This window comes from Staphylococcus sp. 191, from assembly GCF_011174885.1.
Taxonomy (GTDB): domain Bacteria; phylum Bacillota; class Bacilli; order Staphylococcales; family Staphylococcaceae; genus Staphylococcus; species Staphylococcus coagulans.
Genome location: NZ_PNRJ01000017.1, coordinates 1 through 51,185, shown reverse-complemented (window position 1 = coordinate 51,185; position 51,185 = coordinate 1). Strand labels below are relative to the sequence as shown.

The following is a 51,185-nucleotide window of genomic DNA, read 5'->3' as shown; positions in this document are numbered from 1 at the left end:
CACTTACAATTATAGAGATATTTGTGCTTTTTTAATATCAAAAATTAAAATAACGGTCAGTGAATATTTCACCAACCGTTAAAAATATATAACCATAATTTTTAACGTTATTTTACAGTTTCAACGCTGCATAAACGCTATTAGATTTTTAATCTTCTTGTTTAGCAATGAAATTAGTTAATGTACCGATATTATCGATTGTAACTTTCACTTCATCACCTGGTTGTAAAAATTTCGGTGGATTCATCCCCGCACCAACACCTGAAGGCGTACCTGTCGCAATGATATCTCCAGGGTGAAGCGCTACATATTTAGAAATCTCTTCAATTAATTCATCAATTTTAAGAATCATTTGAGAAGTGTTGCCATCTTGACGAATCTCGTTATTGACTTTCGTAACGATGTTCACATTCTCAGGTGTAGGCATCTCATCTTTTGTAACAATATAAGGACCCATTGGGCAGCCACCTGTTAAACTTTTTGACAAGAAGGCTTGATCATGTGCTTTTTGCGCTGTACGATCTGTAATATCATTAATAATTGTATAGCCATAAACATAATCTAAAGCTAAACCTTTAGGGATTTTTTCACCTGATTTACCGATAACGACACCTAACTCACCTTCATAATCTAATGCATCAGTAATATCTTTATGATGAGGGATCGTACTTTCATCACCAGTTAATGAAGAAGCTGCTTTCGTAAATACATATAAACGATCGACTTCATGATCTAACTCTTCTGCATGTGCTTTATAATTACGACCAAATGCGATCACATTATTAGTCGGTGTGACTGGAGGTAAAAATTCAATATCTTCAAACTGTACTTTATATTCTTCACCTTTACCACTATCTTCTGCAGCAACAACTGCTTTACGCACTTGTTCTTGAAAGTCTAATGTTTGGTTTTGTTGTAAACCTTCAAGTAGTGTTTTTGGGTGAAAGTCACCTTCCGCAAAATCAGCGAATACTTTCTTTAAATCCCATGCTGCTTCTTCTCTTTTTACTTTCACTCCGTATGAAGTTTCATCTTTATGTTTGAATGATAAGAATTTCATTCATCATCAGCTCCTAACGTATATCTTAGTGATATTATAACGAAAAATTTAGACAAATCACAAATTTTTAAAGGTTAATCAAGTTAAATCTTTAATTCACCATATTGAAAGAAATACAGAGAGCCCGACACTGGACTTTTTAATAATGTCTCTAATGCACGTTGATAATAAGTCATCTGTACACGATACTTATTTTTTAAACTCTCTCCGAATGCTTCGTCTGACATCCCTTTTCTCTTCATTAATGCATCTGTTTTATAATCAACAAAATAGTATTGTCCGCTTTCTTTAAAAACAAGGTCAATCATACCTTGAATGATTGAAGGCTCCTCTTGATTTGCTTTTGATTCAACACGTGCTTGATTCACAACGAATGGAATTTCAGTATAAACTTCATCACTCTCTGCAATACGGCGATACAGCTTACTATTAATAAAGGTTTGAATATCATTTGTTTTGACCAAACGTCGCGATTCATGGTCGATAATGGATTGCTCAACAAGGCTGTCAAGATAATGATTTAAATCCACTTCTGACAAACCTTCTTTTTTAAACGGAAGGTGTTGCATAACTGTATGCATCAAAGTCCCAAATTCTGCTGCCGTTTGTTTTTCCTCTTGTAAAAACTGAGGACGCTCATAAGTTGCAACACCCAATCGGTATTGTCTAACCCTTTCATAATTCGTATCTGCCTGTTCAGTTTCTAATTGTCGTTTTAATTCTGAAACCGACTGCTTCGATGCTTTTAATATCGCTTCTTGATAAGGATAAGAAAATAAAAGTTGTTGCTCTATTTGCAGTTGTATTGCTTCATTAGATGGTTCTTGGGCTAGTTTTGTTTCTAATGCTTCTAACGAATGATCAAATTGTTGAGCTGATTCCGCATCAACAGGAAGTATTTCCTCTGCTAAAATGTGTTGCTGTATCACTTTAGGTTCAATAGAAGCATCTAAAGTTTCATTGTCAGACTCAAATCTTTGATGTTTTAGTAAAGCCTTATTTTGATATTTACTCAACACACTGTAGATGAGAGAAAATGGATTTTTCGCATTAAAACGATCAATAGCGGTTAATTTACCATTTGTAATCGGAGAAGTCGCCAACTGTTGCAAATGCTTTTCTTGCTTGGCTGTTCCAATTAAAAACAATTGCTCTTTAGCACGTGTTAACGCGACATAGATTAACCGCATTTCTTCCGAGATTAGCTCTTTTTTATTGATTAAATCAATGCTCATAGATATCAAAGATGGATAAAAAAGTCCTTTAGACTCATCATAATATTGCAAACCTAACCCTTCATGTTGATTCAATACAACAGGTTTACCTAAATCATTCGTATTAAATTCTCGTGTCAAACCAGAATAAATTACAAATGGGAATTCGAGCCCTTTACTGCTATGGATTGTCATCATGCGCACGACATTGTCGTTTGGGCCGATGACATTTTCTTCCCCGAAGTCTTTACCTCGCTCAATCATTTGATCAATGAAGCGAATAAATTGGAACAAACCTCGAAAGCTTGAATTTTCGAATTCTACCGCTTTATTAAACAAGCCATGTAAATTGGCACGTCTTCCTTTGCCACCAATCAAACCACTGAAATACTGAATGATGTAATGGTCATTGTATAATTTATCAATCAATTGATAAACTGGGTGACTCAAACTAAATGATTGATACGCTTCTAAATCACTTAAAAAACGCTCTAATTTACCTACAAGCATAGGTTCTGCATCTTCGTATTGTAAATACTGTTGAATGGACTGATAAAAGTAGTCTTCTTTCGGTGCCACGACTCTAATTTTCGCAAGCTCATCCTCTGTGAACTGGTATATGACCGAACGCATTAAACCGACTAAATAAATATCTTGCAAAGGATTATCGATTGTTCTCAAGAAGGATAACATCAGTCGAATTTCAGTTTGTTCAAAATATCCTTGCTTACTATTAACAAATAAAGGTATATCTTTATCTTTAAACACTTGCTGAATATTACGTGCATTGCTATAACTTCTTTCTAATATCACAATGTCTTTATACTGCGCAGGTCGATATGAACCTGTTTTCATGTCATAAACTTTTTTAGTTTTAAGTATTGCTTCAACTTGTTCAGCAATCCCATACGCTTCTTGTTCGCTCGCGGTGTGTTCAATATTTTCATCTACCATAAAAATATTGAACTGTACTGGCATATCGACTTCATCATATGGTGCACCGTAATACAATTTAGCAGCTGTATCGTATTCTATCTCTCCTACTTCCGTGTCCATCATATGTTCAAAAAGATAATTTGTCGTTGCTAAGACTTCTGAACGTGAGCGGAAGTTTTGAGATAAATCGATACGCCAACCACTTGATTGATCCTGCTGATTGAATCTTTGATACTTTTCGATAAAAAGACTTGGATCGGCCTGTCTAAATTTATAAATGGATTGTTTTACATCACCGACCATAAACAAATTACCATTTGATTCATTGCCACGCTTAATACTCGCAATAATTTTTTCTTGGACACGGTTGGTATCTTGATATTCATCCACCAAGATTTCATCAAAACGTTGTCGATAAATTTCAGTGATTTCAGATGGCGTGCCATCTTCATTAAGCAAAATTTCTAAAGCATAATGTTCATAATCAGAGAAATCCAAAATATTACGCGCCTTTTTCGCCTCACGAAAAGCATGAATCACATCTTGTGTCAGTACAGATAAATATTTAACACGCGGTGCTAAATCCTTCAATTCTTTTAATAATGTGTCATCTTCACGGCCTACAAATAAAGTTTGGACTTGGCTCAAATAGTCTTTAAATTGATCATAGTTACTTTTAAAAATATCATACGCTTCATTTAAAGATTCATCTTCTCGAACTGCTTTAGGCTTAGTTGGCATACGCCCGAACTGATATTCAAAAATCAACTTCTTATTTAGCTGATCATCTAAACGTATTTGACGAATAAATTGGCGATGCTGATCAATAAAATCAGTGTGTTTTGGGTAATCACCAATCATTTCAAGTTGTTGGTAGGCTTCTTCAATTGCATTTTGAGCCGCTTCTAAATAAAGCAAGATATACTTATTTAAAATATCTAAATAATGTTGTTGTAAATGCGCTTCAAGATATGGCCGTTCCAGACGGTCTAACCAATCCATTGGATCTGGATTCGCAATACTAAAATAATAGAGATTTTTAACCATTTGTCTTAATGCAGCGTCATCTCGATCTGTCGAAATATGTTCTGCTAATGTGACAAATGTAGGGTCCAACCGCGTATAATGCGTTTCGAAAACTTGATCAATCACTTCCTCTAGTAGCAAAACGTTTTCTACTTCACTGGCTGTTCGAAAATTTGGGTCAATTTCCAATTCATCATAATGTTGTTGAATCAGTTTCAAGCAAAAACTGTGTAACGTTGAAATTTGAGCTTGATGTATTTTAGCACGTTGATTCTTCAAATGCTGATTGGTCGGATCCTCTATCGCAGCTTGCTGAATGCGTGCTTCTACACGTTGTTTCATCTCTCGCGCACTAAGATTCGTAAACGTAACAACAAGGAGGCGATCCACATCAATATGATCCCGTAAAATCCTTTGAATAATACGTTCTACCAGTACCGCGGTTTTACCGGAACCCGCTGCAGCAGCAACGAGTACATCTTGACCTTTAGCATAGATACTTTCCCACTGTGCATCTGTCCATTGCACATCATTTGGCTTTTTAGGAATCATGATTCATCCTCCTCTGCTGCTAGTATTTCAAGGGGGTCAATTTTTTCATCGACACGTCGGTATTTAGGGCTATCAATCATACTATCCACATGGCAGACAGATTGATACTGACAAAAAGAACATGGTAGTTTCTTTTGATATTGCATAGGTGCGACTTCATTATGACCATCCATAATGCGACTCGCAATATCTATAAAATTACGTTTATTATGATGAATCAATTTATAAATGGTGTCCTCATCCGTAACTCGGCTCGTCGCATATAATTGACCATCCTTTTTCATACCTAAAGGTACAATATCTGATTTGAAACTGTTCGTCAGTCTTTTATCATAGGCAGCAATTACATCTGCATCTTGATTTAATAACCCTTGGAGTTGATAAGATTTTAAGAATTCAGCTTCTATTTGATCATCATTTACATTATTCCAGGCACGTTTTTCATCTTTGAATTTGTGCACAAACATATATAAAAAGCCACCCGGTTTTACTTCATCTATTAAGCCTAAGCGCTCTTTATTTTGAAGTGCAATATCCATATAAGTCATCATTTGCATTTGTAAGCCATAATATACTTTTACCAAGTCCAAAGAAGCAGCTGTTTTTGATGATTTATAGTCAATAATATTGATAAAGCTTTTATTATTTTTATGAAAAGTATCAATACGATCAATCTGACCTCTGATATAAATAGGTACACCTTGTTTTGTTTTCAACGTCTCAGCTTGAAGTTCATTGCTATTTTTTGGCGTTTTACGAAATGACTTTTCAAATGCAATCGGTCTGAATTGAGAATGCTCGGTCTGATGTTTCATAGCCATCAAGGTCGCTTGTATGATTGTGCCAATGCGTTGCGATAAATAACGATAGTACGACGTTGAATTCAATAAATTAAATTGCACTAATGGAAGCAATTCATCTAAAGCTTCTTGTGTTAAACGTGCAATCTGACTTTGCGTCAACTGATTGAAATGGCCTTCTACCTTTTCTGCAATATATCGCAAAACATCATGAAAAATCGTACCTAAATCAAAACTTTGCAATTGATATTTTGATCGCTCATTTAGCCTTAATCCATGTGAAGCATAATGCTTGAAAGGACAACTTTGATAACCTTCAAAACGCGAAACACTAGCATGGATAGATTGACCATACAATTGTGAAGTTAATTGTGCATCTAGTTGAACCGTATCGTTATTGTAGCTTAACGCTGTTTTTAAATGACTAAGTCCTTCATTTAATTGTTCATAATTTGACATCACATGGTAAACCGTAAACCATATATCTGACACGAGACCATCATCCAACCACGTTTTCAGCGCTTCAAATAAATGAACTTTTGTCTGATGCGGGTGTTCAACTAAAGTTAACGCTTCTCTCTCATGAACTTTTGATAATGGTGTTGTTTCTAAATGAGGAAACATCGCAAAGATATCACTTAAAAATGGGCTTTTTTCTCGGTCTCCTCCACCTGTATCCATCAAACTATAAGAAAAAGTGACTTGCTCACATGCACGCGTCATTGCATGGTAGCATACAAATGCTTCGTCCATTTGCAAGATATCTGCTGTAGGGCTCAACTGAATCCCAGCATATAATTCGAAATCTTTTTTCTCTTCATCAGAAATTAAACTGGTCCCATTGATGGGTTGAGGCATAATACCATCGTTCATCCCAATTAAATAAACATGCTTTTTATTATCCACTTTAGCAAGGTCCATTGAACCAATAGTCACTTGGTCAATCGTCTGTGGAATCATAGAAAATTCAAGTTCATTCAGCCCAACGTCTAAAACTTCTAAAAATCGATTCAAAGTCATCTCACGTGTATCAAAGACTGTCACAATATCATCAAGAACACGAATAAAGCCGTTCCAAATTTGATCAATTTCTTCTGCAGATTCATGTTTATCTTGCTGATCTAACCTATCACGTTGCGTCATGAGTTGGTTAGGTACTTCAAAGTCTTCTAAGGTTTCATAAAAATAAGTCGCAAATTCTCTCGCATTTTTCCCTTGTGATAACTTTTCTTGAAACTTCAAAAGTTTATTAAAGACATTGTTTTTTAAATCGATTACACGTTGAAACGTTTCAGCTTCTTCATGTGTCATTTTGTCATGTCTACGAAGCCCCATTTTACGAAATTGCTCTAGCTCAAAATATTTTGGATCAATCCAACGTTTGCCATAAATGCCTCTTTCAATCGCAAAATTTTCTAGAATATCAATTAAATATCGACTACGCGGAATGGATTCAGTCAGAATATTCGTTTTTAACAAGCGCATTAACGGCTCAAACTGCCACTCTGTTTGAATGACTTCTGCTAATGCACGTAACATTTCCATAATAGGATGGTGCGTCATTGATTTTTTCACATCGATATTAAAAGGTATATCGAATTGAGGCAATATCGATTCCATCAAATAAACGTAAGACGGATCACGATACAGTATCGCTATATCTTTATAGCGATACTGTTTTTCTCTTACATCTCTTATGATTGTACGCGCAATGTCATTCACCTCATCGCGCGTCGTTGCTGCTTCTCGTATTTCGACGCTGCCATCTGCGAATGGATGTTCTAACGGTTGAAGCGCATCAAATTGTGATTCGAGTGTTTTTAACATGTCCGTTTTAAATCGCATCGGCTGATTGAAAAATTGGCGTTGTAGGGGTTGATGTGTGTCCTGCGCAATTTCTTCTAAATGTTGCAGTGATTCAGAGGGTTTACGGAACATACTAAACCTGTCTTCATCACCATTCGTCGTCAGTAAAACTGTAACAGCGCGTGTATGTCGAACAAGTGCTTTAATCACTTGATATTCTTGTGTGGAAAAGTTGTGAAATCCATCGATATATATTTCCGCTTCTTTTAGCCAATTTGAATTCGGAATGAGATCAACAAATCGTGTCATTAAAGCTTCACTCGAAATATATTCCGATGACATCCGCGCTTTCAGTTGATTAAAAATAAGACCGATGTCGTGAAGTTTATCACGCGTACGTGGCTCCAATTGTTGGTCTTGAGCCATTTCCATAACAATTTCTGGCGTGACTGCATATTTTTCGAAATCTTGAATTTGCTCTCGTACTTTCGTACTAAAACCTAAGTATTTAACTTGAGAACGGTATAATTTCAGTTGTTGTTGATACGCTTGCAAAATATCATAAATCATCATTTCTATGGCAATAGAAGATAATTTTTTCTCATGTACACCCCCCAATTCTTGAAATACACGATGACTCAATCTCTCAAAATGCAACACTTCTGTTCGGATACTTCCCATAAGTTCAGTATCGCTGACTAATGACTGCTCATATAAATAGGTCCCTTGCATAGGTGCAATGATGATAATAGGGTGCCCTAATGGTTGCTCTTTCATTTTCTGTTTGATTTCATTTAACATTTCAGTACTTTTCCCTGTACCTGCACGTCCGATGAATGTTCTAAACATCGAATCCCCCCTCTTATCCGTGTCTGACTAATTACACGTTCAAACATTCATTTTTACTTCTGTAAAATAGGTTCGAACTAATCGTTCACTTGTACGCTTTAAAATCTCAAGGCCTAGACCTTGATCGTTGAGTATACGACTCATTATAGCATTATCTTCTACTCCATCTCTATTAAATCCAACGCGCAAAATAGTTTGTCCTTTTAACATTGTCTCAAATTTTGAATAAGCGAATATAGGTCATTTTCTCAATTCTTTCAACTGTGCTGGCTATGATTCAATAAAAAAAGCAGAATGACTTTTGCCATCCTACTTTTTAAATAATTTATGCTTTATCCATTTTGTGTGTCTGTGTGATCGGGATTAAAGTTAATTTTAAATTCACTAAATGGCCAAAATCTAATGGCAACTTTCCCTACAATTTGATCTTCATCAATTAAACCAAACGCACGGCTATCTTTGCTGACTTCGCGGTTATCACCCAGAACTAAATATTTCCCTTTAGGTATCTCTTTTTGACCATCACTACCTGGTAAGTCTTTAGAATCAAATGATCCTGTAATTTGGTCATATGTTTTATGTTTTAAATTATAGTCTAAATAGGGCTCTTTTACTTTTTTACCATTTAAATAAAGTTGATCATCTTTATATACGACATGATCTCCTGGCTTACCAATAATTCTTTTGACATAATCACTTTTCTCGTCAGCATGGAAAACAATAACATTGCCGTCTTCTAAATGACCGAATGTTTTACCAATTTTATTAACGATAACACGTTCGCCATCTTTTAATGTAGGGTCCATGGAGTCCCCTTTAACATTATATGGTTTAATGACAAATGCATATAATAAACCTACAATCAATAAAGCTAAACCTATAGAAATCAACCATTCAACTGTTTCTTTTTTCAAAGTTTACACCTCTTGTTTCAAATTAATCGTAATATTATCAAAAGGATAATAACGCATAAATACTTTCCCTTCAATGTCGGACTTGTTAATCAACCCTATCTTTCTAGAGTCATTTTGTTGACCGCGGTCATCATTAAGAATCAAGTAAGTATAGGGAGGAATAATATCACTTTCCGCATGCGGTAGTGACCTTAAAGACCACGATGCTTGATAATGATGACGAAGATAAGGCTCAGCAATGGGCGTATTATCCAGTTGTAATTGGCCGTTGTGATACACAACAGATTGTCCAGGTTTACCAATCACTCTACCTATATGATATTGATTTTTATTTTTATAGACAACGATATCAGCATGCTTGATATCATTAAATCTCGTAGCAATTTTGTTAACAATCAGTCGATCATTAGGATGAAGTGTGGGTTGCATAGCATGCGTTTTAACTTGATAAGGAATTGCGACAAATAATATTAACAACGCTAAAATACCCCATGCCAGTAGACCAGCAAAAACAGTTCTAATTAGAAACTTCAATTTCGCACATCCTATCGTACATCATTCACTGCAACAAAGTTTATCTTATCATAAAAAAGCATATTTACGTACATTTTTACATACGCAAAATAGTTTTACAATGATATCTTTAAAATCGAACACTGTCATCCTACTCAAGTCTGAAGTCATCTCTTTAAAATCGATACACCTTCATTATTGACCCAAAAATTTAGGGACGAGTGCGAAATCTAAATTACCATTAGATTTCAACATCCCATCCCCATTGAAAGCAGATTACGAACGAATCAAAAATGAATTATCACCATATGCGTTGTTCATCCGCTCAAAGTCTATTTCTTCATATGCTTGATTTACCGACTTTACTTCGGCAACAAAGCATTTTTATTTATAAACGTGCTTCTAAATCTTTTTTCTTATCTTCGTAACCAGGTTTACCTAAAAGTGCAAACATATTTTGTTTGTATGCTTCCACACCTGGTTGGTTAAATGGATTTACACCCAATTGATAGCCGCTCATCGCAACCGCTAATTCAAAGAAGTAAACCACATAGCCATAAGTTTCTGCGTCTAATTTTGGTAAAGTAACAACCAAGTTAGGAACGCCACCATCAGTATGTGCAAGAAGTGTACCTTCGAATGCTTTTGTATTAACTTCATCCACTGTTTTACCAGCAAGATAATTCAAGCCATCTAAGTCTTCTGCATCTTCTTCAATTGTAATATTGTGTTCTGGTGTTTGAACTTTTAATACCGTTTCAAATAAGAAACGACGTCCTTCTTGAACATATTGTCCTAAAGAATGTAGGTCTGTTGTAAAGTTTGCGCTTGAAGGATAAATACCTTTCAAGTCTTTACCTTCAGATTCACCAAATAGTTGTTTCCACCATTCATTAAAGTATTGCAATGAAGGCTCATAGTTAATCAACATTTCAGTTGTATAACCTTTTGCATATAAAATATTTCGTATTGAAGCGTATTGATATGCAATATTTGATGACAAGTCATCAGAAGATAACTCTTCACGTGCTTTCGCTGCGCCGCCCATCATTGCATCAATATCAATGCCTGCTACAGCAATTGGTAATAAACCTACTGCTGTTAAAACAGAGAAACGACCGCCAACATCATCAGGTACTACAAATGACTCGTATCCTTCATTTGTAGCTAATTGTTTTAACGCACCTTTTTCTTTATCAGTTGTCGCAAAAATACGTTTAACTGCTTCTTCTTTTCCATATTTTTCTTCTAATAAATTTTTGAAGATACGGAAAGCAACAGCTGGTTCAGTTGTTGTACCAGATTTAGAAATGACATTCACTGAGAAATCTTTATCTGCTAAATAATCGATTAACGATTGAATATATGATGAAGAAAGATGGTTACCTGCAAAGATAATTTCTGGGTATGATGTGTCTTTTCTAAATGCTGGTGTCAACATTTCGATGGCTGAACGTGCACCTAAATAAGAACCCCCGATACCAATTACTACAAGGACATCAGAATGTGATTGTACTTGTTTAGCTGCTTCTTTAATACGTGAAAATTCTTCTTTATCGTAATTAACAGGCAAGTCAACCCAACCTAAAAAATCACTTCCCGCACCCGTACCTTCATGAATTGTACGGTGAATTAACTTAACAGCATCTTGTTGTTGCTCTAACTCATGTTGATCAAAAAACTTTAAAGCTTTTTGGTAATCTAATTGGATATGTGTCATGCATTTTACCTCCTATATTTACTAAACTCGGTTTTATTTTACTAAGTTATGTGAACAAATTCAATTGTGTTACAACTGGGACAACAAAAGTCAAAAAATACTAAATGTATATTTATTTAGATATTTGCATATTAAATCATTTGTGTTATAGTGGTTTTAACAAATATTAAATTCAACACAGAGGTGAACGTTTATGAAGAAGAAAGTTGTTTTAGCATATTCAGGGGGATTAGATACGAGTGTCGCGGTTCAATGGCTTATTGAGCAAGGCTATGAAGTCGTCGCATGCTGTTTAGATGTCGGCGAAGGCAAAGACTTAGACCTTGTATATCAAAAAGCTTTAGACATGGGAGCGACTGAATCACATATCATCGAAGCAACAAAAGAATTTGCAGAAGAATATGTAAGTTATGCGATTAAAGGAAATTTAATGTATGAACAAACGTACCCACTTGTATCTGCATTGTCTCGTCCTCTTATTTCAAAAAAATTAGTTGAAATCGCACACGCAACTGATGCGAGTGCAATCGCACATGGTTGTACAGGTAAAGGAAACGATCAAGTTCGTTTTGAAGTTGCTATTAAAGCTTTAGATCCTACTTTAAAAGTGATAGCACCTGTCCGCGAGTGGGGATGGAGCCGTGAAGAAGAAATTGATTATGCTAAAAAACATCAAATTCCAGTACCAATTGGAAAAGAATCACCTTACTCTATTGATCAAAATTTATGGGGACGTAGTAATGAATGTGGTGTTTTAGAGGACCCTTACGTTGCGCCTCCTAAAGATGCATATGATTTAACAAAAGAGCTCGAAGATACGCCAGACACACCTGAAGAAATATTGATTACTTTCAAAGAAGGGCTTCCAACTCATGTTAACGGCAAAAGTTATGTTCTTGATGATTTAATCTTGCATTTAAATGATTTAGCTGGAAAGCACGGTATTGGAAGAATTGACCATATTGAAAACCGTCTTGTAGGCATTAAATCTCGTGAAGTATATGAAACGCCTGGCGCGACAGTTATTCTTAATGCACATAAAAGTTTAGAAACCATTACTTTAACTAAAGATGTTGCACACTTTAAACCTATTATTGAAAAGCAACTTGCTGAACAAGTGTATAATGGGCTGTGGTTCTCACCTTTAACTGACGCACTTAAATCATTTATCGACCATACACAAAAATATGTTACTGGTGAGGTACGTGTGAAATTATACAAAGGTCATGCGATTGTGAATGGTAGAAAATCTGAATACACATTATATAATGAAAAACTTGCAACTTATACAAAAGAAGATGCATTCAACCAAGCTTCAGCTGAAGGGTTTATTGAACTTTACGGATTACCTACTCAAGTTAACGCAATGCTTCACGGGGGGTATGCGCATGAGTGAAAAAGCCTGGGGCGGTAGATTTGAAGAAAAACCAGAAGCATGGGTCGATGCGTTTAATGCATCCATTCACTTCGATCAAACGTTAATTGATGAAGACATCCAAGGAAGTATTGCACATGCAACAATGCTTGCTCATCAAAAAATTATTACAACAGAAGAAAGCCAGGAAATTGTGCGTGCATTAAAGTCGATTCAGCTAGACTTTCATAATGGAAAAATAGAATTTCAAGAGTCATTAGAAGATATTCATTTAAATATAGAACATGAATTAATTCAACGTATCGGTGCTACAGGTGGTAAACTACATACAGGTCGTAGTAGAAATGATCAAGTTGCAACCGATATGCACTTGTATACTAAAAAAGAAGTACAAATCATCATCGACATGATTCACTCATTTCAACAGACGATTTTGGAACTAGCTGAAAAGCATGTTGATACCATCATGCCCGGTTATACACATTTACAACGTGCACAACCTATTTCTTTCGCACATCATATCATGACATATTTTTGGATGCTTGAAAGAGACCAATCACGCTTTCAAGATGCACTTAAACGCATTGATATTTCACCTTTAGGCGCTGCTGCATTAAGTGGTACAACTTATCCGATTGATCGTCATGAAACACAAGAACTGCTGAACTTTAAATCTCTGTATGAAAATAGCATCGATGCGGTGAGTGACCGAGACTATATTGTCGAGACTTTGCATCACATTAACTTAACTATGGTCCATTTATCACGTTTAGCTGAAGAAATCATTTTCTGGTCTTCTGAAGAAGCTCAATTTATTACTTTATCTGATGCTTTTTCTACTGGGTCATCCATTATGCCACAAAAGAAAAATCCAGATATGGCTGAATTGATTCGCGGTAAAGTTGGACGTACAATGGGTCACCTTGTAAGTATGTTGGTAACATTAAAAGGCTTGCCTCTTGCTTATAATAAAGACATGCAAGAAGATAAAGAAGGTTTATTTGATGCAATGCTTACATTAAAAGGGTCGTTACGTATTTTTGAAGGTATGCTATCGACTATGACAGTGAATGAGGAGCGCTTAAATACCACTGTAAAACAAGACTTCTCAAATGCCACTGAATTAGCTGACTATCTCGTTGTCAAAGGTATCCCTTTCAGAGATGCGCATGCGATTGTTGGAAAAATTGTATTGTGGTGTATTCAAAATAAGATGTATTTATTAGATGTACCACTCGATATTTATCAATCGCACCACGAAAGCATTGAATCTGATATTTATCAATACTTACAGCCAGATGAAGCGGTAAAAAGAAGAACAAGCTATGGCTCTACAGGCCAAGAAGCTGTTAAGCATCAACTCAAAGTTGCTCATCAGTGTTTAACTCAAAAGCAATAAAAATATGCCAATGAGGTCTCATCTATTGCGATCTCATTGGTTTTTTATGTAACAAACGTAACGTCAACATTTCAGTTTTCTAAAAAAGCTATGTAACCTATTCTTAATTTATATAAGCTCTTCCAATTTTGTTTGAGACGGTGCAAGAACGTCTAAGACAAAGTATAAAAAGATAAATTTTACACTTTTTCATTTTATAATGATGATATTAATTATTTTTAAATTTTTTAAATTTTCAATTAAAAGTATTGTGTTTTCTTCCCCACTCCTTTAACTTGGAATTATACACATAGCGTAAGGAGGGTATTTATGAAAAAAATAACGACGTATGTCGTCACTACTACTTTAATGTCAGCAATGCTTTTAGGATTAGCTTCCTATACTACTGAAGCAAGCACATCACCACAAGAGACGCCTCATCAAGCGAAAGCAACCCCTTTGTCTCCATCATTACATAATGTTTTAAACAAACCTCATGTCAATATCGGCCATCGTGGTGCGAGTGGCTATGCACCTGAACATACCTTTGCGTCTTATGATAAAAGCATCAAAGAAATGGGCGCTGATTACCTTGAGATTGACCTACAAATGACAAAAGACGGTCATCTTGTTGCGATGCATGATGAAACGGTCAATAGAACAACCAACGGTAAAGGACACGTTAATCAGTATACACTTAAAGCGCTAAAAAAATTAGATGCAGGCAGTTGGTTTAATAAAGCACATCCTAAATTACAAAACCCGCAATATGTCGGCCAAAAGGTGCCTACTTTAGATGAAATATTTAAACGGTATGGTCACCATGCCAATTACTATATCGAAACAAAGTCACCTAACGTTTATCCTGGTATGGAAGAAAAACTTCTAAAAAAATTGCATGAATATGGTCTAGACCATCAATGCCAATTACGTAATGGAAAAGTTGTTATACAGTCTTTTTCATCAGACAGTTTAAAAAAAATACATCGCCTCAATCCAAATGTCCCGCTGATTCAACTATTGAATAGAGGACAACTGAAACATCATTATCAACGACATGTACACACATGGCGGAGTTATTCAGTAGGTCTTGGTCCTGATTATAGAGATTTAAATCCTCAAAATACAAAAGCTTTACGTCAAAAAGGTTTTTACATCCATCCATACACTGTCAATGATCGTCAAACGATGCAACGCTTAAATCATTACGGTGTGACAGGACTCTTTACGAACTATCCAGATGTCTATCGTGCTGTGAATCAATCGACTAGCGTGAAACAAGTTAAGCCTTCGTCATAAGTTAGGCCTTTCATCACTCAAAAAATAGCTAAGTCAGATTCTCTAACAAAAGCTGTCGTCATCGTTATAGACTTTATACTTATTTTTTAAAAACGAGAAACCGAAAAAACCCCTGAACATTTAGAGATTGGCGGCTCTATGTTCAGGGTTTTTTTCAAACTTTATTGACGTCAAATACAACACAATGAATGCTGCATGATTATTTACTTTTTTGAAATTGAAAATATCATGCTTAATACGAATTTCAGTCCAGTTTTAAATCATGAATTGGTGCGCCTAGTCTTATGCCCAACCACGGTAACGTGCAGCTTCAGCGGTACGTTTAATTCCTACAATATAGGCTGCCAAACGCATATCAATTTTACGATTTTGAGATAAGTTATAAATCGTATCGAATGCATTCACTAATTTTTCACGTAATTTTTCGTTAACTTCTTCTTCAGTCCAGTAGTAACCTGTATTGTTTTGTACCCACTCAAAATAAGAAACCGTCACGCCACCAGCACTCGCTAATACATCAGGTACAAGTAATACACCACGATCTGTCAATATTTTAGTTGCAGATGGTGTTGTTGGACCATTTGCCGCTTCTACAACGATTTCAGCTTTAATATCAGCCGCGTTATCAGATGTGATTTGATTTGCAATTGCTGCAGGCACTAAAATATCACAATCTAATTCAAACAACTCTTTATTAGAAATTGTATCTTCAAACAAGTTTGTCACCGTACCAAAGCTATCACGACGGTCTAATAAATAATCAATGTCCAAACCTTCTGGATCGTGTAATGCACCATACGCATCAGAAATACCTACAATTTTAGCACCTTGATCATACAAGAATTTCGCTAAAAAGCTACCTGCATTACCAAAACCTTGAATGACAATACGTGAATCTTTGATTGTTTTACCACGACGTTTTGCAGCCTCTTCAATCGCGATAACAACACCTAATGCTGTTGAACGATCTCGACCTTGAGATCCCCCTAAAACAATAGGTTTCCCAGTGATAAATCCTGGAGAGTTAAAGGCATCCATTTGACTGTATTCGTCCATCATCCACGCCATGATTTGTGAATTTGTAAATACATCTGGCGCTGGAATATCTTTTGTCGGTCCAACAATTTGTGAAATCGCACGAACATAGCCACGTGATAGTCGTTCTACCTCATGAATACTCATTTGACGTGGGTCGCAGACAATACCACCTTTACCCCCACCATATGGTAAATCTACAATGCCACATTTCAATGTCATCCACATTGATAATGCCTTTACTTCCTCTTCATCTACATCAGGATGAAAGCGTACGCCCCCTTTAGTAGGTCCTACAGCATCGTTATGTTGTGCGCGATAACCCGTAAAAGTTTTTACTGTACCGTCATCCATTTTTACTGGAATACGGACAGTTAAAAAACGTAAAGGTTCTTTAATTAATTCGTACATGCCATCATCAAAACCCAGTTTGTGCATTGCTTCTTTTATGATACCTTGCGTTGACGTCACTAAATTATTTTTTTCAGCCATGATCCATTTCGCCTCTTTTTCCTACTATAATGTTTTCGTTTACATGAGTATTGTAACACAAGCAATTTTATTTTAAAGTTCTTTTCACTCTACATGTTTAGGAGTCACTTTATCCCTCAGAAAACACTTTTTTCACTTTTTCAATGGCATAGTCCAATTCTTCCTTTGTAATTACTAATGGCGGTGCAAATCGAATCACTGTATCATGCGTTTCCTTACATAACAGCCCTTCTTCTTTAAGTCTTTCACAATACGGACGTGCATTTTCATGCAGTTCTATACCTATAAACAAACCACGTCCTCGCACCTCTTTAATCGCTGGATGATTGATTTCAAGTAATGCCTTTTTAAAGTATTCTCCCAATTCTAGTGAACGACCTGGTAAGTCTTCATCAATAATTACATCTAGCGCAGCAATTGAAGCCGCACAAGCTAAAGGATTGCCTCCAAAAGTAGAACCGTGTGAGCCTGGTGTAAAGACATCCAGTACTTCGCTATCAGCTAATACAACCGAAATTGGTAAAACACCGCCTCCTAATGCTTTACCTAAAATATAAATATCTGGTTTAACATTGTCCCAGTCTGTCGCAAACAATTTACCAGTTCGCCCTAAACCTGCTTGAATTTCATCAGCAATAAAAAGAACGTTATGCTCATCACATAAGGCTCTCACTTCTTTTAAATAGCCTTCAGGTGGAATATTAATACCCGCTTCCCCTTGAATAGGTTCAATTAATACAGCTGCCGTATTTTCATTGATCGCGGCTTTTAATTGTGCAATATTTCCAAATTCAACATTTTGGAAACCTTCTAAAAGCGGGCCATACCCGCGCTGATATTCTTTTTCTGATGATAAAGAAACTGGCGCCATTGTTCTACCATGGAAATTCCCTTCCATCGCAATAATCTCCGCTTCATTTGGCTTAATCCCTTTGACTTCATAAGCCCAACGTCGTGCAGCTTTTAATGCGGTTTCAACTGCTTCTGCACCGGTATTCATAGGTAATGCCTTTTCTTTACCTGATAATTGGCATATTTTTTCATACCATTCTCCTAAATTATCACTGTGAAATGCGCGTGACACAAGTGTAACTTTATCGGCTTGTTCTTTTACTGCTTGAATAATTTTAGGATGTCTATGTCCTTGATTCACTGCTGAATATGCGGCTAGCATGTCCATATAGCGATGACCTTCAGGATCTTTAACCCAAACCCCTTCAGCTTCTGAGATCACGATAGGTAAAGGAAGATAGTTGTGTGCACCATAATGATTTGTTTTTTCGATAATTTTTTCAGATTTTGTATTCATGCCGTCTCCCCCTTTTCTGCAATTCTGAAATTTTTCATATGAAAGTATAGGGTAAATCGATAAATGTCATTCATGGCCTTTTCATATCTAAGGTTTGAACGTCTTTCTTAATGATTTACCCTACAGTTGATATGAACCTCTTTAGATTTCATACCATTGTTATTTAATTAAATGTTAGAGATGTTCTGAAACTGAACGACCTTGCATGTGTAAGACTAAATAATCTGGTCCGCCTGCTTTAGAATCTGTTCCTGACATTTTAAAGCCGCCAAACGGTTGATAGCCAACAACCGCACCTGTACAACCACGGTTAAAGTACAAGTTACCAACCATGAAGTCACGTCGTGCTTGCTCTAGTTTCATACGGTTATTTGAAATGACACCACCTGTTAAGCCATATTCTGTATCATTGGCAACTTGAATAGCCTCATCAAAATCTTTTACTTTTGTAAAACCAACGACAGGTCCAAAAATTTCTTCTTGCATGATACGTGAATTAGGATCTAAATCAGCAATAATCGTTGGATAAACAAAATTACCTTTTTCTTCATCTGTATTACCGCCTGTTACGATACGTCCTTCTTCTTTACCAATTTCGATATATTTTTTAATTTTATCTAATGATTTTTGATCGATAACAGGTCCAACATAAGTGTCTGGTTCTGCAGCATTACCTACTTTAATCTTTTCTGCTGCTTCTTTAACACGTTCTAATAGCTCATCGTAAATATCTTGATGTGCAATGACACGAGAACATGCTGAACATTTTTGACCTGAGAAGCCAAACGCAGAATAAACAATAGCATCTGTCGCAATTTGTAAGTCGGCTTCGTTATCAACTACAATGGCGTCTTTACCACCCATTTCAGCAATTACACGTTTAATATGATTTTGTCCTTCTTGTATCACAGCTGCTTTTTGAATAATTTCTTTACCTACATTTTTAGAACCTGTGAATGAAATCAAGCCCACATCTTTATTTTCAATCAAGAAATCTCCAATCTCACTTGATGAACCAGGAATCCAGTTAACTACCCCTTTTGGTAAACCTGCTTCTTCAAGAACTTCCATAAATTTATAGGAGATAATAGGTGTATTGGATGAAGGCTTCAGCAATACGGTATTTCCTGTTACAATTGGCGCTGAAGTTGTCCCCGCCATAATAGCATATGCAAAATTCCATGGCGAAATCACGACACTGACACCCACTGGTAAATAATCAAATTGATTGTATTCACCTGGACGACTATGAACATGCTTGCCATCTTTTAATTCAAGCATTTGTCGACCATAGTATTCCATGAAGTCAATCGCTTCTGCTGTATCTGCATCCGCTTCTTTCCAAGGCTTACCGCCCTCTTTAGAAAGTAATGCAGAAAATTCGTGTTTACGTTTACGTGTAATCTCTGCAGCTCTGAATAAAATATTTGCACGCACTTTAGGGTCTACAGTTCTCCAAGTTTTGAACGCTTCTTTTGCTGCTTCTAATGCTTTTTCTGCATGCGCTTGTGAAGCTTTAGACACGTAACCGATTGTTTCTTCGCGATTAGAAGGGTTGTAAACACGTGTTTTTTCTTCTGTAAAAACACGTTCTCCTCCAATGATTAATGGATACTCTTTACCAAGTTCACTTTCCACCTTTTCTAATGCTCGAAAATATGCCTCACGATTTTCTTCTTTAGTGAAATCTGTAAATGGTTCATGTTGATATGGAATCATTCAAAAATCCTCCTTTGTTTATTTTAGAAAGCCCTTACATATATCATGACATATGAAGTATCTGTTTGTAAAAGAAAATCTTTAACCAAACCATTCATAAAAAAACGATCACTTAATCTCACTTTAAAAACACACCTTTCAATGAACAGAGAGATGTTTTCAAGTAAATGTTAAGCGCTTTCATTCACTTGCATTATAGCGTGGATGAAACGTCGTTTGCAACTATCCGATATACAACTCCAGTCCTCTTACAAAGCTTCACGAATATGGCATAACACACATCAAATATCGTTCAATATTTTATTATTGAAGACAGAGATGCGTATGAAATGACTAGAAAGAGTCAGTCTTGCACCGAATAGTTAGGATATTAGAAAAATGTATGCTATGATTAAACTGTTAATATCAATTCAATAAGGGGTTATGAATGTTGAAAAGACAGTATCGTGTTGGACAACATGTCAAAGTGCGTGTGACTGGTATACAACCCTACGGCGCTTTCGTTGAGACCCCTGACAGTACTGAAGGACTTATTCATATATCCGAAATTATGGATGATTATGTGCATAATTTAAAAAAGCTTTTATCACCTGGTCAAATTGTGAAAGCAAAAATCATTTCCATTGATAGTAATGGAAAGCTAAATTTATCACTTAAAGATAATGATTACTTTAAAAATTATGAGCGTAGAAAAGGAAAATATTCAGTATTGGATGAAATTCAGGAAACTGAGAAATATGGGTTTCAGACTTTAGAAGAACGCTTGCCTTATTGGGTGAAACAGTCAAAAAAAAGAATGCAATATGAATCAAAATAATTAAAAACCGATGTATAAGCGAGACTTGTATATCGGTTTTCTATTTTTTTACCGGTTTGATTCATAAAAACCATTCCCCGCTTATACCACTAGTTGCTATACAGAGGTGCTCATCTCTTCAAATCTATGTGGTGTATGTACTTCCATTTTTAAAGCCTTTTCCTTAGATATACTTGCTTTCTTAACCTCTATTTTTAAATTTTAAAAAATAAAAGCTTTACTTTATTGATAACCACGTGTATAGTTAATACCACGTAATAAAAGATCTTGAATTTAATTGTAGTGTATTTTTTAGAATATCCTCTTTTTTAATCAATCAATTTATTGCAAATATTTGTGCAAAAGCACTTGGAGGTATTCTTTATGAATAACGGTACAGTAAAATGGTTTAACTCAGAAAAAGGTTTCGGCTTCATTGAAAGAGAAAATGGAGACGACGTATTTGTACACTTCTCAGCAATCGTTGGAGATGGTTACAAAACTTTAGAAGAAGGTCAAAGTGTTGACTTTGATATCGTTGAAGGCGAACGTGGCGCACAAGCAGCGAACGTTGTTAAAATGTAATTTAAACCTTTATATATAGAAGAGACGGGGAGTGACTTCCCGTCTCTTTTTTCTGTTATTTCATATTATTTTTAATGTCCTGCCATCCATGGTCGTGTAACTTGTGGTGATTGAGTTATTTTTTTAGGCAAATCTTCTTTTTTGACAAGACGCGGTTGTTGACCTTTTTCAATACGTTGTTTAACATTGGCATTTATTTTGTACGTTTGAAAGACGACAAATTCTCGCTTTGCGATTTGCCGACACGACGGACATGGCGCAGTTTCATGCTGCTCTGAAATGCGTTGCCGAATCGTAAACGTACCACAGTTCGTACATGTATAGGAATAATTTGGCATTAGAATTCATCCTTCTCTGGCAAGACGCCTGGTTTAAAAATTTCTCGTGGTATGGCTATCGTACAGCATGCATTCGGAACGTCAACAATGCCTGCAACAGTTCCTTGCACGGGCGCTGACCCGAGTAACATATATGCTTGCTCACCTGTAAAGCCACGTGTTTTTAAAAATTCGATCGCATTCAAGCAAGCGTTGCGATAAGCTGTATTAGCATCTAAATATGTTTGCTTTCCTGAAAATTCATTGACCGAAATGCCTTCAAACACTATATAGTCCGAGTAGTTCGGTAGCACAGGGCTTGGGTTAAACGCTGGATTCTTCTTAATTTGATACTTTTCCATGCCCCCTTTAATCACATTCACTCTTAAATCAATCCATCCAGGCATCTCGATACCGCCACAAAATGTAATTTCACCGTCTCCTTGTGAAAAATGCAAGTCACCTACTGATAATTTTGCACCTTTAACGTATACTGGAAAATATATTCTCGAACCTTTCGATAAGTTTTTAATATCACAATTCCCACCGTTTTCACGTGGTGGTACTGTACGCGCCCCTTCTTTAGCAATGCGATCAAAGTCCTTCCCTTTTAAAGTGCCAAGTACCACCGCATCTTCAGTCGGTAAATTCGCAAGCGGTGACTCTCGACTCGGGTCAGTATCCACAAGTGCTCGTTCTCTTTTATTCCACTCTGCTAGCATGTCGTGAGAAGGTGCAACACCAATTAAACCAGGATGAATAACACCTGCAAATTCAACACCAGGTACGTGTCTGCTTGAAGCAAAAATACCTTGGAAGTCCCAAATCGATTTCTGTGCATTCGGATAATGATCGACTAAAAAACTGCCCCCATTTGTCTTGTCAAAAATACCGTTAAATCCCCATTCGTGTTCTGGGAAGGCACCCACATCCAAGATATCAACGACTAACAAATCACCTGGCTCGACATTGTTTACATAAACGGGACCACTTAAAACATGAACACGGTTAAGATTCACATATTTAATATCACTAGGATCATCATTATTTGAAATTTGCCCATCTGTCCAGTCTAAACATTCCATACGAAACGCTTCACCTGGCTCAACTGAAAACGCTGCTGGAATATCTGGGTGCCAACGATTGTGTCCAGGTTGTGCTTGTTGATCCATTTTCTTACTCAAATCAATACTAAATAGCTTTTTCGGCATGACAAATCCCTCCATTGATTGAATATGACAGAATCTTCCATCATTTAAGATTATTTTACCATAAAAATTAAAAAGTACACTATTTTAGCCATTGAATTAAATCACATTCTATACACACTATTTGCTCAACAAAGAAAAGTCGATAAAAACCACTTTCGATTTTTACCGACTTTACTATTCTTTATGAAATACTACATTCTATTTTCATGTTGACTGCTGCTGTCGATTCACCAAACAAACATCATACAGGAACGTTTCAACAAAAGAAAGTTAATAAATCTGTCAAAACGCTTTTGCAACGAGTTCTGCCTCGCCCATTTGATGTACTGCAACCATCATTTCGTTAACTTCTGCGTCTACCATTGTTGGGCCATCAAATTGTGAAGTGTTTAAATCCGCTAAATTATGATAAAATCGAATATTCAAATCATTATTTACCGCATGATGATCCCTATTCATGAATTATTCTTCAACATCAATAGATTCAATCACAACATCATAAACAGGTTTGTCTTGTGCACCCACTTTTACATTTGCGATATCTTCTAAAGTCGCTTCACCTTCAACAAGCTGTCCAAAAACAGTATGTTTTTGATCCAACCAAGGTGTACCTCCTTTTTCTTTATAGGCTTCAGCAATTTCTTTTGGCCAACCGCCATCTTCAAGTTGACTCGCCATTTGAGCTGGAAGTTCTTTCATTTGTACAATGAAAAATTGAGAGCCGTTTGTACCTGGTCCGGCATTCGCCATTGATAATGCACCATAAAGGTTAAATGCATTCATAGAGAACTCATCTTCAAATGGTCCACCATAAATACTTTCGCCACCCATACCTGTTCCAGTAGGGTCTCCACCTTGAATCATAAAGTCATTAATGACACGGTGGAAAGTGATACCATCGTAATAGCCTTTTTGTGCTAATTCAATGAAGTTTTTCACTGTTTTAGGTGCAATGTCTGGAAATAGTTTTAATGTCATATCTCCTTTGTTTGTATGCATTACAACTTTAATTTCGTTTTCTTGTATTTCTTTTGTCAATTGTGGATAGTTAGTCATTTTCATACTCCATTCGTGATAAACTGATATATACGTATCATTTTAACATATTTGAGAGAGGATGGAATTATCATGCTTTACCGATTTGCTCACAAAACGGGGGTTTATGTTGTAGAAATTGTTGAAGAAGGCTCAGACCAATGTTTAGTTCAAGTATTACAAGTTATTAAACATCCTAAACAAGGTGACCTTCATCATCCGAATGAAGTGGAAGGTGTATTTTTCCACGAGCGTAAAGCTTTAAGTTTGTACGAAAAAAGATACACACCTCAAAGTCGATTGAAACCTTTTGACGGAGAGGTTGAAGACTACACCGTAACATTACAACGTGCAATCACTAACTTGGAAACGCAACTCAGTGAATTGGATACCGCTTATGCGCATGCATCTTTAGATTGTTTAACACGTTTAAAGAACGATTATTCACGTCAGTATAAAATAAATTTTGTTTAATATAGACGGGTTTCTTCTTATTTAAAAGGATATGAAAATCAAGCCAACCATTGGTCTGCCATGTTTTTCACAAGTTTCATAATCATGTATAATATTCTTATCGTAGTTTTTTAAAGGAGGTCAATCTATGAGTTGGTTACATATTGCGGTCCTTTTACCGTTAATATTCGCAATACTCATTCCAATCTTATATCGTTTCTATAAACGAATTCATCTAGGTTGGTTTGTATTACCTATACCGGTAGTATTGTTTGTTTACTTTTTTTCATATATTAAACCAACAATGTCCGGGCAATTTACTGAACGATCAGTTGCTTGGATGCCACAAATCGGAATGAACTTTGATGTTTATGTCGATGGCCTTGGCTTATTATTCAGTTTGCTCATTACTGGCATAGGGAGTCTTGTTGTACTATATTCAATTAGTTATTTAAGCCAGTCTGAACAACTGGGTAACTTCTATTGCTATTTATTAATGTTTATGAGTGCGATGTTAGGCGTCGTCCTTTCTGACAATTTACTCATACTTTATTTCTTTTGGGAATTAACATCATTTTCAAGTTTCCTATTAATTTCATTCTGGAGACATAAAGAAAGATCATTATATGGTGCAATGAAGTCTATGATGATTACCGTTTTTGGCGGTCTTTCATTATTGGGGGGCTTTATTTTACTTTACCTTGCTTCAGGCACATGGCGTATTCGTGAAATCATCGCGCATGTCGATCAAGTTCAGTCATCTCCTATTTTTATATTGGCAATGATTTTTGTCATTATAGGTGCAATGACTAAATCTGCACAGTTTCCATTTTATATTTGGTTACCGGATGCGATGGAAGCACCGACACCAGTCAGCGCTTATCTTCACTCGGCAACAATGGTAAAAGCAGGAATTTATCTTGTAGCTCGCTTAACACCGATTTTTGCTGTGTCACAAGGTTGGATATGGACTGTGACGCTATTCGGTTTAGTGACCTTATTTTGGGCATCACTGAATGCGACTAAGCAACAAGATCTTAAAGGGATTTTGGCATTTTCGACTGTTTCCCAATTAGGTATGATTATGGCGATGCTCGGGGTGGGTGCCGTGAGCTATCACTTTGAAGGTGCCGACAGTAAATTGTACATTGTCGCTTACAGTGCGGCGATTTTTCATTTAATCAACCATGCAACTTTTAAAGGTGCTTTATTTATGATTACAGGTGCCGTCGATCATGCAACTGGTACGAGAGATACGCGTAAATTGGGCGGCTTAATGACGATTATGCCTATTTCCTTTACGCTTTCCATCATTACTTCTTTAAGTATGGCTGGTGTACCACCATTTAACGGTTTCTTATCTAAAGAGCAATTTTTAGAAGCAATGATTGGTGTTACACATGCATCACTATTTAGTTTGAATACAATTGGTATTTTAATTCCAATTGTGGCAGTCGTCGGAAGTATTTTTACTTTTGTTTATTCATTCAAATTTATTTCTGAAATCTTTTTAGGACAACATCATCCTGATGCATTGCCTAATAAAGCACATGAAGCACCTATTCTGATGAATATTCCACCAATTATTTTATCTACATTAGTGATATTGTTTGGTTTATTCCCAAGTGTTGTGTCTTCTCCATTAGTTGAACCCGCTGTTCAATCTATTGCCAATGTTGATAAAGTTGAAGCCACATTCCACTTATGGCATGGCTTCACACCAGCATTTCTATCAACGCTAGTGATTTATATTGTCGGCGCTGGCTTATTACTCACATTCAACTCTTGGGCACCTGTGTTGAGACGTATACCTAAATGGTTCACATTAAACCACTGGTACGATCAAACAGGTCGTTATACACCATATTATGCGACTCAAATTACACGCACTTATATGACAGGCTTCAACCGTAATAACCTAGTCATTATTTTTTCAACAATGATTCTCTTGACTTTCATCACACTCGTATCGTTACCATTTTCTTTTGATTTTGTGAAAGTCTCACCTATTAGACCTTACGAGTTTATTTCAGTGGTGACGATTGTTATTGCTGCAGTCATGATTATCTTTGCTAGATCACGACTCTTTAGCATCATTATGTTAAGTGCTGTCGGTTATTCTATGGCGATATTCTTTATTTTCTTTAATGCACCAGACTTAGCATTAACACAATTTGTAGTTGAAACGATTTCAACAGCACTCTTCTTACTTTGTTTCTATCACTTACCTAATATGAGTCGCTACAATGAGTCAGTGAGATACAAAGTCGGTAATGCAATTATCTCTATTGGGGTCGGTGCTGTGGTCACTATCCTTGGCTTGATTGCATACGGTAATCGTCATTTTGAATCTATTAGTGCTTTTTATAAAGCGCATGTGTATGACTTGGCACAAGGTAAGAACATGGTCAACGTTATACTTGTAGACTTCCGTGGTACCGATACATTATTTGAATCTTCTGTGCTCGGTATTGCTGGTATGGGGATTTATACATTAATTAAATTACGTGCGAAACACAAAAATGGATACGAAAGGGTTGAGAAGATTGAACAGACAGAAAAATGATCTCATTGCACAATATTCATCACTGATTATCTTTTTCTTGATTATGATGTTTGGCTTCTCACTTTTCTTAGCCGGACATTACACACCTGGAGGCGGCTTTATTGGAGGACTTCTCGTTTCAAGTGCGCTCGTTATTATTGCTGTGGCATTTGACGTTAAGACTTTACGTAAAGTGTTTCCATGGGACTTTAAAAAGCTTATAGCACTAGGCTTAACATTTTGTGTCGGTGCACCAATGTTAAGTTGGACATATGGTAAAAACTTTTTTACTCATCGTGCTTTCGAAATTCCTTTACCATTGTTACAACCTATGCATGTTCATACAGCTGTTATTTTTGATACAGGTGTATTGTTTGTAGTAGTAGGCACTGTGCTCACTATAATTTTAACGATTGGAGAGAATGAGTAATGGAAATTGTATTGATTATTGTTTGTGGCATACTGACTTCAATCAGTGTCTATCTCATTCTTTCTAAAAGTTTAATTAGAATTATCATTGGTACGACATTGCTCTCACATGCTGCAAACCTATTTATGTTAACAATGGGTGGGCTTAAAAACGGAAATGTACCGATTTATGAAAAAGGGGTTACAGATTATGTTGATCCCATTCCGCAGGCCCTCATCTTAACTGCAATTGTTATTTCTTTTGCAGTGACAGCCTTTTTCTTAGTATTAGCTTTTAGAAGTTATAAAGAATTAGGTACGGATAACGTTGAAAGAATGAAAGGAGTGCCACAAGAAGATGATAACTGAGAATTTACTCGTAGCGGTTTTAGTGGTCCCTATTATTACCGCGATACTCTTAATTTTTAGTGGCCTCCGCCCTTTTATTAAACGCTATGTTGCATTAATCGGGACATTAGTGACATTAGGCTTTTCAATCCTCAATTTAACTCATGTATGGCAAGCCGGTCATCCGATTATTTTAGAATTAGGTTCTTGGAAAGCCCCATATAGTATTGTTTTTGTTTTAGACTTATATAGTGCTTTACTCGTTACAACGAGTACAATTATCACGATGATGATTATACTATTCTCATACCAATCGATTGGTTTACATCGTGAAACGTATTATTACTATTTCACTGTCATGATGATGCTCACTGGAATCAACGGTGCATTTATCACAGGCGATATTTTTAACTTGTTTGTATTTTTTGAAGTATTCTTAATGGCTTCTTACGGTTTAATGGTGATTGGTGGGACAAAAATCCAACTTCAAGAAAGTGTTAAGTATCTTCTTGTCAACGTGGTTTCATCTGCATTTTTCGTTATCGCAGTTGGTATCTTGTATTCAATTGTTGGAACATTAAATTTAGCCGATATTAGTCAAAAGCTATCTGTTGTAGGTAAAGATCATCCAGGCTTACTCAGCATTGCATTCATTCTTTTTATATTTGTATTTGCTACTAAAGCGGGCGCTTTCCCTATGTATGTATGGTTACCTGGTGCGTATTATGCACCACCATTTGCGATCATCGCATTTTTCGGTGCCCTATTAACAAAAGTCGGTGTTTACGCATTGACACGTGTAATGAGTCTATTTTTCCATGATACACTTACATTTTCACATTACACAGTGTTAGCTTTAGCCCTATTAACCATTATTTTTGGTTGTGTGGGGGCTGTCGGTTTTAGAGATACCAAACGTATTATTTTATATAATATTATGATTGCTGTAGGTGTTATTCTCGTTGGTGTCGCTATGATGACCAAGTCTGGCATTATCGGTGCCATTTACTACACACTGCACGATATGCTAATCAAAGCAGCATTATTCTTTTTAATCGGTATTATGTATAAAATTACGAAGACAACTGATTTAAGAAACTTTGGCGGATTAATCCACCATTATCCTGTTTTAGGATGGACTTTCTTTATTGCTGCGCTGAGCTTAGCCGGGATCCCACCATTTAGTGGTTTCTATGGAAAGCTTTATATCGTACGTGCTGCTTTTGAAGAAGGCTTTTATGCCTCAGGTATCATTGTCTTACTTTCAAGTCTTGTCGTGCTCTATTCCGTGATGAATATCTTCTTAAAAGGATTCTTCGGAAAGAGTTATGGCTATGTCTATAATCCAAGACTGCATCACCGTGGATTACTAGCCGTCGGTATCCTATCCGTTGTCATCGCTGTTGCTTTCGGTTTAGGTGCTGGACAATTATACCCTATTGTCGCAGAAGCAGCTAAGTCGTTCTATCAACCTGACACTTACATTCATAGCGTATTGGGGGTGAAGTAATATGGCAGTACAAATAGTGATTAATTTGATTTTAGCAATATTTTGGTTATTTTTATCTGATAGTTATACGATGAATTCTTTCGTCCTTGGCTACCTTTTCGCATTACTATTAGTTTATTTGATGCGCAAAATCTTGCCCGGCCGATTTTATATCATTACGCTATACAAAATCATTAAACTTATCTTTGTTTTCTTAATCGAATTAATTAAAGCAAATATCGACGTATTGCGTATTATTCTTCAACCGCGAATTAAAAATGAATCTGCTTTCTTTGTCTATGAGACAGATTTACAACATAAATGGCAAGTCGCGTTACTTTCCAATCTCATCACATTAACTCCGGGTACTGTTGTTATCGGTGTGAATGATGATATGAAACGCTTATATATTCACTGTTTAAACTTCTCTACAAAAGAAGAAGAAGTGGCAAGTATCAAAGGCTCTCTTGAAAAAGCAGTGAGAGAGGTGGGTGAATCGTAATGAACTTTGATGTTTTTATTATTATCGCATTAGTTATTGTCGTCCTTTCGATTTTAGCCATCCTTGTCCGTGTAATTTTGGGTCCAACTTTACCTGATCGCGTTGTAGCGTTAGATGCGATCGGTATACAGTTAATGGCTATCGTCGGTCTGTTTTCAATCATACTCGATACACATTATATGATTGTTGCGATTTTATTAATTGGTATTCTCGCCTTTCTAGGCACTGCTGTTTTCGCGAAATTTATGGATAAAGGTCAGGTGATTGAACATGACAGAGACAATCGTGATTAGTATAGGATTAATACTTGTCATCATTGGTGCATTATTTAGTGCATTGGCTGCGATTGGGATGTTAAGACTTGACGATGTTTATTCACGCGCACATGCAGCGGGTAAAGCAGCAACTTTAGGTACGATGCTTTTATTAACAGGAACTTTTATTTATTTTATCGGTAAAGAAGGTTACGTTAATTTTCAACTCTTAATCGGTATCGCATTCGTATTTTTAACTGGTCCGCTCTCAAGTCATTTAGTCTTGAAGTCAGCTTATAATCTCAAGACACCTGCTTCAAAGCGTTTAAAGCTAGATGAAGTTAAAGATGACATGAAAGGTACGAAGTTATAGTTCCTCATTGATTCAATTTGATTATCTACTGAGGATATATGAACGACATTAAAAAGCCCGAGATTTTTCGTGAAAATCACGAAATCATCTCGGGTTTTTATTGATATTAAGTAATTAGTGCATACACATATTTTCAATACAGTAAGAATGTAAATGTGACCTAACTTGCATGTAATTCACATTTGTAAATTTTAGACCTCTAAACTGACTCCCGTTTAATCGGTTTAATTGCGAGTGTTCCGCGCATTACTGATATCAGTTCGTCATCTTCATTCGTCATACGAATATCCCAAACATGCGTGGATCGCCCTTCATGTAAAATACGCGCCTCAGCATAAATCATACCTTCTCGTGCAGATTTAATATGATTTGTATTCATTTCTAAACCTACAGGGATACCTTGACTCGGTTCTAATAAATTGAATGATCCTATTGAACATGCCGTTTCACCTAACGCCATTGTCGCGCCACCATGTAGATAACCGAAAGGCTGCTTTACCTTATCGGATACCGGCATAGACAATTTAACATAGCCTGGTGATTCACTCACTTTTTTAATCTCTAATAGTTCCATAAGATGTGTCATCTTATTGTCCCCCTTTCTCGTTTATTATAATATAAGTGCAGCAATCGTTCCCATAATAATCAACGGCACATTATAAAAAACAAAGTTAGGAATACATGTATCTCGGATATGGTCGTGCTGACCATCTATATTTAATCCTGCTGTCGGTCCTAATGTTGAATCACTTGCAGGTGAACCTGAATCCCCTAATGCACCTGCTGTACCAATTAAAGCAATCAATGCCATCGTACTCATCCCTAAAGATTCTCCGAAAGGAATAAACAATGCTGCAAGAATCGGTATCGTCGCAAAAGATGAACCGATACCTAACGTCACAACAAGTCCAATAATATACATTAAAATAATACTTAAAAATTTATTGTCCCCTGCGATAAGTGTCAGACTATTGACCAACTTTTGAATATCCCCTGTTTCATTCATCACCCCAGCAAAACCATTAGCAGTCAATATAACCACACCAATATAGGCCATAATTTTAATACCATCGACAAATTGATCATCTAAACTCTTCCATGAGTATAGTCCTGAAACAAAGAAAACAAGGACACCAGCTAACGCTCCAAATATCATTGAATCCGTCAAAGTTTGAACGGTAAACGTTGCAAGTATCGCGACAATGGTTACAACAAGCACATATGGCTTAAGTTCTACAGTTGCTTCTGCTTGATTAGTTTTAATTTCTTTATAAATTCTAGGTTTACGATAATATATCATTGCAGCAATTAAACCAATGATATAACCAGACGCTGGGATAAGCATCGCTTTCCAAATCGAGTTAAAAGCAATTGGATGATGCGCTTTTTCAAAACCTTTTTGAATGATTTCATGAAAGATGTGACCAAAACCAAATGGCAACAACACGTATGGGAAACAGAGACCAAAACCAATAATCATTGCAATTAAACGTCGATCCATTTTCAACTCATTAAATAAGCTGAGTAAAGGCGGAATAACAATAGGAATAAACGCAATATGTACTGGAATGACATTCTGACTCATAATACTAAGCATCAGTAAACTCACAATAATTAAGACTTTTATCTTAATTCGGGATACCTTCGTTTCTTCTGCACGAATCGATTGAATAATCTTTTTTACAAGATAGTCAGTAATACCACTATATGAAATTAGGGCAGCAAAACCACCAAGTAATGCATAACTTAACGCCACTTCTGCGCCATCTACAATATTATCAGTGAACGTAGAAATCGTATGATGCAATGGTAAGCCTGCAAGCAAACCACCTATGAGCGCACTGATAAACAAACTGATGACAACATTTAGTCGGCATAAGCAAAGTATAATCATAATGACGACTGCAATTAAAACAGAATTCATTCCAAAATCTCCTTTAGTTCATTATCGAGTTAAAGTGTATGTTTAATATACTAACAGTTATTATACATTTCGTCAATCGACTATAAAATTTAAGGCTGAGCTAAGCACTAAAAAGCTTTTACGTAATCAAAAAGCCATTAAAACTTAATATAGCTGATCTATAAGTAAAGCCTTTTTCAGTCATTTATAAGATTAAGCAGTGATAAATATTTCAAACAACAAAGAGAGCAAGAAGAGATATCTTATATATTTAGATATCTTCTCGCTCTCATGTCTATTAATATGTGAATTAAAGCTTTTTCGGATAAGATATACGTGATGACTCGTGTTTGATAACGTACCAATATACATCAGGTCATCATGTCTCAAACCTAATCGTTTTCCTCAATAATCTTTACTTAGATTTATTCACTATCAATTGTTCCGTATTTCGTTTTTAACCAATCCACAACAGTTGGAATCATGTAACCTGTTGGTCCTTTAGGTCCTCTATGTGATGCTTTTTCGGTTGTCGCAGGCCCTGCAATATCGAAGTGTAAGTGTGGTGTTTCACCACTAAAGTGTGTCACAAAAGCAGCTGCAAATAAGGCGCCACCTGGTGAATTCACATGGTTCGTTAAGTCAGCAACATCTGAAGATTTTAACTTTTTACGTTCAGTTTCAGTAATAGGCAGTTCAAAAACAAGCTCTTCATATCGTTGTGCTGATTGAAGTACTTCTTCTAATGCTTTAGAATCAACATTCTTTTTAAATACTGCAGCTTTATCTTCACCTAGTGCTGCAATCGCTGCACCTGTTAAAGTCGCAAAATCTAAAATGATTTGTGGTTGGTATTGATTCACAAAGAATGTCGCATCCGCTAAAACAAGTCGACCTTCTGCGTCTGTGTTTGGAATTTCAACCGTTTCTCCACTTAATGCAGTAAATACATCATCTGGTTTCATTGCATTGTTCGCTACCATATTTTCTGCAGCTGCAACGACTGCGACGATATTGACTTTTAGTTTAAGCTCTTTTGCCGCTTCAATCATACCAATGACATTTGCTGCACCACACATGTCAAACTTCATCGTCGGCATTGTTGTACGTGTCTTAATGGTATAACCACCTGAATCATAAGTAATCCCTTTACCGACTAGTGCGACCACTTGGTCTGAATTGTCAGGGTCACCATAATATTCTAAAGTGATGACTCTAGGTGGATTAATTGAACCTTTACCGACAGCATGAACTAAACCAAATCCTTCTTGTTGAATAGCTTGCTCATCTTTAATGTCGACTTTAACAGCCGAATCTTTAAAGTATTGTTCCACTGTTTCAGCTAAGTATTGAGGTGTCATAATATTAGGCGGAATATTACCTAAATCGCGCGCTTTATTAATGGCACGTCCTAATTTTTGACCCGCTTCAATCGCTTTCTTTTCATCTTGCAAATACTGATCAGTCGATGTCATTTTTATACGGAAAGCGGGTTTCTTATCAGATTTATAATCATCAAATTGATAAATTGATTGCTCGCTTTGTACTCCCATTAAATTAAAAACGGTACTAGGTTCTAAAGATTTTGCTAAAAACGTATTCGCTTTAAGCTCTATTTTAGAGATAGATTTCTTTTGTAAGTATTGGAATAAATTACCCCAAATTTTTAAATAATCTTTTTCTTCCATTTGATTGATATTCCCTAACCCAACAGTAATCAAATGGCGTACTTCATTATCAATCGATACCGCAGTTGAAGCAACCTCACCGCGTTGAGAACTGATAATATGACTCGCTTTCAAATCACTTAATGCATCAAAAAGTGATTGTTCTTGCTTTACTTCATCAAAATATTGATTTAAATGTTCTGGGATTCCTGCAACAATAACTGTCGCATGCGCTGTATTTTGTGTTCCCACTACATTCACTCCTTTCAAGTATGTAAATAGGGGGGCGGAAAAGAAATCCTATCATTGATTAAGATTCCTAACTCCCGCCCCCATGTGGCTGACTATTTTAGTCTTTGTATAGGCAAAGGACTTCTGCTCTCATTTGCATATACTTTTTTATGCTTCATCAAACAATATATTCATTGTCATTGTTCTAAATATAATTGTGTCGTTACCGGTGATGATAAGCTTATGACAACTTAGCAACTTAGCGCATCACTTAATCTGACTGATGAAAAAATATCTATGAGCCACTGATACCATGAAAGAGACAGGTAAGTTGTGTTTGTTTTAGCATTTAAACAGTTTGATTTCAACTCAATCTATTAAAATTTACCTTTTTTGTATGCTAATCCGATACCACCTAATTTGAAAATAGCACGTGTATCAATCACACGTTTTAAGAATGCAGCTTTTTTACCAGTGATTTCGCGACCAAATACAACACCTACACCGTCACGATGACCTAATGAACATACTGTACCACGATCATGGTATACAAATGGCTCAGTAGATTCACCTTTCAATATTTTAGCAACGTTTGTTGCTGTTTTTTCACCTTGTTGCATTGCAAGTTGTGCTGTTGTTGGTAATGGACGTTCTTCGCCTTCAGGAATAAATGCAGAGACATCACCAATAACAAAGATATCGTCGTAACCTTCGATTGTTAAATCTTGTTTTGTTACGATGCGACCACGTTTTACACCTTCGAATGATTTTTCCATTAAATGGCTACCTCTTACACCTGCAGCCCATACAACTGTATTCGCTTCAAGTTGTTGTTCTTCATCGTTTACTTTTACAACGAATCCTTTTTCATTCGCTGCTACAATCGGTGTACCAACTTTAAATTCAACGCCACGTTCTTCTAAGTAGCTCACAGCATAGCTCACAAGATCATCAGAGAACATTGGTAACATTTTTGGTGCGGCTTCAACACAAGTCATTTTAACCTTACTTGGATCTACACCATATTTATTCGCTAATTCTGGAATACGATCAGTTAATTCACCTAAAAATTCGATACCTGTAAAGCCAGCGCCTCCAACAAGGATAGCTAAATCTTTATCGTCTTTTGTTTTTGAAGCGGCATAATTCGCAAATTGGTCTTCAATATGGCGAGAAATTTGACGTGACGTATGCACGTTTTCGATTTGGAAAGCATGTTCTTTCATACCAGAAATGCCAAAAGTTTCTGATTCAAAACCTAATGCTACGACTAAAATATCATATTCAAAAATACCATGTGTTGTTTCAACTTTTTTTGCATTGCGATCAATCTTAGTCACTTCAGCGCACACAAAATCAACATGTTTTTTCAACACGCTTTGAATTGGATATAATGCATCTTCATAGCTGATCGTACCAGCTGAAGCTTCATGTAACCAAGTTGACTCATAGTGGTAGTCATTTTTGTTGATTAATGTGATTTGTGCATCTTGTTCAGATAATTGCTTTTGAAGTTTAGCCACAGTTTGTAAGCCAGCATAACCAGCACCTAAAACGAGTACTTTTTTGCGTTCTGCCATTTGTATTCACCTATTCTTTCATAATATAATCTAATGATTTGTATATACTGTATACCCTCGAAATTTTACAGTATATCAATTGTAAAAATAATGTCATTAATAAGTGTATAGTTTTTTAGAATTGAATTCAAGTTAATATGTCATAAGATTGTAACAGCTTCCGACTTTGTTGTTTAATATACTATTCTATTTTCTCATCTTCTATATCTTTTCGTCAAAAATTCAATTATAAACGATACAAATGGCCTTTTTAGTATGTATGAGATATCCTTAAAAGCGCTGAAACATCAAAAATTTTAGCCCTGACCATTTGTTATTTTAATTGTTCGTAATAAGTACCAAAAACACGTAAAATTATCAAATTGTGGTTTAACATTAGCTATGACTCACTTTTTTCCACAAAACCTTTTCTTACCAAAAAGCTTAAAATCAGAAAGTAAAAACGATTTATATAATGAAAAAGTTATGGTCAGCAGGATTTTCATTATAAATATTGACAAACTGATCATGCATGAACAACTTAATATTCATTTTAAAGTTTTTTTATTAATTAAAATAACTACAATGTTAATAATAAGCCACGTAATTTGTATAAATAACGGAAACAAAAAAGCAACTAACAAAACTAGAAATGCTACTAATTTTGTATCAAAGGTTTGAATTGCACCAGACCCATCAACTTCTCTTGTCCAAATAAAAATACTTCCTATAAAAAATATAATTAACCAAAAAGCATTTACCACCCACCAAGCTATCCATGAGGCTTTCATAGTTCCAACCCCTTTAGTTTTCCTATATTACATATTATAAGTGCACAAATGTACAATACATAATCTCACTTAAATGAGACTTTTTAGCTACAGTATAAACGAAAGTATAAGTATTTATAAATGACAACTAAAAAAGTAGGTATCGGATTTGTTAAAAGACAAACTCGATACCTACTACTATAATCACATTCTCAAAAACTCCTGATTAACAATCCTCAGGTGTGCCCGCAACTTGTGCTGTTCTGAATGAGCTTCCACAGCCACATGAAGCAATAGCATTCGGATTATCAATTTGGAAGCCACCGCCCATTAATGATTGTTTGAAGTCGATTGTTGTGCCATTCAATATTGGGGCATCCGCTTTATCCACAAGGACTTTTAGCCCAAAAAATTCTAAAACTTCATCATTTTCGCCTGGTTCTGGTTCAGCAGTCATTCCATATGTGAGGCCTGTACAACCGCCCCCTTGAACCTTAACTTTTAAATAACCTTCTGGCATATCATTTTGTTCCAACATATCTTTCACTTCATAAGCTGCTGCTTCTGTTAAATTTACTGTAGCCATAGCAAAGCCTCCCTTAAAAAATCCATGTTTCTTCTATATGTGCATATATATTCTGTAATAAATCATCAGGTGTGTCACCCTCTACCATATCTCCATTGACGAGCGCATAAAGACCAGATGAACAAATGCCGCAATTTTGTAAACATCCATAATCAAGAACGTCAACATTCGGATCGTTCTCTAACGTTTGATACACTGATTCTGAGCCTCTTGCCATATTGGAAATACAGAATTCGACAATCGGATTCATTTTACACCCTCTTCTATTTTTTAGTGATGTCATTATAACAAACTTTAACCTTTTCTTCTATGGAGTCGCTCATCTTCCCTCATCCTGTTTCTATTGAATACAATCAATATATAATTGAAATTTTACAATTATTTTACTTTGAGTATGTTTGTATGGTTTTCGAAAAAAAGATATAATTAGTACTAAGAAAGTAGGATTTTATGCAACTATCCGCATTGATCATAAGGGGTAAATGTTTAATGTGTGAATAGTAAATTTCATCTCTAAAGGGGTATTCAAAAATGAAGAATTTAGTTTTGTTAGGTGGCGGTTACGGTAATATGCGTATCATGTCTAAAATTCTACCTGATGCGCTTCCAGAAGATTATCATATTACGTTAATCGACCGCATGCCTTACCACGGACTTAAAACCGAGTTCTATGCATTAGCAGCTGGATCAAAGTCTGACAAAGAGGTACGTGTTAATTTTCCACATCACGACAGAACCAATACAGTCTATGGCGAAATTACAGATATCGATTTAGATAATCAAATTATTTCAGTAGGACAAAACAAGGTAGATTATGATGAACTTGTCATTGGCTTAGGTTGTGAAGACAAATATCATAATGTGCCTGGGGCTAAAGCTTATACTTATAGTATTCAAACACTGCAAAAGGCTAGAAAAACATACCACGATATTAGTGAACTCCCTTCTAATGCTCAAGTGGGTATTGTCGGTGCGGGACTGAGTGGTATTGAATTAGCAAGTGCATTGAGAGAGAGTCGTAGCGATTTAAAAATTTATTTATACGACCGTGGCGAACGTATCCTTAATCAATTTCCGGAAAAACTAAGTAATTACGTAAAAAAATGGTTTGAAGAAAACGATGTTACAGTCGTCCCGAATTCAGATATTGTTAAAGTTGAACCGGGTATCCTTTACAATAAAGAAACCGAAAACAAACATGACTTAATTGTTTGGACAGCTGGCATACAACCTGTTGAAATCGTAAGGAATTTACCAGTTGACCTCAGCCGTAGCAATCGCGTTATGGTCAATCAGTATCATCAAATTCCTACATATCCAAACGTTTATGTTGTTGGAGATTGCGCAAATCTACCGCACGCACCGAGCGCTCAACTCGCTGAAGTACAAGCAGATCAAATTGCGATGGTCTTAAAGACGCAATGGGCTGGCAAACCGTTACCTAATAAGATGCCAGAAATTAAAATTCCAGGCTTTTTAGGTTCGCTAGGAGAGAAAAAAGGCTTTGCTTATTTGATGGATACAACGGTCACGGGTCGCCTTGCATCAATACTAAAATCCGGTGTGCTATGGCTGTATAAGCACCATAATGGTTAATCCTCAACGCTTTTTCTATTCATGTTACAAAACTAAAATGAAGCGGTACAGACGTCGAATTTTTGACGCTGTACCGCTTAAATATTTAGAAATAGGCTAACATTCATTTCTCGTTAAATCCATTGTATGTGTCACCATAAACCTACAAACTTTACTTATCACCCTACCACAACATGTCAATTTTAATTTCTAACGCTTCGTTGACGCTTTTTTCATTCTGCAGTGACATCAAAATGTTGTTCGACAAAACGTTTAATCGGTTTAAGCTGAATATATCCATCAGCTACGTATTCATCGTTCATTGTCACAAGAGGATAAAACAATTCATCTTCTTGAATTTGTTCAATGAACTGCACATCATGATCTGTTAGGTTTTCAGTTGTTTTTTCAATATCAATATAAGTATACTCAAAATCAATATTTGGATATTTCCTAGGTAATAATGTTTTCAACCAATCATACGTATTTTCAGAACTTGGTGCATTCACACAACTTGCACAAATAACATCCGCGCCATAGACAACCACACTCACTTTTCTCATGTATGCCCCCTAATTGATTCAATAGATTTTTTGTTCTACTTCTATTATAATAAAAAAATAAGCTCAAATAGAACCATTTAACTTGAAAGGAGGCATTATCCATGCCAACTGAAAATGCGACAATGTACGATCAAGTTGCAGAAGTGATTGAGAAACTACGTCCATTCTTATTACGTGACGGGGGGGACTGTGAACTTGTCGACGTTGAAGATGGTATCGTAAAACTTCAATTACTCGGTGCATGTGGGACTTGCCCAAGTAGTACCATCACACTAAAAGCTGGAATCGAGCGTGCTTTAATAGAAGAAGTACCTGGTGTTGTAGAGGTTGAACAAGTATTCTAATCATAAACTCAATATAGAATTAGATTGTTAACGGGATATAAAAGGGAATAGAGGCTGGGATAGAAATCCCAAAATAAATAGCGCTAAGATGATTATTTAATAGATAATTATCTTAGCGCTACTTTTTTATGATAAAACTTCGTATGATATCACTTTGTTTATGCATATCATAACGCACGATTATAGTTAAAAATAAATTACTGTCGTATCATTTAATTCATAATGACAAAAACTAAATGGACATTGAATTGACTTGTCCACATCAAGTTTAATATTTAAAAGGTATATCGAATGGATAAGTTTTTCGTGCTCAACTTCTTTGTAGATACTTTAAAATTAATGCGTATTAGTGACAACTTGATTCCGCGCTAAAAGACCTTGAGCGACATCTTCAATATTTAAAATACAAGTTTGAATCATTTGGTCTCTTGTTAAGACTGACGCACTACCAATATGAGGTGTCACGACCACATTTGGATATTTTAATAGTGGATGATCCGTACGAATCGGTTCATCACGTACTACATCCAATCCACAACCCGCAATCTCACCATTTTCTATCGCTTCCACTAAATCTTCTTCAACGACTAAGTCCCCGCGACCGATATTTATGAAAATGGCATCATTTCGCATATTTTTAAACACTTCTTTATTAAACGTGTTTTGCGTTTCAGGCGTAGAAGGCGCTGTACAAATGACGAAATCACTTTCTTTAATTAATGTATCAAATGAGGTATAAAAAGCACCCAACTCATGTTCCGCTTTCATATTTCTTGAGCGATTATGATATAAGATATCTGCATTAAAGCCTTTAAGTCTTCTCGCAAAGGCACGCCCAATTTCACCCATGCCAAAAATACCCACTTTAGATTGGTAAATATCTTTTCCTGCAAGCAAGTAGGGACCCCAACTTTCCCATTGACCTTGTTGCACATATTTTTCTGCTTCGACAATTCGTCTTGAAGTAGCCATCATTAAAGCAAAACCTAATTCAGCAGTCGTTTCAGTTAAAACGCCTGGAGTATTAGCAACCTGCACATGACTTTGCTCAGCTATTTGAAGATCAATGTTGTCATAACCGACAGCCATATTCGCTACAACCTTTAATTTTGGCGCTACTTCAAAAAGAGTCGCATCGATACGTTCACTTAATGTTACGAGTAGGGCCGTTTTATCTTTCGCCGCTTCCACAAACTGTTCACGAGGCATAGGTGTTAATTCATGATCCCACATCTCAACTTCACCTAATGCTTCTAATCTTTCTAAAAACTTTTGAGGAATACGTCTAGTGACTAAAATTTTCTCCATGAATGATCACTCGCTTTTTATAAGATTTTCACGCAATTCATTTAAATCTTTCACACTGTATGTAGGCGGTGTTTCTCGATTCATTGCCTCTTCTTTTGAAGTTACACCTGTTTGGACGTGAATGGTATCCATACCTACATGAATGCCTGACATAATGTCTGTATCATAAAGATCGCCAATCATGGCCACTTCACTTTTATCTAATTGCAACATTTCAAGTGCTTTTTCCATTATAGGCGTTTCAGGTTTCCCAATGAAAATCGGTGTCTGTTTAGAGGAGACAGTCACCACACTTGTAATCGAACCATTTCCCGGCAAAAAACCTTGTTCTTTAGGGATAGACGGGTCTGGGTTAGTTGAAATGAATGTTGCACCATTTTGAACAGCTAATGTCGCTTTTGTTAATTTTTCATAATTGACCGCTTCATCTAAACCGATAACCACGTAGTCCACATGAATATCATCTTTCAACTGAAGTCCACTCTCCTCTAAAGCCGTTGCTAAGCCTGTTCCACCTAGCATATACACTGTAGCGCCTGGATGTTCTCCACTAATATAATCCGCAGTCGCCATTGCAGAGGTCACAACTTCTTGTGGTTGAGCTGAAATATCAAAACTCGCTAACTTATCGACAACATCTACAGGTGCTTTTGTAGAATTATTCGTCACATAAATATGCGGAATATCATTTTGATTCAAATAATCAATAAATTCCGCAGCACCTTCAATTTTTTGGCTGCCTTTATACATTGTTCCGTCTAAGTCGATTAAATAGCCTTTATAAGCTTTCATTCACGCTTTCTCTCCTTTACCAAATGCTGTCACTGGTACATTTTCATTTTCTAAAAACTGGACAATTTCTTTAATAAATTGTTGATAATACGGCACGGCTTTATCAAATAAAGGTACTAACTGTGTCGCATCGAGCTTGTCATAATAATGAACAAACTGACGTCTCACATCAATCGTTTCGTGTAAGATATTTTGAGTCTCTTTAGAAATCGCACCTTCAAGTTCTAAAATGTCAATCACATCTTTGTAATTTCCAGGGTCTCTTAATATAAAGCCATCGATAATCATATTGCCGATGTCAACAGATGACTCAATCAACATTTGTGCCACACGCTCAAATGCGTATGAATTGGATTTCACTTCTGGATAATCTTGGGTTAATTGGTCTAAATATTTGAGTTTAGTTTCTAATTGTGTTTTGTCAACGAAATACACTTTTATGTCACCCCTATTCTTCTCTATCATATCACAATTTTGCATGCAACTTCATTTATCGCTATACTTGGCATAGTATGATTTTAAAGGAGTATACAAGATGATAGATATGTTTTTATATGATGATGTTGAGCCTTCTCAGATTAGATTCGTTGGCTTTGTTGGCGAACATAGTCGCTATGATCTCGTGTTGATTCAAACAGATCGTCATTATGGGAAAACTTTGGTTTTAAATACACAGACAAATAAATTTGGCATTATTGGAACTGATGATTTAGAAGAGGAAGGCTACATTTCCTATATATTAGGTGTCAGTGATGAAGAAGCAGACGAAATTACTGCTTATTTAAATGAAGTCATTCAATAGAAAGTTTTACTACAAAAAGGAAGCGCCCAGACGATTTTCTATTAAAAATCATCTGAGCGCTATTTATTTTGGGATTTCCATCCCAACCTTCCTTTTTGTATACAGGCTAAAATTTCGCCTCACCTGATAAGGGATGACTCAGGCTGTGCATAGTTTTTACCAAGACATACACAACCAAGCCCAAACATCTTCTGACCTTTGCGTGTCTATCCGTTTATCTCTCTATTTTTACACGCTAATCATAAAATGGTATTAATCTTGAATTGTTGGCTGAATTTTAACATCTTTCAGCTTGTTCTCTTCTGAAGGTGCCCCTTCATGCCCCAATTGCGCTTCAGCTTCGCGCTTCGACAAACGACGTACAATAAAATAAGCGCAACCAAAGTTACAATATTCATATAAATAATCTTGTATCGTTGAAAAACGCTTATTAAAGTCTGCCTTTTTGTACGAATCATGATAAAACCCTTTAAGCCTTAGTTGCTCATAACCGTAATCGCCTACGATAAAATCATATTTATCTAGAATCTCAGAATATCTCGAGATAAAATCATCTTCGTTAAATCCATCTTTATAAGACTCAATTAATTCAAAATAGTGATTTCCTACTTTTATCATGTTGCTATCACCTGGATTTTATATTTTAAGTTGTTGGTCACCAAGCTGTTGTTTTTGTTTCGCTGCTTCATTAACTTGTTCATCTGCATGATATGAACTACGTACTAATGGTCCTGCTTGACAATGTTTGAAACCTTTTTCCATAGCTACTTTACGTAATTTACCAAACTCTAAAGGTGTATAATATTTTTGTACTTTTAAGTGCTTACGAGAAGGTTGTAAATATTGTCCAATTGTTAAAATATCAACACCATTGGCACGTAAATCGTCCATTGTTTCGTGCAACTCTTCAATTGTTTCTCCTAATCCCACCATAATACTTGATTTTGTTGGAATATCTGGTTGTAATTCTTTAGAACGACGTAAAAATTCTAAAGTACGATCATACGTTGCACGAGCACGTACTCTTGGTGTTAAACGTCGTACTGTTTCAATATTATGATTTAAAATATCAGGTTTTGAAGCCATTAAAGTTTCTAACGCTTCATAATCACCACCCATATCAGATGGTAAAATTTCAATTGTCGTAAATGGATTTCGTTCACGCACTTTACGTACGGTTTCAGCGTATACATTAGAACCAGCGTCTTTCAAATCATCACGTGCAACAGCAGTAATAACGACATGTTTTAAATTCATTGTTTCTACTGATTGTGCAACACGTTCCGGTTCACCTAAGTCCAACTCATTCGGTAAACCTGTCTTAACAGCACAGAAACGACAAGCACGCGTACATACCGCACCTAAAATCATAAATGTCGCCGTACGACGTTCTCCCCAACATTCATGAATATTAGGACATTTAGCTTCCTCACAAACGGTATGTAAGTTTTTTTCGCGCATCATTTTTTTAAGTCCTGTATAATTTTCGTTCGTGTTTAACTTTATCTTTAACCAATCCGGTTTACGTAAAATTTCTTCATTTTTAGTAGCCATAACAGCGGATAACCTCCCGTAATTTATAGGTCTCAATACATTATAACGAACTTCACACAAAATTAAAATGTACGAGGCTTATTATTTATATTGCCAATAATTTATCTTTAAAGATGTCTCTTAAAAATTCAGGCATTAAATACGTGATTTCTGCATCTTTCAACATTGGAAAATAACGCCCAAATGTATACATATCTACCGTACCTAACGTATATATTTCATCATCATCAATCTCTACACCTTTAACAAAATAGCGCTCACTAGATGCGATAAACCCAGCATCATATAAAATATAGCCTCCAAAAATATCGCCGCGAAAACCTAATCCCTGTGCGTGTTCATACATATAGGCCTGTTCTCGCGCTTTCAACAGCACTTCTTTTAACTGCGCACCTGTGAGTTTCACTCGAACCGCGTTAATCGGATGTGGCAACATTTGATGCACATCATATTCTGTTAAATACTTATTTTCATAGCCTTTTACGACTAGCCCTGCATTAATTATTGTACAATCGGCGTCTGTAAATTCATGGACACTTTGTGCAAGTAAATAACTTGTTTGCGTAATATAATTCATAGCTCGAGGCAATGTCATTCTCTTTGTCACAATCGGTTGATCTAATAATGCGCGGCCTTCTTCTTCAAAATGTGTTTCCACTTCAGGTAACGTATCTAATGGGTGTAAAATCGCTTGTTTAGAGACAACTTTTCGATTCTCAATATCGAGCGTCACCTCTCCAAGAAAATGGCCATACTTGCCTGCTGCAGCCATTAATACCCCATTTTCAACTTGCCCATGTTCAAAATAGTGATGTGTGTGTGCACCAAAAATGACATCAATTTCTGGAATCGCTTCGCATAGTTTTTCGTCAAAAAAGATGCCGACATGGCTGAGTACAATCAAAACATCATATTGTCCTTTTTTAGTGTCTATTTCTTTTTTAATCGCATCAAATGGATCAGTGACAATCCAATCCAATGCACGATAGAACGGCGTGAAAGCGGCTGTTGCGGCCACATACATAATACGAACGCCTTCTATTTCTTCAATATAAGACGACAAAAAATGCCGTGGATAATTGCCTGATTCATCTAATACGTTCGTACAAGTCACTTTAAATGTTGCATCGTCATATAACGTGTTAAGCGCTTCATGAGAAATCGTCATGCCTTCATTATTTCCTATTGTCGCCACATCACAACCGGCTTCATTTAATAATTCAATATTACGCTTACCTAATGTGCCTTCTGTCACAGGAAGTGATAAATCGACATGGTCCCCAATATCGACGTAACGTGAAGCGTGCGTTAAAGTTGGTCGCGTTGCTTGGAGGTATGCTGTAATACGTGTATAGGCATGCAAATGACTGTGAATATCATTTGTATGATAAATCGTTAAACGCATAATATCGCCTCACTTTAATTAAAGAATGAACGTATAATTAAATATACGCCTAATGCTAACATGACAAGTCGTAGAATCAATACGACTGTGTCAGACTTGACGGTTTTATTTAATTTTACACCTATCTGTGCACCAATCCAACTGGAAATGATTAGGATAATACTGTATCCCCATAAGACATGACCAAGAACGATATGACCTATTGAACCCGTTAAACTCGAGAAAAATATCATCATCATACTCGTACCCACAGCCACGTGAGGTGGAAATCTAAAGACGAGCAACATGAGCGGTGTCATCAATGCCCCCCCACCAATGCCAAATAACCCTGCTGTTAAACCAATGACGAATGAAGCGATAATAGCGATGGAAGGCACCACACCATAGCGATAATGTTCTCCATGCGCATCAGTAAAAGATTTCATATAACGTTCTTGTTGAAATGCTTTGATTGGCGGAATGCGATGGCGTATCATTAACATTATTGCTACTACAATTAAAAAGATCCCAAAATATAAATTGAATGAATGGATTGTTAAATATTGGCTTAAATACGCACCGATTAACGCACCAGGAATAATACCAATTAAAAATAAAAAGCCATTTTTGATATCAACTTGTTTTTGTTTCAAATAACCAATCGTTGAAGAAAGACCGGTCGCAATGAGAATAATTGAGGATGTCCCAATTGCAGTTTGAGGCGTAATCCCATCTAAAACATTCATGGTGACACCAAAGTAAATGAGTGTAGGGACAATAATAATACCGCCACCGATTCCAACGAGTGAACCGATAATAGCGGAGAGAAAACCAACTAATATAAGAATAATTATACTCAAAATTATAACCTCCCTTTAAAATAATTTAAGTTGTTGCGGGCCAAGTCCTTCGTAGTCTATCCCTAATAATTTCTGAAAGTATTTTGCATTATTTGCGGCGTGTCCACCTGAATTATTATTAAAAACAACATAGACTTGCTCTGCTTTATGATCTAATAACTTGATTTTGTCAGCTAATTGTTGAAGTTCCGCTTCAGAATAATCATAAAGATAGCGGACATCACGCCATTCTTGATCAGACATATCTTTTTTAGTCCACCCGTATTGATTTCGCCCATGAAATCGAACTAATGCCGTTTGATGCGTAATTCGATTCACAAAAGGAATACTGCCCTCACCTACTTGAGGTTCATCACACACCGAATGGATGAGTTGATGTTCTGTTAAAAAAGCAAGCGTATGCTCTTTCATGTCGCCTTTAAACCAAGACTGATGTCGAAATTCTATACATACAGGAAACTGCTTCAACTGCTCGCGTACATAACGAATGTATTGAATGTTCTTTGTAGAGCAATCAAACCACGGTGGAAATTGGACTAACACCATCGCTAGTTTTTGTGCTTCAACAAGCGGTTCAATCATTAATCGAAAATCATTGAATAACTGCGCAATCGAATCCGCAAAATCATGATAATCAGCATGAAGCGTTAATGCTTGATGAATTTTCACAACAAACTTAAACCGTTCAGGCGTCTCTCTAATCCATTTTAAAATATTATGTTCAGGTTGAATTGCATAATATGAAGCATCTAATTCAACAACTGGAAAATGACTTGCATACGTTTTTAATTTATCTGATTTTCTTTGTAAATCTTCATACAGGGTGTCGTGATCGCCCCACCCTGTTAGACCAATTTCTATCATTTTTATCACCGTATTTATTTTATCATATCAATATTGGGACTTGCCTTTTAATCACTTGAACAATATCATCTTCTGATCAAACTGAGTTATTAACGCGCCTCACAGCTATCTTTACGGTTGACTGATATTAAAGCAGGGTATAAGTGAAGAAAATAATCTCACAATAAAAGGAGCTTCAATCATGGTTGAACAAATCGAATATGGCACACATGAAAATCAGCACTACGATGTCTATGAAAACCAACAGGCTCAATTCAATGCATGGATTGTGCTTATTCACGGGGGATACTGGCGCCAAAAATATAGCAAATCAATGATGGATCCTTATATCGATTTTTTATTGATGCAGGCTATTCAGTCGTCAATATCGAATACCGTCGTGGCTCAGAGCACCCTTGGCCTTGTCCAACTGAAGATGTTGCACAAGCTGTCTCACATTTTAAAGATTCAAACTACGCACCAACACAAGTCATTGGTATAGGCCATTCTGTGGGTGGACAACTTGCGCTCCTTCAAGCTGATTTATTCAATCAAATCGTCGCACTTGCCCCTGTCACCGATATACTTTATACATTGCATCAACATTTAGGTCAAGATGCTGTAGCTGAATATTTTAATACTTCTGCTACACATACACTACGAGAAGCCTCACCGCTGACGCAAACGCCGATTGATGTGGAAACATTAATCATTCACGGATTTAATGATACTTCTGTGCATATAGACACGACATTATCTTATGTACAAGAAAATTACAAATACGGGCATTATATGACACTTTATGCATTGCCTTATTTAGATCATTTAGACTGTATTAATCCAACAGCGACACATCAAAATATGTTGTTAGAATGGCTCTCTCATCGTGCCTCATAGATAAAGAAACAAGCCCATTACAAGTTGAACTTGTCAATTTGTTGTTGGGCTTGATTTAATAATTGTTTAAAAAGAGTATTCACATCATCATCTTTTGCTAAACGAACACCTTGGCCACTCCAAACATGTATCCACTCTGATTGACCGCTTTTCGCCGCAGTGGCACGAATTTGTTTTGTTAAATCATTTTGTATCGGATAAGGTAATACGTCTACTTCACTTTGTTCCAAATTCTCTATAATTTTATTTTTAATGCCCCTTGCAGCCTTACCACTTAAAACTTTTGTGACAATGGTATCTGTTTCGTCGCTCTCAAAAATCATGCGCTTTTGAATTGACTTGGCCTGGCTCTCTTTTGTTGTTAAGAAAGCTGTCCCCAATTGAACAGCATTTGCACCTAACGCGAGACTCGCTATCCAACCTCGTCCATCCATAATACCACCTGCTGCAATGACTGGAATAGAAACGTGATCAACAACTTGAGGAACTAATGCCATTGTGCCAATCATCGACTGTATCGCCTCTTTTTTAAATGTACCTCGATGACCACCTGCTTCGCTTCCTTGAGCTACTACAAAATCAAGTCCTGCTTCTTCTACAGCAATGGCCTCTTCAACTGTCGTTGCATTGCCAATTAAAAAAATATTCGCCTTTTTCAGTCGCTGTATCATCGCTTTTGATGGAATACCAAAAGTAAAGCTACATACAGGAACTTGCAAGTTTACAATGATATCAATCATTGCTTCAAATTGCGCTTCACTATGTTCGCCAACTATGGCAGGTGATAGATTTAAACTTTGTTGATAGGGCTTTAAAAAAGTATTCATGCGTTCAACAGCTTCTTCGGTGTATGAAAAGGTTTCAGGAACAAATAGATTAACTGCGAATGGTTTTGACGTCAGTGCTTGAACTTGTTTAATAGAAGCGGCTAAATCATCAAGTGATAAATAACCTGCTCCTATCGTGCCCAATCCCCCATTTCGGGATACTTCTGCGACAAGCTCTGGTGTTGTTGAACCCGCCATCCCCGCTTGTATGATTGGATATTTTAAACGAAGTCGCCGTGTCAATTCGGTTTGATACCACATCAAAATCTCCCCCTTGTATTTGAGAACAGTGATGACAATCGTTTATTGTACTAGCGAACTTGATTCAATTTATCGCTTTCTTCACGATCCATCTCATCTTCAATTTCCATACCTAGCATTTCTTCAATCAAATCTTCATGCGTGACAATTGCATCTGTACCTCCATATTCATCTAACACAATCGCCATATGTTTTCGCGTAACGGTCATTTTTCTGAGTACCCATTCTGCACGATTATGCTCATAAACAAATAGTGGCTCTGAACAGAAATCTAAAACTGACTTTTCAGGTTTTTTACTCCATGCAAGTAAATATTTTGAATGAAATACCCCTACAACATGATCGATGTCGCCTTCATAAACCGGGTAGCGCGTATATGGGTGATTAGTGACAATGTCATACACTTCATCATAATCATTTTCTACAGATAACGAAGTCACATTCACACGAGGCGTATTGTTAATATCGTTCACTTTCAAACGGTCAAAGTTCATGACGCCTTGGATACGATTACGTTCCATTTCATTAAAGGCACCCTCAGTCCCCGCTATAGAAACCATTGTACGCACTTCTTCTTTAGACATACCTTGGTTCTCTTGACCGCGAGATAATAAGCGATTAATCCCATCTGTTATCGCATTTAAAATTACGGTAATTGGCTTTAATATAATGACAAAAAAGCGAATAACTGGAAAGACAAGTCGAGCAATCGGATCTGGAAATGTGGCAGCTATTGATTTCGGGATCACTTCCGCAAAAACAATAATCACTATAGTTAAGATCGCCGAAGCAATCCCGACGTTTAACCCTAAATCAACCGCCAATATCGTCACCAACGTCGGTAATAAAATATTTGCGATATTATTACCAATCAATATGGTCGTAATAAACGCACTCGGTTTATCTAAAAGCTTTAATAAGTTTGCGGACTTTTTATTGTTATGGTCCGCTTCAGATTTGAGTTTGACCCTGTTTGCTGCAGTGAGTGCAGTTTCACTTCCTGAAAAGAAACAAGATACAAAAATTAATAAAATGATCGCAATGATCATTAATCGGTTCCCCCTCTAATTTTCAGTAAAAGCCAACAAGCCTCTAGCCCAGTCATTTAAGCATTCATCGAAAACGACAATAAACTCGGCCTACAGTGTTTTATAGTTGAACTTTCCACCTTTAAAATCATCTTAAAATCGTAAATTTTAAATCATAAAATCATATTAATTTTATTGTCTATGATGCGCATTTAAATTGCAAGTTAACTACCATTAATATATAAATTGGAATGCTTGTTTTATTTTAAAAATGTTCGGAAAACTTTTATCATATTTAATATAAACGATAGCTAACAACGGCTTGGAATAAATTGTTAATTTTGCTTTTCAATCCATTCTTTTACCTTCCCAGTAATTGGACTAAAGGTACTATTACTAGGATCTATATTTCCATGTGCAAGAATACCAATAAGCTCTCCTGTTCCTTCTAAAAATAATCCCGATCCAGATTGACCATGTGTTGCTGATAAATTAGTATGGACTAATCCGCCTGAAATTGAAGTTACTTCTCCATGAGATTTATATTGTGCATTACCTCCTTTGTCAGATGGATAACCTATAGTATAAACTTTTTGCCCTGCTAAACTTTGCGCGTCTGTATTAACACTTTTCAAGTTGACTTTTTTATTTCTTAAGTAGTGCTCGCTCCCAAAATCGGACTGCCCCGACTTCAGAATGGCTATATCTTTACCTTGATAAGTATAACCAGTATAAATTTCCAGTTTACCTAAAGGCGTATGTAGCTGTGATGATTGCGCAGGATAGACTGTTCCTAAATATTCATTTTCTACTGTCTTATTATTAATACAGTGAGCAGCTGTTAGTACCAGTCTCGGAGATAATGCAACAGCAGTACAACTGCTATTGTTAGTTTCAAATTTTGATGTAAATAAACTATTATCACTCAAAGTATCTTCAACTTGTATCCTATTGTCCGCAAATACACTTTCACTGTTCGTTAAACAAAAAGCAATTGATAATACAGTAACGCTTAGTAATTTCCTCATTTTTATACCTCTTTTGTAAAATTTTAAAAATTAATAGTGATATAATTACAGTTTTTTCTAAATATCTTTAATAATTAGACACTCTAAGCA

The 51,185-nt window shown here is 36.2% G+C and carries 50 protein-coding genes; 18 read left to right on the top strand and 32 right to left on the bottom strand.

Annotated features, from left to right (window positions below; translation table 11 throughout):
- Positions 1–148: 148 nt before the first annotated feature.
- The 6 genes from C1H58_RS10425 to C1H58_RS10400 all read right to left on the bottom strand — a co-directional run bounded on the left by C1H58_RS10425 (position 149) and on the right by C1H58_RS10400 (position 11,390).
- The gene (locus C1H58_RS10425; RefSeq protein ID WP_050331466.1) at positions 149–1,060 is read right to left on the bottom strand and encodes a fumarylacetoacetate hydrolase family protein; all 912 of its coding nucleotides are present in this window, start codon (positions 1,058–1,060) and stop codon (positions 149–151) included.
- A gap of 83 nt (positions 1,061–1,143) precedes the next feature.
- Positions 1,144–4,788, bottom strand: a complete 3,645-nt coding sequence (gene addA, locus C1H58_RS10420; protein WP_165546124.1) for a helicase-exonuclease AddAB subunit AddA — start codon at positions 4,786–4,788, stop codon at positions 1,144–1,146.
- Complete coding sequence (gene addB / locus C1H58_RS10415; protein WP_165546123.1) at positions 4,785–8,243, bottom strand: helicase-exonuclease AddAB subunit AddB; 3,459 nt, start codon at positions 8,241–8,243, stop codon at positions 4,785–4,787. The genes addA and addB overlap by 4 nt, the downstream gene beginning before the upstream one ends.
- Before the next feature lie 332 nt (positions 8,244–8,575).
- On the bottom strand, positions 8,576–9,157 hold the full coding sequence (gene lepB, locus C1H58_RS10410; protein WP_050331469.1) for a signal peptidase I: 582 nt from the start codon (positions 9,155–9,157) through the stop codon (positions 8,576–8,578).
- Positions 9,158–9,160: 3 nt separating this feature from the next.
- The gene (gene lepB / locus C1H58_RS10405; protein WP_165546122.1) at positions 9,161–9,691 is read right to left on the bottom strand and encodes a signal peptidase I; all 531 of its coding nucleotides are present in this window, start codon (positions 9,689–9,691) and stop codon (positions 9,161–9,163) included.
- Positions 9,692–10,058: 367 nt separating this feature from the next.
- The gene (locus C1H58_RS10400) at positions 10,059–11,390 is read right to left on the bottom strand and encodes a glucose-6-phosphate isomerase (protein WP_165546121.1); all 1,332 of its coding nucleotides are present in this window, start codon (positions 11,388–11,390) and stop codon (positions 10,059–10,061) included.
- Between the two features lie 193 nt (positions 11,391–11,583).
- Between C1H58_RS10400 and C1H58_RS10395 the strand changes: the two genes are divergently transcribed.
- From C1H58_RS10395 to C1H58_RS10385, 3 genes are all read left to right on the top strand, one after another.
- Complete coding sequence (locus tag C1H58_RS10395; RefSeq protein WP_165546120.1) at positions 11,584–12,786, top strand: argininosuccinate synthase; 1,203 nt, start codon at positions 11,584–11,586, stop codon at positions 12,784–12,786.
- Entirely contained in the window at positions 12,779–14,164 is a 1,386-nt protein-coding gene (gene argH, locus C1H58_RS10390) for an argininosuccinate lyase (RefSeq protein WP_165546119.1), read from the top strand. Before C1H58_RS10395 ends, argH begins: the two co-directional genes overlap by 8 nt.
- A 309-nt stretch (positions 14,165–14,473) precedes the next feature.
- Positions 14,474–15,442 carry a glycerophosphodiester phosphodiesterase gene (locus tag C1H58_RS10385; protein ID WP_165546118.1) on the top strand — a complete coding sequence of 323 codons (969 nt, stop codon included), beginning with the start codon at positions 14,474–14,476 and terminating at the stop codon, positions 15,440–15,442.
- 282 nt (positions 15,443–15,724) lie between these two features.
- Here C1H58_RS10385 and C1H58_RS10380 read toward each other — a convergent pair whose 3' ends face one another.
- The 3 genes from C1H58_RS10380 to pruA form a co-directional block, all read right to left on the bottom strand.
- Complete coding sequence (locus C1H58_RS10380) at positions 15,725–16,969, bottom strand: Glu/Leu/Phe/Val family dehydrogenase (protein ID WP_016424622.1); 1,245 nt, start codon at positions 16,967–16,969, stop codon at positions 15,725–15,727.
- Between the two features lie 109 nt (positions 16,970–17,078).
- On the bottom strand, positions 17,079–18,278 hold the full coding sequence (locus tag C1H58_RS10375; protein ID WP_050331474.1) for an ornithine--oxo-acid transaminase: 1,200 nt from the start codon (positions 18,276–18,278) through the stop codon (positions 17,079–17,081).
- A gap of 174 nt (positions 18,279–18,452) precedes the next feature.
- Positions 18,453–19,997, bottom strand: coding sequence for an L-glutamate gamma-semialdehyde dehydrogenase (gene pruA / locus C1H58_RS10370; RefSeq protein WP_016424620.1), 1,545 nt, complete (start codon positions 19,995–19,997; stop codon positions 18,453–18,455).
- A gap of 427 nt (positions 19,998–20,424) precedes the next feature.
- Between pruA and ygs the strand changes: the two genes are divergently transcribed.
- Both ygs and C1H58_RS10360 read left to right on the top strand, forming a co-directional pair.
- Positions 20,425–20,814 carry a S1 domain-containing post-transcriptional regulator Ygs gene (gene ygs / locus C1H58_RS10365; RefSeq protein WP_016424619.1) on the top strand — a complete coding sequence of 130 codons (390 nt, stop codon included), beginning with the start codon at positions 20,425–20,427 and terminating at the stop codon, positions 20,812–20,814.
- Positions 20,815–21,177: 363 nt separating this feature from the next.
- Complete coding sequence (locus tag C1H58_RS10360) at positions 21,178–21,378, top strand: cold-shock protein (protein ID WP_060830184.1); 201 nt, start codon at positions 21,178–21,180, stop codon at positions 21,376–21,378.
- 71 nt (positions 21,379–21,449) lie between these two features.
- Here the strand turns inward: C1H58_RS10360 and C1H58_RS10355 are convergent, their stop codons facing one another.
- The 4 genes from C1H58_RS10355 to C1H58_RS10340 all read right to left on the bottom strand — a co-directional run bounded on the left by C1H58_RS10355 (position 21,450) and on the right by C1H58_RS10340 (position 23,962).
- Positions 21,450–21,716 carry an FmdB family zinc ribbon protein gene (locus C1H58_RS10355; RefSeq protein WP_165546117.1) on the bottom strand — a complete coding sequence of 89 codons (267 nt, stop codon included), beginning with the start codon at positions 21,714–21,716 and terminating at the stop codon, positions 21,450–21,452.
- Complete coding sequence (fmdA, locus tag C1H58_RS10350; protein WP_165546116.1) at positions 21,716–22,906, bottom strand: formamidase; 1,191 nt, start codon at positions 22,904–22,906, stop codon at positions 21,716–21,718. Before fmdA ends, C1H58_RS10355 begins: the two co-directional genes overlap by 1 nt.
- Before the next feature lie 282 nt (positions 22,907–23,188).
- Positions 23,189–23,365 carry a hypothetical protein gene (locus C1H58_RS12400; protein ID WP_241415322.1) on the bottom strand — a complete coding sequence of 59 codons (177 nt, stop codon included), beginning with the start codon at positions 23,363–23,365 and terminating at the stop codon, positions 23,189–23,191.
- Between the two features lie 3 nt (positions 23,366–23,368).
- The gene (locus tag C1H58_RS10340) at positions 23,369–23,962 is read right to left on the bottom strand and encodes a peptidylprolyl isomerase (protein WP_016424614.1); all 594 of its coding nucleotides are present in this window, start codon (positions 23,960–23,962) and stop codon (positions 23,369–23,371) included.
- Between the two features lie 72 nt (positions 23,963–24,034).
- Here C1H58_RS10340 and kapB point away from each other — a divergent pair, with 72 nt between their 5' ends.
- The 8 genes from kapB (at position 24,035) to C1H58_RS10300 (ending at position 30,313) form a co-directional block, all read left to right on the top strand.
- Positions 24,035–24,415, top strand: a complete 381-nt coding sequence (gene kapB / locus C1H58_RS10335) for a sporulation phosphorelay system protein KapB (RefSeq protein WP_060830187.1) — start codon at positions 24,035–24,037, stop codon at positions 24,413–24,415.
- A 127-nt stretch (positions 24,416–24,542) separates the two neighbouring features.
- The gene (locus tag C1H58_RS10330; RefSeq protein ID WP_165546115.1) at positions 24,543–26,960 is read left to right on the top strand and encodes a Na+/H+ antiporter subunit A; all 2,418 of its coding nucleotides are present in this window, start codon (positions 24,543–24,545) and stop codon (positions 26,958–26,960) included.
- A complete protein-coding gene (locus tag C1H58_RS10325; RefSeq protein WP_037559074.1) occupies positions 26,941–27,369 on the top strand; it encodes a Na(+)/H(+) antiporter subunit B in 429 nt (142 codons plus the stop codon). Before C1H58_RS10330 ends, C1H58_RS10325 begins: the two co-directional genes overlap by 20 nt.
- Complete coding sequence (gene mnhC1, locus C1H58_RS10320) at positions 27,369–27,716, top strand: Na+/H+ antiporter Mnh1 subunit C (RefSeq protein WP_016424610.1); 348 nt, start codon at positions 27,369–27,371, stop codon at positions 27,714–27,716. Before C1H58_RS10325 ends, mnhC1 begins: the two co-directional genes overlap by 1 nt.
- On the top strand, positions 27,706–29,205 hold the full coding sequence (locus C1H58_RS10315; protein ID WP_165546114.1) for a Na+/H+ antiporter subunit D: 1,500 nt from the start codon (positions 27,706–27,708) through the stop codon (positions 29,203–29,205). The genes mnhC1 and C1H58_RS10315 overlap by 11 nt, the downstream gene beginning before the upstream one ends.
- A 1-nt stretch (position 29,206) precedes the next feature.
- Complete coding sequence (locus C1H58_RS10310; protein ID WP_016424608.1) at positions 29,207–29,686, top strand: Na+/H+ antiporter subunit E; 480 nt, start codon at positions 29,207–29,209, stop codon at positions 29,684–29,686.
- Entirely contained in the window at positions 29,686–29,979 is a 294-nt protein-coding gene (locus tag C1H58_RS10305; protein WP_016424607.1) for a Na(+)/H(+) antiporter subunit F1, read from the top strand. The genes C1H58_RS10310 and C1H58_RS10305 overlap by 1 nt, the downstream gene beginning before the upstream one ends.
- Positions 29,957–30,313, top strand: a complete 357-nt coding sequence (locus tag C1H58_RS10300) for a Na+/H+ antiporter subunit G1 (protein ID WP_016424606.1) — start codon at positions 29,957–29,959, stop codon at positions 30,311–30,313. Before C1H58_RS10305 ends, C1H58_RS10300 begins: the two co-directional genes overlap by 23 nt.
- A gap of 199 nt (positions 30,314–30,512) precedes the next feature.
- Here the strand turns inward: C1H58_RS10300 and C1H58_RS10295 are convergent, their stop codons facing one another.
- The 7 genes from C1H58_RS10295 to C1H58_RS10265 form a co-directional block, all read right to left on the bottom strand.
- The gene (locus C1H58_RS10295; RefSeq protein WP_050331484.1) at positions 30,513–30,899 is read right to left on the bottom strand and encodes a PaaI family thioesterase; all 387 of its coding nucleotides are present in this window, start codon (positions 30,897–30,899) and stop codon (positions 30,513–30,515) included.
- A 24-nt stretch (positions 30,900–30,923) separates the two neighbouring features.
- Positions 30,924–32,237: a Na+/H+ antiporter family protein gene (locus C1H58_RS10290; RefSeq protein ID WP_103356173.1), complete on the bottom strand. Its 1,314-nt coding sequence runs from the start codon at positions 32,235–32,237 to the stop codon at positions 30,924–30,926.
- A gap of 404 nt (positions 32,238–32,641) precedes the next feature.
- Entirely contained in the window at positions 32,642–34,135 is a 1,494-nt protein-coding gene (locus tag C1H58_RS10285) for a M17 family peptidase N-terminal domain-containing protein (RefSeq protein WP_165546113.1), read from the bottom strand.
- Positions 34,136–34,491: 356 nt separating this feature from the next.
- A complete protein-coding gene (locus C1H58_RS10280) occupies positions 34,492–35,694 on the bottom strand; it encodes an NAD(P)/FAD-dependent oxidoreductase (RefSeq protein ID WP_165546112.1) in 1,203 nt (400 codons plus the stop codon).
- 527 nt (positions 35,695–36,221) lie between these two features.
- Entirely contained in the window at positions 36,222–36,464 is a 243-nt protein-coding gene (locus C1H58_RS10275; protein ID WP_165546111.1) for a DUF3923 family protein, read from the bottom strand.
- A gap of 205 nt (positions 36,465–36,669) precedes the next feature.
- The gene (locus C1H58_RS10270; RefSeq protein WP_016424601.1) at positions 36,670–37,029 is read right to left on the bottom strand and encodes a HesB/IscA family protein; all 360 of its coding nucleotides are present in this window, start codon (positions 37,027–37,029) and stop codon (positions 36,670–36,672) included.
- A gap of 13 nt (positions 37,030–37,042) precedes the next feature.
- On the bottom strand, positions 37,043–37,279 hold the full coding sequence (locus C1H58_RS10265; RefSeq protein WP_016424600.1) for a YuzB family protein: 237 nt from the start codon (positions 37,277–37,279) through the stop codon (positions 37,043–37,045).
- Between the two features lie 281 nt (positions 37,280–37,560).
- On the opposite strand from C1H58_RS10265, the gene C1H58_RS10260 reads away from it, so the two are divergent.
- Positions 37,561–38,625 (top strand): NAD(P)/FAD-dependent oxidoreductase, encoded by a 1,065-nt coding sequence (locus tag C1H58_RS10260; protein ID WP_050331488.1) that lies wholly within the window; start codon positions 37,561–37,563, stop codon positions 38,623–38,625.
- Between the two features lie 212 nt (positions 38,626–38,837).
- Here the strand turns inward: C1H58_RS10260 and C1H58_RS10255 are convergent, their stop codons facing one another.
- The gene (locus C1H58_RS10255; protein WP_050331489.1) at positions 38,838–39,167 is read right to left on the bottom strand and encodes a YuzD family protein; all 330 of its coding nucleotides are present in this window, start codon (positions 39,165–39,167) and stop codon (positions 38,838–38,840) included.
- 101 nt (positions 39,168–39,268) lie between these two features.
- On the opposite strand from C1H58_RS10255, the gene C1H58_RS10250 reads away from it, so the two are divergent.
- Positions 39,269–39,511, top strand: a complete 243-nt coding sequence (locus tag C1H58_RS10250) for a NifU family protein (protein WP_016424597.1) — start codon at positions 39,269–39,271, stop codon at positions 39,509–39,511.
- 336 nt (positions 39,512–39,847) lie between these two features.
- Here the strand turns inward: C1H58_RS10250 and C1H58_RS10245 are convergent, their stop codons facing one another.
- The 3 genes from C1H58_RS10245 to C1H58_RS10235 are packed head-to-tail and all read right to left on the bottom strand — an operon-like array spanning position 39,848 to position 42,046.
- Complete coding sequence (locus C1H58_RS10245) at positions 39,848–40,819, bottom strand: 2-hydroxyacid dehydrogenase (RefSeq protein WP_165546110.1); 972 nt, start codon at positions 40,817–40,819, stop codon at positions 39,848–39,850.
- Between the two features lie 6 nt (positions 40,820–40,825).
- Complete coding sequence (locus tag C1H58_RS10240; protein ID WP_050331491.1) at positions 40,826–41,611, bottom strand: TIGR01457 family HAD-type hydrolase; 786 nt, start codon at positions 41,609–41,611, stop codon at positions 40,826–40,828.
- Positions 41,612–42,046, bottom strand: coding sequence for a DUF86 domain-containing protein (locus C1H58_RS10235; RefSeq protein WP_016424594.1), 435 nt, complete (start codon positions 42,044–42,046; stop codon positions 41,612–41,614).
- Positions 42,047–42,146: 100 nt separating this feature from the next.
- On the opposite strand from C1H58_RS10235, the gene C1H58_RS10230 reads away from it, so the two are divergent.
- Positions 42,147–42,413: a DUF3055 domain-containing protein gene (locus C1H58_RS10230; protein WP_016424593.1), complete on the top strand. Its 267-nt coding sequence runs from the start codon at positions 42,147–42,149 to the stop codon at positions 42,411–42,413.
- Between the two features lie 252 nt (positions 42,414–42,665).
- On the opposite strand, the gene C1H58_RS10225 is transcribed toward C1H58_RS10230, so the two are convergent.
- The 5 genes from C1H58_RS10225 to C1H58_RS10205 all read right to left on the bottom strand — a co-directional run bounded on the left by C1H58_RS10225 (position 42,666) and on the right by C1H58_RS10205 (position 47,075).
- Positions 42,666–43,031, bottom strand: a complete 366-nt coding sequence (locus tag C1H58_RS10225) for a YutD family protein (protein ID WP_060830194.1) — start codon at positions 43,029–43,031, stop codon at positions 42,666–42,668.
- Positions 43,032–43,049: 18 nt separating this feature from the next.
- Positions 43,050–43,967, bottom strand: a complete 918-nt coding sequence (lipA, locus tag C1H58_RS10220) for a lipoyl synthase (RefSeq protein ID WP_016424591.1) — start codon at positions 43,965–43,967, stop codon at positions 43,050–43,052.
- A gap of 85 nt (positions 43,968–44,052) precedes the next feature.
- Positions 44,053–45,372: a bifunctional metallophosphatase/5'-nucleotidase gene (locus C1H58_RS10215; RefSeq protein WP_165546109.1), complete on the bottom strand. Its 1,320-nt coding sequence runs from the start codon at positions 45,370–45,372 to the stop codon at positions 44,053–44,055.
- A gap of 14 nt (positions 45,373–45,386) precedes the next feature.
- On the bottom strand, positions 45,387–46,217 hold the full coding sequence (locus tag C1H58_RS10210; protein ID WP_182280573.1) for a TSUP family transporter: 831 nt from the start codon (positions 46,215–46,217) through the stop codon (positions 45,387–45,389).
- Positions 46,218–46,226: 9 nt separating this feature from the next.
- On the bottom strand, positions 46,227–47,075 hold the full coding sequence (locus C1H58_RS10205; RefSeq protein WP_165546107.1) for a DUF72 domain-containing protein: 849 nt from the start codon (positions 47,073–47,075) through the stop codon (positions 46,227–46,229).
- Positions 47,076–47,256: 181 nt separating this feature from the next.
- Here C1H58_RS10205 and C1H58_RS12395 point away from each other — a divergent pair, with 181 nt between their 5' ends.
- Together C1H58_RS12395 and C1H58_RS10200 are read left to right on the top strand one after the other, a co-directional pair.
- Positions 47,257–47,556 (top strand): hypothetical protein, encoded by a 300-nt coding sequence (locus C1H58_RS12395; RefSeq protein WP_242680318.1) that lies wholly within the window; start codon positions 47,257–47,259, stop codon positions 47,554–47,556.
- Entirely contained in the window at positions 47,442–47,951 is a 510-nt protein-coding gene (locus C1H58_RS10200; RefSeq protein WP_347563072.1) for an alpha/beta hydrolase family protein, read from the top strand. Before C1H58_RS12395 ends, C1H58_RS10200 begins: the two co-directional genes overlap by 115 nt.
- Positions 47,952–47,968: 17 nt before the next feature.
- Here C1H58_RS10200 and C1H58_RS10195 read toward each other — a convergent pair whose 3' ends face one another.
- From C1H58_RS10195 to C1H58_RS10185, 3 genes are all read right to left on the bottom strand, one after another.
- On the bottom strand, positions 47,969–49,039 hold the full coding sequence (locus C1H58_RS10195) for an NAD(P)H-dependent flavin oxidoreductase (protein WP_165546106.1): 1,071 nt from the start codon (positions 49,037–49,039) through the stop codon (positions 47,969–47,971).
- A gap of 50 nt (positions 49,040–49,089) precedes the next feature.
- The gene (locus C1H58_RS10190; RefSeq protein ID WP_165546105.1) at positions 49,090–50,088 is read right to left on the bottom strand and encodes a CNNM domain-containing protein; all 999 of its coding nucleotides are present in this window, start codon (positions 50,086–50,088) and stop codon (positions 49,090–49,092) included.
- A 314-nt stretch (positions 50,089–50,402) separates the two neighbouring features.
- Positions 50,403–51,095 (bottom strand): trypsin-like serine peptidase, encoded by a 693-nt coding sequence (locus tag C1H58_RS10185; protein WP_165546104.1) that lies wholly within the window; start codon positions 51,093–51,095, stop codon positions 50,403–50,405.
- Between the last annotated feature and the right edge of the window lie 90 nt (positions 51,096–51,185).

Bases quoted from the DNA above. Each gene is read 5' to 3' on its own strand.
- C1H58_RS10425 (WP_050331466.1), bottom strand. From the start codon at position 1,060: ATGAAATTCTTATCATTCAAACATAAAGATGAAACTTCATACGGAGTG.
- addA (WP_165546124.1), bottom strand. From the start codon at position 4,788: ATGATTCCTAAAAAGCCAAATGATGTGCAATGGACAGATGCACAGTGG.
- addB (WP_165546123.1), bottom strand. From the start codon at position 8,243: ATGTTTAGAACATTCATCGGACGTGCAGGTACAGGGAAAAGTACTGAA.
- C1H58_RS10400 (WP_165546121.1), bottom strand. From the start codon at position 11,390: ATGACACATATCCAATTAGATTACCAAAAAGCTTTAAAGTTTTTTGAT.
- C1H58_RS10395 (WP_165546120.1), top strand. From the start codon at position 11,584: ATGAAGAAGAAAGTTGTTTTAGCATATTCAGGGGGATTAGATACGAGT.
- argH (WP_165546119.1), top strand. From the start codon at position 12,779: ATGAGTGAAAAAGCCTGGGGCGGTAGATTTGAAGAAAAACCAGAAGCA.
- C1H58_RS10385 (WP_165546118.1), top strand. From the start codon at position 14,474: ATGAAAAAAATAACGACGTATGTCGTCACTACTACTTTAATGTCAGCA.
- C1H58_RS10380 (WP_016424622.1), bottom strand. From the start codon at position 16,969: ATGGCTGAAAAAAATAATTTAGTGACGTCAACGCAAGGTATCATAAAA.
- C1H58_RS10375 (WP_050331474.1), bottom strand. From the start codon at position 18,278: ATGAATACAAAATCTGAAAAAATTATCGAAAAAACAAATCATTATGGT.
- pruA (WP_016424620.1), bottom strand. From the start codon at position 19,997: ATGATTCCATATCAACATGAACCATTTACAGATTTCACTAAAGAAGAA.
- ygs (WP_016424619.1), top strand. From the start codon at position 20,425: ATGTTGAAAAGACAGTATCGTGTTGGACAACATGTCAAAGTGCGTGTG.
- C1H58_RS10360 (WP_060830184.1), top strand. From the start codon at position 21,178: ATGAATAACGGTACAGTAAAATGGTTTAACTCAGAAAAAGGTTTCGGC.
- C1H58_RS10355 (WP_165546117.1), bottom strand. From the start codon at position 21,716: ATGCCAAATTATTCCTATACATGTACGAACTGTGGTACGTTTACGATT.
- fmdA (WP_165546116.1), bottom strand. From the start codon at position 22,906: ATGCCGAAAAAGCTATTTAGTATTGATTTGAGTAAGAAAATGGATCAA.
- C1H58_RS12400 (WP_241415322.1), bottom strand. From the start codon at position 23,365: ATGAATAGGGATCATCATGCGGTAAATAATGATTTGAATATTCGATTT.
- C1H58_RS10340 (WP_016424614.1), bottom strand. From the start codon at position 23,962: ATGACTAACTATCCACAATTGACAAAAGAAATACAAGAAAACGAAATT.
- kapB (WP_060830187.1), top strand. From the start codon at position 24,035: ATGCTTTACCGATTTGCTCACAAAACGGGGGTTTATGTTGTAGAAATT.
- C1H58_RS10330 (WP_165546115.1), top strand. From the start codon at position 24,543: ATGAGTTGGTTACATATTGCGGTCCTTTTACCGTTAATATTCGCAATA.
- mnhC1 (WP_016424610.1), top strand. From the start codon at position 27,369: ATGGAAATTGTATTGATTATTGTTTGTGGCATACTGACTTCAATCAGT.
- C1H58_RS10315 (WP_165546114.1), top strand. From the start codon at position 27,706: ATGATAACTGAGAATTTACTCGTAGCGGTTTTAGTGGTCCCTATTATT.
- C1H58_RS10310 (WP_016424608.1), top strand. From the start codon at position 29,207: ATGGCAGTACAAATAGTGATTAATTTGATTTTAGCAATATTTTGGTTA.
- C1H58_RS10305 (WP_016424607.1), top strand. From the start codon at position 29,686: ATGAACTTTGATGTTTTTATTATTATCGCATTAGTTATTGTCGTCCTT.
- C1H58_RS10300 (WP_016424606.1), top strand. From the start codon at position 29,957: ATGACAGAGACAATCGTGATTAGTATAGGATTAATACTTGTCATCATT.
- C1H58_RS10295 (WP_050331484.1), bottom strand. From the start codon at position 30,899: ATGACACATCTTATGGAACTATTAGAGATTAAAAAAGTGAGTGAATCA.
- C1H58_RS10290 (WP_103356173.1), bottom strand. From the start codon at position 32,237: ATGAATTCTGTTTTAATTGCAGTCGTCATTATGATTATACTTTGCTTA.
- C1H58_RS10280 (WP_165546112.1), bottom strand. From the start codon at position 35,694: ATGGCAGAACGCAAAAAAGTACTCGTTTTAGGTGCTGGTTATGCTGGC.
- C1H58_RS10275 (WP_165546111.1), bottom strand. From the start codon at position 36,464: ATGAAAGCCTCATGGATAGCTTGGTGGGTGGTAAATGCTTTTTGGTTA.
- C1H58_RS10270 (WP_016424601.1), bottom strand. From the start codon at position 37,029: ATGGCTACAGTAAATTTAACAGAAGCAGCAGCTTATGAAGTGAAAGAT.
- C1H58_RS10265 (WP_016424600.1), bottom strand. From the start codon at position 37,279: ATGAATCCGATTGTCGAATTCTGTATTTCCAATATGGCAAGAGGCTCA.
- C1H58_RS10260 (WP_050331488.1), top strand. From the start codon at position 37,561: ATGAAGAATTTAGTTTTGTTAGGTGGCGGTTACGGTAATATGCGTATC.
- C1H58_RS10255 (WP_050331489.1), bottom strand. From the start codon at position 39,167: ATGAGAAAAGTGAGTGTGGTTGTCTATGGCGCGGATGTTATTTGTGCA.
- C1H58_RS10250 (WP_016424597.1), top strand. From the start codon at position 39,269: ATGCCAACTGAAAATGCGACAATGTACGATCAAGTTGCAGAAGTGATT.
- C1H58_RS10245 (WP_165546110.1), bottom strand. From the start codon at position 40,819: ATGGAGAAAATTTTAGTCACTAGACGTATTCCTCAAAAGTTTTTAGAA.
- C1H58_RS10240 (WP_050331491.1), bottom strand. From the start codon at position 41,611: ATGAAAGCTTATAAAGGCTATTTAATCGACTTAGACGGAACAATGTAT.
- C1H58_RS10230 (WP_016424593.1), top strand. From the start codon at position 42,147: ATGATAGATATGTTTTTATATGATGATGTTGAGCCTTCTCAGATTAGA.
- C1H58_RS10225 (WP_060830194.1), bottom strand. From the start codon at position 43,031: ATGATAAAAGTAGGAAATCACTATTTTGAATTAATTGAGTCTTATAAA.
- lipA (WP_016424591.1), bottom strand. From the start codon at position 43,967: ATGGCTACTAAAAATGAAGAAATTTTACGTAAACCGGATTGGTTAAAG.
- C1H58_RS10215 (WP_165546109.1), bottom strand. From the start codon at position 45,372: ATGCGTTTAACGATTTATCATACAAATGATATTCACAGTCATTTGCAT.
- C1H58_RS10205 (WP_165546107.1), bottom strand. From the start codon at position 47,075: ATGATAGAAATTGGTCTAACAGGGTGGGGCGATCACGACACCCTGTAT.
- C1H58_RS12395 (WP_242680318.1), top strand. From the start codon at position 47,257: ATGGTTGAACAAATCGAATATGGCACACATGAAAATCAGCACTACGAT.
- C1H58_RS10195 (WP_165546106.1), bottom strand. From the start codon at position 49,039: ATGTGGTATCAAACCGAATTGACACGGCGACTTCGTTTAAAATATCCA.
- C1H58_RS10190 (WP_165546105.1), bottom strand. From the start codon at position 50,088: ATGATCATTGCGATCATTTTATTAATTTTTGTATCTTGTTTCTTTTCA.
- C1H58_RS10185 (WP_165546104.1), bottom strand. From the start codon at position 51,095: ATGAGGAAATTACTAAGCGTTACTGTATTATCAATTGCTTTTTGTTTA.